General features: G+C 66.7%; 52 protein-coding genes and 1 pseudogene. 18 read left to right on the top strand and 35 right to left on the bottom strand.

Going from position 1 to position 53,716, the window contains the following annotated elements; all coding sequences use genetic code 11:
• Positions 1-454: 454 nt before the first annotated feature.
• Both JWQ81_RS44765 and JWQ81_RS02915 read right to left on the bottom strand, forming a co-directional pair.
• Positions 455-1,438 carry a cadmium resistance transporter gene (locus JWQ81_RS44765; RefSeq protein ID WP_366942246.1) on the bottom strand — a complete coding sequence of 328 codons (984 nt, stop codon included), beginning with the start codon at positions 1,436-1,438 and terminating at the stop codon, positions 455-457.
• Positions 1,439-1,473: 35 nt separating this feature from the next.
• Positions 1,474-2,457: a YafY family protein gene (locus JWQ81_RS02915; RefSeq protein WP_297537190.1), complete on the bottom strand. Its 984-nt coding sequence runs from the start codon at positions 2,455-2,457 to the stop codon at positions 1,474-1,476.
• 91 nt (positions 2,458-2,548) lie between these two features.
• Between JWQ81_RS02915 and JWQ81_RS02910 the strand changes: the two genes are divergently transcribed.
• Positions 2,549-2,950, top strand: coding sequence for a VOC family protein (locus JWQ81_RS02910; protein ID WP_297537189.1), 402 nt, complete (start codon positions 2,549-2,551; stop codon positions 2,948-2,950).
• Between the two features lie 16 nt (positions 2,951-2,966).
• Here JWQ81_RS02910 and JWQ81_RS02905 read toward each other — a convergent pair whose 3' ends face one another.
• Both JWQ81_RS02905 and JWQ81_RS02900 read right to left on the bottom strand, forming a co-directional pair.
• A complete protein-coding gene (locus JWQ81_RS02905; protein WP_297537188.1) occupies positions 2,967-3,713 on the bottom strand; it encodes a dienelactone hydrolase family protein in 747 nt (248 codons plus the stop codon).
• A gap of 144 nt (positions 3,714-3,857) precedes the next feature.
• Positions 3,858-4,667, bottom strand: a complete 810-nt coding sequence (locus tag JWQ81_RS02900) for a hypothetical protein (RefSeq protein ID WP_297537187.1) — start codon at positions 4,665-4,667, stop codon at positions 3,858-3,860.
• Between the two features lie 123 nt (positions 4,668-4,790).
• On the opposite strand from JWQ81_RS02900, the gene JWQ81_RS02895 reads away from it, so the two are divergent.
• Positions 4,791-5,240 (top strand): Lrp/AsnC family transcriptional regulator, encoded by a 450-nt coding sequence (locus tag JWQ81_RS02895; RefSeq protein WP_297537186.1) that lies wholly within the window; start codon positions 4,791-4,793, stop codon positions 5,238-5,240.
• 93 nt (positions 5,241-5,333) lie between these two features.
• The gene (locus JWQ81_RS02890; protein ID WP_297537185.1) at positions 5,334-5,570 is read left to right on the top strand and encodes a hypothetical protein; all 237 of its coding nucleotides are present in this window, start codon (positions 5,334-5,336) and stop codon (positions 5,568-5,570) included.
• Positions 5,571-5,921: 351 nt separating this feature from the next.
• Here JWQ81_RS02890 and JWQ81_RS02885 read toward each other — a convergent pair whose 3' ends face one another.
• Positions 5,922-7,046: a sugar MFS transporter gene (locus tag JWQ81_RS02885; RefSeq protein WP_297537184.1), complete on the bottom strand. Its 1,125-nt coding sequence runs from the start codon at positions 7,044-7,046 to the stop codon at positions 5,922-5,924.
• Positions 7,043-10,237 (bottom strand): cytochrome P450, encoded by a 3,195-nt coding sequence (locus JWQ81_RS02880; protein ID WP_297537183.1) that lies wholly within the window; start codon positions 10,235-10,237, stop codon positions 7,043-7,045. Before JWQ81_RS02880 ends, JWQ81_RS02885 begins: the two co-directional genes overlap by 4 nt.
• Before the next feature lie 127 nt (positions 10,238-10,364).
• On the opposite strand from JWQ81_RS02880, the gene JWQ81_RS02875 reads away from it, so the two are divergent.
• Positions 10,365-10,967: a TetR family transcriptional regulator gene (locus tag JWQ81_RS02875; protein WP_297537182.1), complete on the top strand. Its 603-nt coding sequence runs from the start codon at positions 10,365-10,367 to the stop codon at positions 10,965-10,967.
• A 300-nt stretch (positions 10,968-11,267) separates the two neighbouring features.
• On the opposite strand, the gene JWQ81_RS02870 is transcribed toward JWQ81_RS02875, so the two are convergent.
• Positions 11,268-11,837, bottom strand: coding sequence for a TetR/AcrR family transcriptional regulator (locus JWQ81_RS02870; RefSeq protein ID WP_297537181.1), 570 nt, complete (start codon positions 11,835-11,837; stop codon positions 11,268-11,270).
• 154 nt (positions 11,838-11,991) lie between these two features.
• On the opposite strand from JWQ81_RS02870, the gene JWQ81_RS02865 reads away from it, so the two are divergent.
• Positions 11,992-13,155, top strand: a complete 1,164-nt coding sequence (locus JWQ81_RS02865; protein WP_297537180.1) for an epoxide hydrolase family protein — start codon at positions 11,992-11,994, stop codon at positions 13,153-13,155.
• Positions 13,156-13,252: 97 nt separating this feature from the next.
• Here the strand turns inward: JWQ81_RS02865 and JWQ81_RS02860 are convergent.
• The 5 genes and pseudogenes from JWQ81_RS02860 to JWQ81_RS02840 all read right to left on the bottom strand — a co-directional run.
• Positions 13,253-13,843, bottom strand: a pseudogene (locus JWQ81_RS02860) (MFS transporter); the annotation flags it as partial.
• Between the two features lie 52 nt (positions 13,844-13,895).
• Positions 13,896-14,684 (bottom strand): hypothetical protein, encoded by a 789-nt coding sequence (locus JWQ81_RS02855; RefSeq protein ID WP_297537179.1) that lies wholly within the window; start codon positions 14,682-14,684, stop codon positions 13,896-13,898.
• Between the two features lie 2 nt (positions 14,685-14,686).
• On the bottom strand, positions 14,687-15,010 hold the full coding sequence (locus tag JWQ81_RS02850; protein WP_297537178.1) for a DUF4387 domain-containing protein: 324 nt from the start codon (positions 15,008-15,010) through the stop codon (positions 14,687-14,689).
• A complete protein-coding gene (locus JWQ81_RS02845; RefSeq protein WP_297537177.1) occupies positions 15,003-16,361 on the bottom strand; it encodes an acyclic terpene utilization AtuA family protein in 1,359 nt (452 codons plus the stop codon). Before JWQ81_RS02845 ends, JWQ81_RS02850 begins: the two co-directional genes overlap by 8 nt.
• Positions 16,358-17,038, bottom strand: coding sequence for a GntR family transcriptional regulator (locus JWQ81_RS02840; RefSeq protein WP_297537176.1), 681 nt, complete (start codon positions 17,036-17,038; stop codon positions 16,358-16,360). The genes JWQ81_RS02845 and JWQ81_RS02840 overlap by 4 nt, the downstream gene beginning before the upstream one ends.
• A gap of 86 nt (positions 17,039-17,124) precedes the next feature.
• Between JWQ81_RS02840 and JWQ81_RS02835 the strand changes: the two genes are divergently transcribed.
• Both JWQ81_RS02835 and JWQ81_RS02830 read left to right on the top strand, forming a co-directional pair.
• On the top strand, positions 17,125-18,543 hold the full coding sequence (locus tag JWQ81_RS02835; RefSeq protein WP_297537175.1) for an MFS transporter: 1,419 nt from the start codon (positions 17,125-17,127) through the stop codon (positions 18,541-18,543).
• On the top strand, positions 18,543-20,711 hold the full coding sequence (locus JWQ81_RS02830; protein ID WP_297537174.1) for an MMPL family transporter: 2,169 nt from the start codon (positions 18,543-18,545) through the stop codon (positions 20,709-20,711). The genes JWQ81_RS02835 and JWQ81_RS02830 overlap by 1 nt, the downstream gene beginning before the upstream one ends.
• A gap of 10 nt (positions 20,712-20,721) precedes the next feature.
• Here the strand turns inward: JWQ81_RS02830 and JWQ81_RS02825 are convergent, their stop codons facing one another.
• The gene (locus JWQ81_RS02825; protein WP_297537173.1) at positions 20,722-21,369 is read right to left on the bottom strand and encodes a GntR family transcriptional regulator; all 648 of its coding nucleotides are present in this window, start codon (positions 21,367-21,369) and stop codon (positions 20,722-20,724) included.
• Between the two features lie 185 nt (positions 21,370-21,554).
• Here JWQ81_RS02825 and JWQ81_RS02820 point away from each other — a divergent pair, with 185 nt between their 5' ends.
• Positions 21,555-21,839: a hypothetical protein gene (locus JWQ81_RS02820; protein WP_297537172.1), complete on the top strand. Its 285-nt coding sequence runs from the start codon at positions 21,555-21,557 to the stop codon at positions 21,837-21,839.
• A gap of 33 nt (positions 21,840-21,872) precedes the next feature.
• On the opposite strand, the gene JWQ81_RS02815 is transcribed toward JWQ81_RS02820, so the two are convergent.
• Positions 21,873-22,337 carry a nuclear transport factor 2 family protein gene (locus JWQ81_RS02815; protein ID WP_297537171.1) on the bottom strand — a complete coding sequence of 155 codons (465 nt, stop codon included), beginning with the start codon at positions 22,335-22,337 and terminating at the stop codon, positions 21,873-21,875.
• Positions 22,338-22,424: 87 nt separating this feature from the next.
• Between JWQ81_RS02815 and JWQ81_RS02810 the strand changes: the two genes are divergently transcribed.
• Positions 22,425-22,988: a TetR/AcrR family transcriptional regulator gene (locus JWQ81_RS02810; protein WP_297537170.1), complete on the top strand. Its 564-nt coding sequence runs from the start codon at positions 22,425-22,427 to the stop codon at positions 22,986-22,988.
• A 51-nt stretch (positions 22,989-23,039) separates the two neighbouring features.
• Here the strand turns inward: JWQ81_RS02810 and JWQ81_RS02805 are convergent, their stop codons facing one another.
• Positions 23,040-23,432: a VOC family protein gene (locus tag JWQ81_RS02805; RefSeq protein ID WP_297537169.1), complete on the bottom strand. Its 393-nt coding sequence runs from the start codon at positions 23,430-23,432 to the stop codon at positions 23,040-23,042.
• A gap of 181 nt (positions 23,433-23,613) precedes the next feature.
• Entirely contained in the window at positions 23,614-24,318 is a 705-nt protein-coding gene (locus tag JWQ81_RS02800) for a TetR/AcrR family transcriptional regulator (protein ID WP_297537168.1), read from the bottom strand.
• 244 nt (positions 24,319-24,562) lie between these two features.
• On the opposite strand from JWQ81_RS02800, the gene JWQ81_RS02795 reads away from it, so the two are divergent.
• Both JWQ81_RS02795 and JWQ81_RS02790 read left to right on the top strand, forming a co-directional pair.
• Entirely contained in the window at positions 24,563-26,332 is a 1,770-nt protein-coding gene (locus JWQ81_RS02795) for an ATP-binding protein (protein WP_297537167.1), read from the top strand.
• Positions 26,254-27,327: a helix-turn-helix transcriptional regulator gene (locus tag JWQ81_RS02790; protein ID WP_297537166.1), complete on the top strand. Its 1,074-nt coding sequence runs from the start codon at positions 26,254-26,256 to the stop codon at positions 27,325-27,327. Before JWQ81_RS02795 ends, JWQ81_RS02790 begins: the two co-directional genes overlap by 79 nt.
• Positions 27,328-27,425: 98 nt before the next feature.
• Here the strand turns inward: JWQ81_RS02790 and JWQ81_RS02785 are convergent, their stop codons facing one another.
• From JWQ81_RS02785 to JWQ81_RS02750, 8 genes are all read right to left on the bottom strand, one after another.
• Positions 27,426-28,301 carry an aldo/keto reductase gene (locus JWQ81_RS02785; protein WP_297537165.1) on the bottom strand — a complete coding sequence of 292 codons (876 nt, stop codon included), beginning with the start codon at positions 28,299-28,301 and terminating at the stop codon, positions 27,426-27,428.
• Positions 28,302-28,398: 97 nt separating this feature from the next.
• A complete protein-coding gene (locus tag JWQ81_RS02780) occupies positions 28,399-29,865 on the bottom strand; it encodes an MFS transporter (protein ID WP_297537164.1) in 1,467 nt (488 codons plus the stop codon).
• A 160-nt stretch (positions 29,866-30,025) separates the two neighbouring features.
• Positions 30,026-30,157, bottom strand: coding sequence for a hypothetical protein (locus JWQ81_RS02775; protein ID WP_297537163.1), 132 nt, complete (start codon positions 30,155-30,157; stop codon positions 30,026-30,028).
• The gene (locus JWQ81_RS02770) at positions 30,154-30,648 is read right to left on the bottom strand and encodes a polyketide synthase (protein WP_297537162.1); all 495 of its coding nucleotides are present in this window, start codon (positions 30,646-30,648) and stop codon (positions 30,154-30,156) included. The genes JWQ81_RS02775 and JWQ81_RS02770 overlap by 4 nt, the downstream gene beginning before the upstream one ends.
• On the bottom strand, positions 30,530-31,066 hold the full coding sequence (locus JWQ81_RS02765; protein ID WP_297537161.1) for a 3-hydroxyacyl-CoA dehydrogenase NAD-binding domain-containing protein: 537 nt from the start codon (positions 31,064-31,066) through the stop codon (positions 30,530-30,532). The genes JWQ81_RS02770 and JWQ81_RS02765 overlap by 119 nt, the downstream gene beginning before the upstream one ends.
• On the bottom strand, positions 31,063-31,653 hold the full coding sequence (locus tag JWQ81_RS02760) for a 3-oxoacyl-[acyl-carrier-protein] synthase III C-terminal domain-containing protein (protein ID WP_297537160.1): 591 nt from the start codon (positions 31,651-31,653) through the stop codon (positions 31,063-31,065). Before JWQ81_RS02760 ends, JWQ81_RS02765 begins: the two co-directional genes overlap by 4 nt.
• A 7-nt stretch (positions 31,654-31,660) precedes the next feature.
• A complete protein-coding gene (locus tag JWQ81_RS02755; protein ID WP_297537159.1) occupies positions 31,661-32,119 on the bottom strand; it encodes a hypothetical protein in 459 nt (152 codons plus the stop codon).
• 557 nt (positions 32,120-32,676) lie between these two features.
• A complete protein-coding gene (locus JWQ81_RS02750; protein WP_297537158.1) occupies positions 32,677-33,603 on the bottom strand; it encodes a trypsin-like serine protease in 927 nt (308 codons plus the stop codon).
• Positions 33,604-33,892: 289 nt separating this feature from the next.
• On the opposite strand from JWQ81_RS02750, the gene JWQ81_RS02745 reads away from it, so the two are divergent.
• Complete coding sequence (locus JWQ81_RS02745) at positions 33,893-34,831, top strand: 2-hydroxy-3-oxopropionate reductase (RefSeq protein WP_297537157.1); 939 nt, start codon at positions 33,893-33,895, stop codon at positions 34,829-34,831.
• A complete protein-coding gene (locus JWQ81_RS02740; protein ID WP_297537156.1) occupies positions 34,824-35,609 on the top strand; it encodes an aldolase/citrate lyase family protein in 786 nt (261 codons plus the stop codon). Before JWQ81_RS02745 ends, JWQ81_RS02740 begins: the two co-directional genes overlap by 8 nt.
• An 80-nt stretch (positions 35,610-35,689) precedes the next feature.
• On the opposite strand, the gene JWQ81_RS02735 is transcribed toward JWQ81_RS02740, so the two are convergent.
• The 11 genes from JWQ81_RS02735 to JWQ81_RS02685 form a co-directional block, all read right to left on the bottom strand.
• Positions 35,690-36,613: a patatin family protein gene (locus tag JWQ81_RS02735; protein ID WP_297537155.1), complete on the bottom strand. Its 924-nt coding sequence runs from the start codon at positions 36,611-36,613 to the stop codon at positions 35,690-35,692.
• Between the two features lie 34 nt (positions 36,614-36,647).
• Positions 36,648-37,094 (bottom strand): nitroreductase family deazaflavin-dependent oxidoreductase, encoded by a 447-nt coding sequence (locus JWQ81_RS02730; RefSeq protein ID WP_297537154.1) that lies wholly within the window; start codon positions 37,092-37,094, stop codon positions 36,648-36,650.
• A gap of 127 nt (positions 37,095-37,221) precedes the next feature.
• Entirely contained in the window at positions 37,222-39,051 is a 1,830-nt protein-coding gene (locus JWQ81_RS02725) for an ABC transporter substrate-binding protein (RefSeq protein ID WP_297537153.1), read from the bottom strand.
• A gap of 157 nt (positions 39,052-39,208) precedes the next feature.
• Positions 39,209-41,323: an ABC transporter ATP-binding protein gene (locus JWQ81_RS02720; RefSeq protein WP_297537152.1), complete on the bottom strand. Its 2,115-nt coding sequence runs from the start codon at positions 41,321-41,323 to the stop codon at positions 39,209-39,211.
• A gap of 1 nt (position 41,324) precedes the next feature.
• On the bottom strand, positions 41,325-42,272 hold the full coding sequence (locus JWQ81_RS02715) for an ABC transporter permease (RefSeq protein WP_297537151.1): 948 nt from the start codon (positions 42,270-42,272) through the stop codon (positions 41,325-41,327).
• Complete coding sequence (locus tag JWQ81_RS02710; protein WP_297537150.1) at positions 42,272-43,216, bottom strand: ABC transporter permease; 945 nt, start codon at positions 43,214-43,216, stop codon at positions 42,272-42,274. Before JWQ81_RS02710 ends, JWQ81_RS02715 begins: the two co-directional genes overlap by 1 nt.
• A 64-nt stretch (positions 43,217-43,280) precedes the next feature.
• Positions 43,281-45,128: an ABC transporter substrate-binding protein gene (locus JWQ81_RS02705; protein WP_297537149.1), complete on the bottom strand. Its 1,848-nt coding sequence runs from the start codon at positions 45,126-45,128 to the stop codon at positions 43,281-43,283.
• 227 nt (positions 45,129-45,355) lie between these two features.
• Positions 45,356-46,285: an NAD(P)H-binding protein gene (locus tag JWQ81_RS02700; RefSeq protein WP_297537148.1), complete on the bottom strand. Its 930-nt coding sequence runs from the start codon at positions 46,283-46,285 to the stop codon at positions 45,356-45,358.
• Positions 46,282-46,857, bottom strand: coding sequence for a TetR/AcrR family transcriptional regulator (locus tag JWQ81_RS02695; RefSeq protein WP_297537147.1), 576 nt, complete (start codon positions 46,855-46,857; stop codon positions 46,282-46,284). The genes JWQ81_RS02700 and JWQ81_RS02695 overlap by 4 nt, the downstream gene beginning before the upstream one ends.
• Positions 46,858-46,903: 46 nt before the next feature.
• On the bottom strand, positions 46,904-47,362 hold the full coding sequence (locus JWQ81_RS02690; protein WP_297537146.1) for an alpha/beta hydrolase: 459 nt from the start codon (positions 47,360-47,362) through the stop codon (positions 46,904-46,906).
• 99 nt (positions 47,363-47,461) lie between these two features.
• Positions 47,462-47,689: a hypothetical protein gene (locus JWQ81_RS02685; protein WP_297537145.1), complete on the bottom strand. Its 228-nt coding sequence runs from the start codon at positions 47,687-47,689 to the stop codon at positions 47,462-47,464.
• A gap of 17 nt (positions 47,690-47,706) precedes the next feature.
• Between JWQ81_RS02685 and JWQ81_RS02680 the strand changes: the two genes are divergently transcribed.
• The 5 genes from JWQ81_RS02680 to JWQ81_RS02660 all read left to right on the top strand — a co-directional run bounded on the left by JWQ81_RS02680 (position 47,707) and on the right by JWQ81_RS02660 (position 53,474).
• Positions 47,707-48,066: a helix-turn-helix domain-containing protein gene (locus JWQ81_RS02680; protein WP_297537144.1), complete on the top strand. Its 360-nt coding sequence runs from the start codon at positions 47,707-47,709 to the stop codon at positions 48,064-48,066.
• 378 nt (positions 48,067-48,444) lie between these two features.
• Positions 48,445-50,070 carry an ABC transporter substrate-binding protein gene (locus JWQ81_RS02675; RefSeq protein WP_297537143.1) on the top strand — a complete coding sequence of 542 codons (1,626 nt, stop codon included), beginning with the start codon at positions 48,445-48,447 and terminating at the stop codon, positions 50,068-50,070.
• Positions 50,067-51,035 (top strand): ABC transporter permease, encoded by a 969-nt coding sequence (locus tag JWQ81_RS02670; protein WP_297537142.1) that lies wholly within the window; start codon positions 50,067-50,069, stop codon positions 51,033-51,035. The genes JWQ81_RS02675 and JWQ81_RS02670 overlap by 4 nt, the downstream gene beginning before the upstream one ends.
• The gene (locus JWQ81_RS02665; RefSeq protein ID WP_297537141.1) at positions 51,028-51,864 is read left to right on the top strand and encodes an ABC transporter permease; all 837 of its coding nucleotides are present in this window, start codon (positions 51,028-51,030) and stop codon (positions 51,862-51,864) included. The genes JWQ81_RS02670 and JWQ81_RS02665 overlap by 8 nt, the downstream gene beginning before the upstream one ends.
• Entirely contained in the window at positions 51,864-53,474 is a 1,611-nt protein-coding gene (locus tag JWQ81_RS02660; RefSeq protein WP_297537140.1) for an ABC transporter ATP-binding protein, read from the top strand. The genes JWQ81_RS02665 and JWQ81_RS02660 overlap by 1 nt, the downstream gene beginning before the upstream one ends.
• The last annotated feature ends 242 nt before the right edge of the window (positions 53,475-53,716 follow it).

Here is a 53,716-nt window from a genome sequence, read left to right as displayed (position 1 = left end):
AGTTGTACTGATGAGTCGCCTTGATACCGTCGGTTTCGGTTTTGGTGACCACCAGACCCAGCAGCGCGGTGTACCGGTTCATCTCCCGAGTGATCGCACGCGCGTACTCGACCAGTGTCGCCGGATCCGCACGCCGGATATCGGCGGGATCGGGGAGGGTGATCGTTACGCTGGGCACTCCTTTATTCTACTACGGATCGAACGTACATTCGAAACACAGTCAGGTGATCTGAATTGTCGCGGAAAGTAGCCATCAATGTTGGCGTAGGCCACTTTCAGCGGCGAAGCTGGCCTACGCCAACAATTGCATGCCGCGCGCGTCACTCACTGATACACCAGGCCCGGGAGGCAGTTGCCCAATGTAATCGCGTTGCGGGATAACGGAACTGGCCCTCGGATCCACTCCGCGAATCCCGGCTGGCCCCGGCCCTTGCTGCAGTAAAACGGACCGTGGTCATCGGGCGAGTATCCCGCCGAGGACGACCACACCGATCCCGACCAACACCGCGGGCAGCAGGACATGTCCCCATCGCGACAGCGCACGGGTGATCACTGGCCGGGCAGCGAAAGCGTGGCCGGCCGCGCACCAGATCGCGACGAGAAGGAGGAAAACGACGGTGAAGACCACCAGGCCGCCGGTCCCCGAGGTCGCGAAGACCGGCACGTAGACACCGATGTTGTCGCCGCCATTGGCGAAGGTCGCTGCCGCCACGGCAAGCACAGTCGGTCCACCCGCACTCCCCTGCTCGACGTCGGGTGCGGAACTCCCCCGCCATGTCGTCCAGGCCGCGCGTAGCCCCAAAAACACCGGCACGAGCCCGAAATAGGCGATCACGGACTTCGGTAGCGCACCGACCCCGAGCGCGCCACCGATCGACACGGCAAGGACGGCCCCGAAACCGAGGTACTGGCCGAGCACGACGCGTCCTGGGCCCACCCCAGCGCGCCTGCTCAGAGCGAAAAACAACGACAGCACCACGAGGTCGTCGATGTTGGTGGCCGCGAACATGCCTACGGCCTCGCCGATTGTCCACACGGTATCAGCCTCGCATAGCCACCTTGAGAAGCTCGACCAGCCGGATGAGGTCGCCTTCCAGATCGATGTGGGGTCGAGGAGCCACGGGGCCTGGAGTCCATCGGAGGCGGCGATCAGGATGCGCGCGGCGAACTCCGGGTCGACCGCTTTCGGGTTCACCGTCGAGCTCCGGAACTTGCGGGACACGAGTTCGCGCAAGGCGCGGTAGCGGTCGGCGAAGTAGCTGTGCGTCGCGTGGTCCGGGTCGGACGCGGCGGCGGTCATCCCGAGGAACAGCCGGACCAGGCCGGGTATCTCGGCACTGGGGGCGGTCACCGCGGCCAGGTCGTCGAGGGGACCGTCCGGGTCGAAGGTGGCGAGATCGGCGGCGTCACGTTCGGCGAGCTGGCCTACTACGGACAAAGCGACACGACGCTCGCCGTCTGCGAACCCGGCTGCTAGCCGCTGTCCATCAGCCGCCGGGCCGAATCCACGAGTCGATCGGCGAGTGCCACGACGAGGTCGCGGAGCTCGGCCGGCCGCTCGATGACGAACGGCAGGTCCAGCGAGGCGAGAACGGCGGGCAACCAGTCGAGCCGTTCCGCCCGCAGTTCGACGCGGACCCAGGGCGCGGTCTCGGACGGCAGCTCCGCCACGGTAGCGACGCTGGCGGGAAGTCGGGTGCGGATCTGCTCGGCCGTCCCTTGGATCCGCAGGGTCACCTCATGCCGGTACGGAGCTGTGGCGAGTCCTGAAAGGACACGCTTCGCCGGATCCAGCCCAGCAGGCGGTTCGAAGGCGCCGGGCAGTGTCCTCGCGCCGGCGATGCGATCCAGCCGGAACGTCCGGTCCTCGTCGATCGCGGGATCCGCACCCGTCACGTACCACCGGCCCGCGTGGGCGACGAGTCCGTACGGGTGCAGTGTGCGTTCGCTGCGCCGACCGTCGGCGGCGGTGTACTGGATCGAAATCGGCCGATGATGGCTTACCGCGTCGGCGATCGAAAGCAGGACCTCGGTCTCCGGGGCGGCTGATTCACCGGGTGGAACCGTAAACGCGAGAGTGTCGAGCACGGCGGCGAGCTTGTGGCCGAGCCGCTCGGGCAGCACCCGCCGGATCTTGGCCGCCGCTGTTTCGCTCGCCGTGCCCGTGGCCGTCATCAAGCCAGCTCGCTGACCCGCGACCAAACCGAGCAGCACGGCGAGCGCTTCGTCGTCGCTCAGCATGAGCGGCGGCATGCGGTAACCGGAAGCAAGCCGGTAGCCGCCGTAGCGGCCGCGCACCGACTCGACGGGTACGTCGAGGTCGAGGAGGTGGTCGACATACCGCCGCACCGTGCGCTCGTCGACGGCGAGCCGGTCGGCGAGCTCGGCCACGGTCCGGATACCGCCCGACTGCAGGAGCTCCAGCAGGGCGAGCACGCGAGCAATCGGTCGGGACATGCCCAGAAGTCTCCCCTCCATACCGGGCGGATTCTGCCCGGTATCGGTCGTAGCGTGCGATCAGACGCACCGACTACGCAGGAGAGAACCCATGGACTTCGTCTCGATCCGCATCATCACCGCCGACGTCGCGCGCCTCGTCGGCTTTTACGAGCGCGCCACGGACCTGCGGGCGAACTGGTCGACTGAGGACTTCGCCGAGCTCGATACCGGCACGGCCACCCTCGCGATCGCCGGCACCCGTACCGTCCCGCTGTTCGCACCCGGCGCCGCCGGCCCGGCCGACAACCGCAGCGTCATCCTCGAGTTCCTCGTCGACGACGTGGACGGCGTGCACCGGAACCTGGCCGGGTTCGTCGAGGATTTCGTCCAGGAGCCCATCACGATGCCCTGGGGAAACCGCTCGCTCCTGCTGCGCGACCCCGACGGCAACCTCGTCAACTTCTTCACCCCGGTCACCCCGGCCGCCATCGACAAGTTCGCTCGCCGATGACGGCCGGGTGTCGGGTTCAGACCTTCGCGAGGTGGTCGCGGTAGAGCTGATCGAGCGCGGCCCAGTGGCGGGTGGCGGCTTCCGCGTCATAGGTGGCATTGTCTGCTACCGCGAAGCCGTGCTGGGCCGGGTAGAACTCGACGACGTGGTCGACTCCGGCCCCGGTGAGCGCGCCGTCCAACAGCTCTGCCTGCTCGGTGGTGAACGAGCTGTCGTCCTGCGCCCCGGCGACGTACACGCTGGCACTAATACGATCGGCGGCGAGGTGCGGGCTTGTCGGGTCGTCGACGACGGCCAGCCGGCCGCCGTGGAACGACGCCGCCGCGCCGATCGTGCCGCCCAGCTCACCCGCGGCGATCATCGACATGCGGCCGCCGAGGCAGTAGCCGGTGGTGCCGATCGCCGACCCCGCCACCTCCGGTCGCGCCAGCAGAAACTCCGCGTACGCACCGGCATCGGCGACGACCCGCTCGTTGGTGAGCACACTCATCAGGCCGAACAGCCGCCCGCGTTCCTGCTCATCGGTGAACACGGTGGCCATATCGAACGGCGCAAACCCGCCCGCCCGGTAGTAGATGTCCGGGACGAGGGCGACATAACCCAGGCTCGCGACCCGGTCCCCCATCTCCCGGAAAGTCTCCCGGGCACCTCCCGCGTCGGGAAAGACCAGCACGCCCGGCCACGGCCCGTCGCCATCCGGGAGGTGCAACGTCGCGTTGCTCTGACCGTCGGTCGTGGTGATCTGAACGTCCACGCGTGCCATGCGAGTGCCTCCACCGGTTTGCCGAAACATGATCTTTGAAACGTACCAGCCGCCGCCGACACCTCAGGTGGCTCTTCGGTCGTTGTGTGGGTCGTTGCCACCGCAACTCGCCGTCGAGTTGCGAAACGGACATCCTGTGCGTCGCTAGCCCCGATTCAAGGTGGCCTGCTCGCGAACGGTGAATCGCGCCGCTGATTGCTTCCTGAGCAGCCCGGTGCCCGCGGCCACCAGGGCCGCGGCCCCGAGCGCTGCCGCGAACGCGACCGCCGTGCCCATGGTCGTGATGGTGAGGGCGACGGTGAGGAAGAACGCCGTTCCGGACCAGACCGACTGGACCGTGCCGCGGAGGAAGGCGATGGTCGCCGGGTCACCGGCGGATCGGTGGGTGCGCAGCACCAGGATGCAGACGAACACCGGGAATGCCGCGAGCAGGCCGGCCCGCGCCGGTCCCAGCAGACTCGCGGCCCCGGCGAGACCGAGCGTGGAAACCACCGAGACCAGCATGCGCATCGGAACCTCCCAGGCAGGCGGTGGCACGACACGGACGGGCCGTTCGGCTGGGACAGGCCAGTACGACACGACCACCGCAACCACGGTGACCACAAGAATTCCCAGCAGTTGCACGGAGATTCTCAGTCCGTCGGCGACCAGCGCGCTGATGAGGTAGCAGCCCGCCGCCGCCGTGATGCACCGTTGCCGGCGGTGGCGCATCGCGGCCTGTGCGTAACCGAAGCAGAACAGCGCGACGCACGCCTGTCCAAACAGCGCGGCGGTAGCGGCCTGTGCGGCGAAGTGGGGGCCGCGTTCGAGGGAGAGCACCAACAGTAGCGGGGCGGAGGTCAGCGGAAGGCCCACCAGCAGGCCACCGACGATCGGGCCCCACCGTCGCTGAGCCAGGCTCACACAGGCGATCAAAGTCGGAGTCAGGAGCAGTTTCACCAGGATCAAGTCCATGACCACGACTCTCTCAGTGATCCCGGCGATTTTGTCACTGTCCTCACTGCACATCTCGCCCTCAGCCCGAGATAAACGCAGTGTGTGGGCTATTATCCAGTGATAACCTCAGGGAGGGTGGACGTGGACTCTGTTGATCGGGACATCCTGGCCGAGTTGACCCGCGATGGCCGGATGACCTACCAGGAACTGGGCCGCGCCGTACGCCTGAGCGCGAACGCGGTGGCCGACCGGGTCCGCCGACTACGGGCCTCCGGCCTCCTGCTGGGCTATCACGCAAAGCTGGACCTGACCGCGCTCGGTCGCACGTTGCTCATGTTCACCGAAGCGCGACTGGCCGACCCCCTGCGCGGAGCGGAGTTCGAACGAGGCCTTGCCGAGTTCCCGCAGATCATCGCGGCGGCCCACGTCACCGGTGAGTACGACTATCAGCTGCGGATCGCGTGCACTGGCACCAACGAGTTCGAAGACGTCATCGACCGACTCAAACGCGACCATGGCGTGCGCGAACTCCGCAGCAGGCTGGTGCTACGGGAGATCCCCCTCGACCCGGCCCTCGTCCTTCAGGGATAGGCGCTTCAGGGTTAGCCACTATGGCGGCTTTCTGATATTTAACTTCCGAACCGCTGGCGCGAAGGCCGGGAAGCGGCGGGGCAGTTGCGACCGGTGACCTGGTCGGACAAGACCCTCGCCTCGGCGGCCGGCATGGCGCTGGTCCGCCGTCAGCTGCGCCGGATCGCCCGCGGGCTCGATCCGGCGCTCCGCGCCCGTCCACTAAGCGCGCTGGCAGCAGACCAACTGCTGCAGCGGCGAGTGCTGCGTCGCTATCGCTCCTGGCTGCAGACGTCCTCCGGGTTTGCGTCCGCTCCCGCTCATCGGTTTCGCACGCGCAACTCGGTGTAGTCGAGCATGAACGACGTACGCCCGTTGATCAGCGGTCCCTCGGGCGTCCGCCTGACGACCCGGCGCAGGTGGGGGAAGATGATCCCGTCGACGATCTTCGGGTCGTACGTATAGTGCGCGGCAACGAAGGCAAAAGAGCGACGTAACGCTCGAATGGGTGGAACTGACACTCGTAGACCAATTCCAAGCGGTCTCCGACGGCCGGGTTGCCGACGATACCTGCCTACGAAAACGTACCCTCCGTAGTGCTGACGAAGTCCCCCACTTCTGTCCACTTTCACAACCTGAGCCCCGCAAACGAAAAGCGGGCTGCCCCACCGGTCGAAACCGGCGGGGCAGCTACGATCACGGTCAAACGGCGATCGGGACTCGGCGGGTCAGTCTGATCAGCGGCGCCGCGGCGGCGACCGTCAACAACGCCAGCACCACGCCGGCCACCGAAGGCGATGTGGCGTCGAGTACCGCACCGACACCGAGCGGACCCAACCCCGCGCCCATGGCCACGGCTCCGCTGAGGGAAGCCACCAACCGTCCGCTGGGGTCGAGTTCCGCGGCGGTGGCGAGCAGGAACATCAGGATTGCGAGCTGGCACATCTGCCACACCACAGCCGCGATCGAGTACCCCACCGCCGAATCCGTTGAGGAGACCACCAGCTTCGCCACCGCCCCGGCCACCACGAACCCGGCCAGCGTGCGACCCCGGCCCCAGCGTTTCCCCGCCCAGGAAGCAAAAACGACCCCGGCGAGCGCGCAGACCGTCGCGATCGCAAGCACGGTCGAGACGGCTGAGGACGACAGCTGCACGTTGTCCTTGCCGAACAACGCGGTGTAGGACCACGCGCCCTGGTCCGTGGCGGACAGCGTCGCGACCGCCGCCAGCAGGACGATTCCGGGCACTATCACCTTCACCACCGAGCTTTGGTGATGCTCGACGGTATTCTCAGGCAACCCACCGACCAGTGGGAAAGCCGCGAAACAACAGATCGCCAGCAGGGCGAATCCGCCGCCCTCCACGCCTTCGTCGGCCATCGGAAGCCCCACCAGCAGCACCCCGATGGCCAGCACGCTGCCGACGACCGTGACGGTCGACGCCTTCTCGGTGTCACCGCTCGAAGCCAGCGCTGCCGTCGACGCGGCGAACACCGCACCCAGCCCGGCTCCCGCCAGCAGGTTCGCGGCGATCAACACGCCGAAGTCCGGCGCCACCGCCGCGCCGAGCAAGCCGCCCGCCGCAATCAACAGCCCGAGCCGTGCCATTCGCACCCGGCCGGGCCGCGAAGCGCGGGAAGCCAGTAAAAGGGTGAACAAGGCGGTCGCCAGCAGCTGCGCGACCGCGACCAGCCCGGCATCGGTGGAGTCAAGGCCGAACCGGCGCGCGTAACCGTCCAGCAGCACTGGCATCACGGCTCCCCCGGCGTTGCCGAGCGCGCTGCCGGCGATCAGCGCCGTCGTGACGCGTGTCCCGAGTTTGCTCATCGAGCGATCCCGCCGGACCAGACGTCCTCCACATAGACACCGGATTCGATCAGTCCCGCAAGCCATTCTTCGCTCTGTGCCGCACTGGAGCCGGTGTGTGCCAGGTGGATTCGAACGAACGCCTCGCGTACCCCCGGCGCCATGCGGCCGCCATCACCACAGACGTACACCCGCCCGCCGGACTGCAGAACGTCCCAGACTTCCGCGCTTTCACGCAGTATCCGGTCCTGCACGAAGCGGGCGCCCTCCTGCGGTGCTCCGCTGAACACTGGTCGCATGCTGATCACGCCGGCAGCGTCGGCGGCCTCGAATTCACTTCGATGCAGGTAGTCCACCTCGGGGTGGTCACAGCCGAAGTAGCACAACAGGGTCCCGCTCACGTGGCGGTGCATCCGGTCGAGCACAGCCCCGCGGAACGGTGCGAGGCCGGTGCCCGCGCTGATCACGATCGCCGGGATCGTCTCGTCTTCGAGCAGGCTGAAGGAATCGCGGCCCGGGAGCACCTTGACCGGCAGTGTGTCCCCGGCTTCCACCGAGCCCAGGAAATGCGACGCGATCCCGTGGAAGAGGCCTTCGCCACTGCGGTGTGGGCCAGACAGCGCCGAGACCATCAGGTCGATCGTGTCGGGTTCGGCCAGTGCCGAGGACGAGATCGAGTAGGTCCGCGGCCGCAGGGCGGGCACGAGCTCCAAAAAGGACTCGAAGGTCAGCTCACAGGCGGGGTACTCGGTCAGCAGGTCGAGCAGGCTGCGCCCGGTCGCGGTGACCTGGCGGTGGAATTCCTCAGGTGTGGCAGCGGCGAGCGCATCGAGGGTGCGGCGCTCGGGCGGGCATGTCGTGTGCTGGGCGAGCACACTCACGTGGTCTTGGGTTGCGGGCTGCTGCAATTCCAGGAAGCTGGTCAGCAGCAGGCGAAGGGTCAGCGGCCGGTCGGTCGGGATCGCCCCCGCGCTGCGGGCCGACCTCAGGCGCACGGTCCTGGTCAGGTCGAGCTGGAATCGCGTCGCCGCGCGCCGGACGAGATCCGCAGGGTTCTCCGGCAGGACGGCGACGTGATCGCCGGTGCGGTAGGTGACGCCTTCGGGGACACGCAGCTTCAGGAACTGCTTCGGCCGCCCCAGTGGGTGTTCGAGGTCGACCAGTTGCCGTGACTCGATCACCTCGGCCGGCAGCAGCCCGTATCGCGCGGCGAGCTGGTCTGTGGCGGACGGTGCCACGTCTTCGATGGTGTACAAACCGTTGCCTGGTTTGCTATCCGGTAGTGTCGCGATTTCGGTGCCGAACTCGTCGAGCAGTGTCGTCCACAAGCTTCCGGTCCAGTCATCGACGCTCCCGGCGAAGTCGCCCGACGCGTCAGCGGCACCGCGGTCGATCAGCGCGGTGGCCCCGGCCGCAGTCAAGTAGGTATCGATGAGTGTCGGAATCCGCTGATAGGTGGCAGCCCAGTTGCGATCGCCGACACCAAGCAGTGCGTAACGCACACCGTCCAGCGATCCAGGCTCCACAGTGGACAACCATTCGACGAATTCCCTGGCGTCGTCGGTCGGCTTCCCGTTGTAGGAAGCGGCGACGATGACGACCGGCCCCTCCGGCAGCTGGTCGACTGCGTCGTTGAGCGGGCTGATCGCGGTAGTGAACCCGTGCTCGCCACCGTCTGCGGACAGGTCGCGGGCGATTCCGGCGCAGGTGCCCATGTTCGAGCCGTGCAGGAAGGTGATCCGGGTTCCGGTGGCCTTCTTCGCCGTAACAGGTTGGCTGTCTTTCGCCGGAACCGGCGCCGGGACCACGACCCGGCGGGCGATCCGCGGTCGCAGCCGCATCGTGAACCCGTCGGGCTTGAGGGTCAGCGTCTCCTTGACCTTCAGCTGATAACTGTCCTCACCGATGAGGATGAAGCGGTGTGCCAGCAGCGCCAGCATCATCGTCGCCTCGTGCAGCGCGAACTGCCTGCCGATGCACGCACGCTCTCCACTGCCGAACGCCTTGAAGGCGTGCGCCGGGCGGCTGTCCTCCCGTTCCGGGGAGAAGCGCTCCGGGTCGAACAGTTCGACGTTGTCGCCCCATACCGGATCGCGGTGCAGCTCCGGGGTGAGCACCATGATGGTCGCCCCCGCCGTCACCTCGTACCTACCGCCGATCACGGTGTCCACCAGGGGTTCTACCCCGAACCCGGGTGCGGTCGGCCACAGGCGCAGTCCCTCGTTGAGGACTTGCCGGACATACCGTAGCTTGCCGATATCGCCATAGTCCGGCTGCGGGTCGGACTCATCGCCCCACAACGCGTCGACCTCTTCCTGCACCTTCGCCAGTACCGCGGGGTTTTTGCTCAGGTAGTACAGAGCGAAGGACAGGGCTCCGCTGGTCGTCTCGTGCCCGGCGATCAGGAATGTGATGACCTGGTTGCGAATGTTGACATCGTCGAGCAGTTCACCGGTCACGGGGTCGCGGCTGTGCAGCATGCGGCCGAGCAGGTCGTCGGTGCTGGTGTCCCCGCTCGCACGGCGGCTGCGCATGACCTCGTCGACGAGGTCCGCCATCACCTTGACATCGGCGTGGAACTGCTCGGTCTTCTTGCGGTTGAGGAACCCCAGGCCAGGGATCGCGGTGCCCTGGGCCTGCGCGAATTCCAGCGAACGGACCAGCGCCACGATGAACGGCTGCTGTTCTTCGCTCTTGAACGACTCGAAATCGTGGCCGAACCCGCACAGGCCGATCGTGTCGAGGGTGAAGCGCGTCATGTCGGCGGTGACGTCTACCGAGCCATCGCCGGCCGCGTCCCATTTACCGATCAGGCTCTTCGTGACCTCGAGCATGGTCTCGTGGTAGCCGCGCATCGCGTTGAGCGAGAAGGACGGCAGCAAGATCTCGTGTGCCTTGCGCCAGTTCGGTTCATCCGAGAACGCGGTGAAGAGCCCGTCGCCACCGATCTGTCGCAGGGTAACCAGATCTTCGTGGACCTTCTTGCGGAACCGGCTCTCGTCGCACAGTTCCGAGACAAGTTCGAGGCTACTGGCCAGGATGATTTCGTTGCCGAAGATCTTCAGCTTGAACAAGGGGCCCCAAACCGAGGCCAGCTCGCTGATGTGCTCCATCATGCCGTCCGATGGCATCCCCAAAGCGTGTCCCACCAGCGGTAACGCCGGCGGTGACGGAATCGGCTCTGTCGTTGTCCTGTTCAGGGTGCTGGTCATTCGGTGCCTCCCGAAGGCGCTCGGCGGGTTGGTGAAGCCCAACATACACACGACTTGGTCAAGTGACAATGTTGGATGACCAAGTCGTATGACTTGAACATGTGACAGAGTCGGGTATAGTGGACACATGGCTCACATATCGGTCGCTGAACGCCGACCCCAGCTCGTGCGGGCGGCGATCGAACTGATGGCACGCGAAGGCGTCACCGCCGGTAGCACCCGGGCGGTCGCCGCGGAACTCGGCGTGGCGCAGGCCACGGTGCACTACACGTTCGGTACCAAGCAGGAGCTCTATCGCGCCGTGCTCGAAGAACTCACCCGGTCACTGGTCGCGCAGGTGGAACTGCTTTCACCTGTCGGGCCAGGGTTCGCAGCGACAGTGCGCTCCTGGGTCGACGTGCTCTGGCAGACCGTACTGGAACAGCGCGACCGGCATTTGCTGCTGGCGGAATTGACGACTTTCGCCCTGCGTGATCCCTACTTGCACGAGGCGATGACCGAGCACACCCGCAATATCACCGCGGTCGCTATCCGCCTCATCACCGAAGCCGCGCGAGACGACGGGCTGGATCTGGCCGTGGAACCCGAAGCCGTCGCGCGTTTTTTCCTCACTGGGTTCGACGGGCTCACTCTGCACTACCTCACCGAACGCGAAGACGAATCGGCCAACGCCCAGCTACGCCACTTGTGCGAGGCCACCATCGCTTTGGCGACGGGACGATTGAGCTGACCAGTGTCCTGCGCCGGAAAATTCGGCGGATCGCTGCACACAAGGTACCCAGCACACCGCTCAAACTCGCAGACCTCCCGCCGATCGCGCTCGACAACCAAGACAAGCCCACCACCGAAAATCTTTGGCCCACAAACGGTCGACCTATATTTCGGTTAGTTCGATCGAGTCGGCAGCGATGTCAACCCGCTCGACGTGGCGGGAGGAGAACCGAAGCCGGCCACACAGCGCCGGAATGCTCCACTCTTGGGTCCGCGGCCTCACTGCTTCGCCCCAGCGGCGCAGGTCGGCTGGTGCGCGTCACGGCCGGGTACCCACGAGAGCATTGGCCCGCGCCTCGGGAACTCCGAGCATGAGCAGGCTCGTGATTGTTGCCGCGCGGGCGCCAAGGGTCCCACGGGAAAGGTCGTTTTCCGCGATGGCGAACACGGCGGCATACGCGACCTGGCTGAGAATGCCTGCGGGCAGGTGTCGTCCGAACACCTCGCTCTTTTGGCCTCGTTCCACGAGGTCGGCAAGGGTCTTATCGACTGGTCCCAATAGGGCGTGGATCTCCTCGCCGTACTCGCCGCGCCGAAGCACCAACAGCACTCGGTAACGGCGCGCCAATGGCCACACGCGGGCAATGAAATCGACCCACACCGCGTCGGCTGCTCCCTCGGGGGTGTTGACCTCGGTGAGTACGGCAGCGATTTCGTCCACCGCCCGTTGCGCGAGGGTCCGCACGAGGTCGGCGCGGGAGGGGAAGTGGCCGTAGACGGTGCGGCGGACCACGCCGGCAGCGGAGGCGATGTCGCCCATACCGGCGTCCGGGTTTTGCCCCAAGACGTCGAGTGCGACGTCGAGGATGCGATTCCGTGTGTCGTTCACGGAGCGTGCCCGGGCGGATTCGATCTGCACAGTCAGATTATTGCACGACAGTGTGCAACGGGGCTGCTTGCACACCGACGTGCAACGGAGTAGGTTGCACACCAGTGTGCAACGAAGTGCTGCACGGTGAATCAAAGTTCAGGAGAACAAGCCAATGACCGCACCGACGTCGGCGCCCTCAACCCTCATCCGCCCATTCACTGTCGCGATCTCGGACTCCGAAATTGCGGACTTGAAGCAGCGACTGGCCAGAACTCGATGGCCGAATCCGGAAACCGTCTCCGACTGGTCGCAGGGTGTTCGCTTGCAGAACGCGAAATCGCTGATCAATTATTGGGAGCGAGAATACGACTGGCGCCGGTTCGAGTCGGAGCTCAATCGTTTCCCGCACTTCTTGACCGCGATCGACGGGCTGGATATCCACTTCATCCATGTCAAGTCCAAAAATCCGAATGCGATGCCCCTCATCTTGACGCACGGATGGCCCGGTTCGATCGCCGAATTCCTGAAACTGATTGGTCCACTAACCGATCCGGAGGCGTTCGGAGGAAACGTCGGGGATTCATTTGACGTCGTCATCCCGTCGCTGCCCGGATTCGGGTTTACCCAAAAGCCGACCGATACGGGGTGGACTGTTTCACGTATCGCAACCACGTGGGTGGAACTCATGAAGCGTCTTGGCTATAGAAACTGGGCCGCTCAAGGCGGCGATTGGGGCGCCGTCGTAACAACCGCTCTCGGGGCCATGCGGCCTGCGGGTCTTCTCGGGATTCACTTGAACACTCACTACGTTTTCCCTGCGCAGATACCCGACACGCTGTCCGCCGAAGAGCGCTACGCCATGGACACCCTCGCCCTCTACACCGGTGATCTCGGTGGATCAAACCACCTTCAGGCCACGAAGCCGGAAACCGTCGGGATCGCTCTGGCGGACTCTCCGGCCGGCCAGGCAGCCTGGATCTACGAAAAGTTTCAATCCAAGACGGACAATCACGGGCTCGCCGAGGACGCTCTCAGCACCGATGACATGCTCGACGCAATATCGCTCTACTGGTACACCAACAGTGCCGCGTCGTCCGGCCGAATCTACTGGGAGAACAAATCGGGCAGCCTAGCCGGCCCAAAGCTGGCGCTACCGGTCGCGGTGACCGTGTTCCCACGCGATGTCCCGCGCCCCCCACGAAGCTGGATCGAAGACACCTATGCGAACTTGATTCACTACGGCGAGGCCGACAAGGGCGGACACTTCGCAGCTTTCGAGCAGCCCGAGATCCTGGTCAACGAAATCCGCACCGGCCTCAGGAGTCTCCGCTCCTAAAACGAACGCAAAACGGTAGGAGTAGCCGGTTGACCGAATTGGACACAGTGAGGTGATCTCCCGGCGGCGCATCGGCCCGATAGGCACAGAAGCGCTGTCAGCTGCCGTGGAATTCGATGGGCGGACGGGGCCGACCGGCACGGAGTGCGGTGATCGTCGCCACCATCCCGGCTTTGAAATCATCGCTTTCGAACAGTGGCAGGGCGATGTCGAGCATGCTGCTGTCGGCGGCCGTCAACCCGCCGGTAGCCCAAGTCCGCAGCAACGCTTTGTGCGCGACGTGCGCGAGCGTCGGGCCTCGCGCGATTTTGCGCGCCAGCTCGGTAGCCTCTTCGAACAGCGAACCGTCGGGCACCACCCTGTTCACCACACCTGCCCCGGCGATGTCGAGTCGTGCGCCCGCGTGCCGTGGCCGGGCGGGAAGCACCCGCCGGATGGCGATGACCAGCGCGAGGATGATGGGCGGGTTGATCAGGAAGACCACCCGCCAGCCGGTGAACTCGGTGAAGACGCCGCCGAGGACGATCCCGGCGCTTGCCCCGGCCGCGGTCGCGCCTTGGAAGATCCCGAGTGCCCTGGTGCGGGCCGGACCTTCGGGGAACAGGTCGGCGAGGATGGCCAGCGCTTGGGGTGCGACGAACGCGGCGCTCGCGCCTTGGGCGAACCGGGACACGATCAGGGCCAGTGACGTCGGAGCGAGCCCGGCGGCGAGCGGGTTCCGTCAGTCACACTGGGCAGCGTCAGTGGTCGTCCTGGACGCCCCTCCGCTCAACGATGGTCAGATAGCCCACGCACGCGATGATCACGGCGGCCAACGTCAGCGTGATCGCCCCGGAACCCAGTCCGAGACCGCCCACGTCGCTGGGCAGGCCGAACCAGTCGGCGAAGGACGCGCCCAGCGGCCTTGTCGTGACATAGGCGAACCAGAACGCGAAGATCGCGTTGAGCGAGAACCATTTGTGCGCCACCAACGGCAAAGCGATGACGGCGGTGAAGACCAAGCCCGAGGACAGGTACCCCATGTGGAACGTCTTGGCGGTCAGGTCACCGGTCGCCGTGCCGAGGGCGAAGGTCGCCATCACCGTCCCCCAGTAGAAGGACTCACGGCGGCGGGTGTGGATGCTGTGGATCGACAGTGTCTTCTCGCGCCAGTACCAGGATCCGAAGATCACCGCCAGCACGGCGAGGAACAGCGGGGCCGAAACGAGGTAAGGAACCCCGGCCCCGACGTGCAGGACATCAGCGGCCATCGTGCCGAACACACTGACCATGGAGACGGCCAACCAGTAGATCCATGGCACATACCGCTGCGCCCGGAACTGAAGAACCAGCGCCGCGACCAAGCCGACCAGGCCGATACCCAAGGCGATCGGCGGAGCGAGGTTCTGGAAGAGGAAATCCGATGCGACCTCGCCCATGCCGGTCGTCAGGATCTTCGTGACCCAGAACGCGACAGTCACCTCCGGCACCTTGGACAGCGCCTTCCGCGCGCCGGATCGGGCCTGCTGCTGTGCCGCCACTACGTCCATGATCAGAACTCCTGGGTGTTGGAGATGGGCAGGTCTGCCAACGGGATGTGCTGCTGACCGGAGTGCATGTCCCGGTCGGCGAAGCTGCCTTGGACCACCGGGCGGGGGAAGGATGCCTTGAGCACCCGGATGTCCGGCAGCAGATACAGCCGCACAACAGCGGGATCGGTTCTGTACAAGCGTCCGATGGCGTCCTCGGTCACCACGCTCGCAGCCCGTGCGTAGTCCGCGTCTGTGGCGAAGAAGACGTCGAGGGTCAGCCAGAACGGGCCCGCGTTCTTCGAGCGAACCAGCGTGGCCAGTTCGCCGAGGGTGGTCTCAGCCATGGTTGACCTCACTGTGTTCGAAGCGGAACAGGTCGTCGGGCTTGTCGACGTTCACGACGTGGTTGAGGACGAACTCGTGGACTGCGCCGCGTTCGATCTCGGCGGGCGACGTGACGAACGCGAAGCTGGGCAGGTGATCCATGCCGGACAGCGGCAGGTGCAGCAGCAGCGGATTGGCGATCTTCGCGATGCTGGTTGCCACGGCTTGGGTGCTCGCCAGGACACGCACCAGCACGCCGACCTCGCGGGGCGCGGACCGTTCCGGTTCGAGGCCGCCGAGGACCGCGTTGTCGCCGTAGCGACGAACGAGGAAGTCGTAGCCGGACCCGTCCAGACCGAGCAATGTGGACACCCGATCGGCCAGCACCGCCCGGAGCCTTGCTGTCCAGGCACCGAGTTCACGCAGGATCTCCGGATCGCGGATGCCGACAAGGGAGATGGTCTCGTACCCGGTCACGGCGCTGCCTTCGAGCTTGATCGTGTACTGCTCAGCGGGCTCGAAGAGGGACCCTTCGACCCGCACCCGCCGGTCGTCGAGCGCGCGGTAGCCGGCCCTTGACGTGTCCAAGGTGCCGGCGGGCTCACGCATCCGGAACGGGTCGGCGTTTTCGTAGATCATGTGGGCCGCCACCGACGTCGGCGTGGCCGCGGAGCCGGGGTCCAGCGACTCGACAGTGAACCCGGTGTCGTCGATCTCCACTAGTACACCGGCGAGCGGGTTGGTGGTGCACTGTCCGCCACACTCGGTGGTTTTGGCGGCGTGCCAGGCCGGTCCCGCGGGCAGGCCGTGCAGGGCGGCGAGCGCGGCGACGGGCGCGGTGTCGGTGGCCCGGCCGGTCAACACGACCTGAGCCCCGTCCCGCAGCGCGTCCGAGATCGGCTCACTGCCGAGAACGCCGACGATGTGGGTGCAGGATCGCAGCGTGTCGGCGTCCAGCGGGCCGAGGGGAGCCAGTGGTGCGATGGCTCCACTGTCCAATGCGGACAGCAGGACGGAGAGGCTCTGCTCGCTGTAGATCTTGGTCAGGCGGAAGGACAAGCCTTCCAGCGCCGCGATCGAGGTCGCGAGGTCGGCGACCCAGTCGACGCCGAGATCGGTGCCGGAGGTGCCGCAGGAGCTCACGATCAGCGGAATGTCGGCGGCACGAGCGGCGATCAACAACACCCGCAGATCACGCCGGACGGCGGCCTCGCTGGTCTTGGGGGTGCCGGTGCCGAGGTAGTGCGGACCGGAATCGGTCGACCCGCCGTCGATGACGATGGCGTCCGCACCGAGTTCGATGCCGCGAGTGACGGTTTCGGCGGGGAACCCGCTGCCGAGCATGCCCGACGGGACGAGTACGCGAATCATTGGGCCCACTCCATGAGGTAGTCGGAGGCCGCGTCCAACTGCAGCCGGGTCAGCGTCTCCACTCGGTCGGCATCACGGGCGCGCAGTGCGGTCAGCAGCTCCCGGTGCGCCCGGATCCGGCTCCAGCCGAACTCGGGATCCGCGTGCATCGCCCGCACCGCTTTGACCCGCAGTGCCCAGCCGAACACCGAGATCGGGGCGATCAGCCCGGTCAACAGGTCATTGCCGGCCGCGCCGAGCAGCAGTTCGTCGAAGCGCCTGGCCAACGACAACTGGTGCTCGGGATCACCCTGTTCCGGGTTCCGCTCCAGCTCGTCGACAACCTCGCCCATCTCGTCCAGCGTTTCGGCCGTGATTTTCGCGGTCGCGAAACGGGCGGCCGCGGCGCGGATCGCCGCCTCGACGTACATCAGCTCCCGCAGCGATTCCACCGGCTGCTCGGCGATCCTGAGCTGGCGGGCGGTGACCCGCTCCACCAGGCAGTCCTGTTCCAATCGGTGGAGCGCCTCGCGGACCGGCGTGGAACTCACACCCAGCCGCACAGCAAGGCCGCGTTCGGTCACTCGCTCGCCGGGTGCAAGTCCGCCGGTCGCGATCTGCTCACGCAGCGCCCGGTAAGCCCGCTCGGCGAGCGACTCCACCCTTTCCAGGGTCATCTGGTCCGGTTCCGTACCCATTGCGCACCCTCCTCGTTCAACTCGACAAACTCACAATAGCATGTAACGTGTATGCTATAGCAAGTTGCCGAACAGAGGAGGAACCCATGGTCAGCGACGACCACCCCCCTTTCCCCACGACTTCTCCCCCGACTCACGCCGCCCACGCCACCGTCTCCAGCGGCCATACCTCGGCCTCGATCGCCGCGCGGCTCGATCGGCTGCCGCTGTCCCGATGGCACCGCCGGATGGTGGTGCTGATCGGACTCGGCTCGTTCTTCAACTTCTTCGAGGTGGCGATCGGCAGCTTCTTCGGTGTCCTGCTCGGTGCCCAGTGGCACCTCACCACCGTCGACCGGTCGATGATCATCGGTTCGGTGTTCGTCGGCGAGATGATCGGATCCCTGCTGCTGGCGCCGCTCGCGGACCGGCTTGGCCGCCGCACCCTGTTCCAGGTCAATCTGCTGTCTTACGCCGTACTGTCGCTGGCCACCGCGTTCGCTCCGAGCCTCGGGGTGTTCCTCGTCCTACGCGTGCTCACCGGCATCGGGCTCGGTGCCGAGCTGACCCTGGTGGACACCTACCTGTCCGAGCTCCTGCCCAGCAGGCGCCGAGGCCGCTACGTCGCCTGGAGCTACACCTTCGGCTTGCTCGCGGTGCCGGTGGCCGGCGGCCTCGCCAAGGCGGCGAACACCACCATCCTGGGGATGGCGGGGTGGCGTTGGCTTCTGATCGTGGCTGCCTGCGGCGGCCTCGTCGTCTGGCTGGTCCGCCGCGGCCTGCCGGAGTCTCCCCGATGGCTGGCCGCGACCGGGGCCACCGCCGAAGCCGACCGCGTACTCACCACGATCGAACGCGACGTGCGCGCGGGCGGTCCCGCACTTCCACCGGCGGAACCGGTGGTGCCGACGCACGCATCCGGCGCGACCTCGACCGAAGTGGTGTCCGGCAACCGCTACCAGCGGCGCACCATCTTGATGTGGGTGATGCAGCTCCTTGGTCCCGTCGGGTTCTACGGGTTCGCCTCCATCGCGCCGATCGTGTTGCTGGCCAAGGGATTCGACCTCTCGCACTCCTTGATGTTCTCGGCGTTGACCGCCATCGGCTACCCGCTCGGCTCGCTCCTCTCGGTGCAGCTGACCGAGCGTTTCGAGCGTCGAACCCTGCTGATCGCTTCGACGCTCACCGTCGCGGCGTTCGGCGTGGTGTTCGGCCTCGCCTCGAGCAGCGGTCTCATCATCGCCGCGGGCATCGCAACCACGATCAGCACCGTCGTGCAGTCCAACTTGACCCACATCTACCAGGCTGAGCTGTTCCACACGGCCAACCGCAGCAAGTCGATCGGCATCCCCTATGCCGCGTCCCGTCTCGTCAGTGCCCTGCTGCCACTGGGTTCGCTCACGCTACTCGCCGACCTCGGGGCAGGCGGCCTTTACGCGGTCTGCGCGCTACTACTCGTCGCCATGTGCGTCGCCGTCCGAATTCTCGGGCCACGTACCAACAACCAGCAATTGGACACCATTTGATGACAGGTCACACGCTCACGGAACGTCTTATCAACTGGGTGGTCCGGCACCGGTTGCTGGTCGGCCTCGGGTGGTTGGGGATCACGGTGGTCGGCCTCCTCGTCGCACCGCAGGTGTCCGACCGCCTGCAGTCGGGCTTGACGGTCGACAGTCCCGCCTACCATGCGAACCAGCAGATCGGCCGCCAGTACGGTCTCGCCGCGGCGAACCCGGGTGTACTGGTACTGAACCTGCCGGCAGGCAAGACAGTGGACACCCCAGGTGTCCGCCAAAAACTGGCCACAGTGGACAGTGCACTGCAGACGGCACCCGGCTACCGGGACCTGTCGTTCGCGTCGACCGGGAACCGCGGGTTGGTCGGTACCGGCGGGCACTCGACGATCGTCCTGGTGTACCCCGACAGCGAGCTACACACGGATTCCGCCGCCGCCGTGCTGACGAAGTTGGGTGCCACCGCACAGCAGGCGATCCCGGGGACAACGGCCCACGTGACCGGCATCAGCGCGTTGAGCTCCGGCGGTTCCGCGCAGGGCTCGGGGGTGTTCACCGAGATCCTCATCGGAGCCGGAGCGGCACTTCTGGTGCTGGCCTGGGTGTTCGGCTCGGTACTGGCCTTCGTGCCGTTGCTCACCGGTATCGTCTCGCTGCTGACAATGCAGCTCGCGGTCTACGGCTTGACCTACGTGACGAACATCGCCATCAATCCCGCAACGCAGTTCATCGTCGCACTACTCGGGCTCGGCATGTCGATCGACTACGGGCTGCTGGTCGTGAACCGGTGGCGGGAGGAACGGGCCCGCGGTCTTGACAACGCGGAAGCGGTACGAGAGTCGCTGCGTCGCGCCGGTCACGCCGTTGCGTTCAGTGGCATCACCGCGTCCCTCGGCCTGTTCGCACTCATCGTCGTGCCCGTGTCGCTGGTGCAGGGCATCGGGCTGGCGGGTCTGTTCATTCCGGCAACCGCGACACTGGTGTCGCTGACCCTGCTGCCCGCACTGCTCGCCTGGGCGGGTCCGCGCCTCGAGTGGCCTCGCAAACGCAAGATCCAGGCGGGCGCCAGTCGGTTCTGGGCGGGATGGGCGCGGTGGGTCGTTCGACGGCGGGTAGTCGCGACCATCGTCGGTCTTGCGGTGCTGGTACCGCTGACGGTGGTGGCACTGGGCGTGAACGTAGCTCAACCGCAGGCGACGTCGCTGTCCAGCTCGGGGCCGGCCTACGAGGGTCTGGTCGCTTTGCAGCACGACGGTTTTCCCACCGGGGTGCTGACTTCGGTACCGGTGTGGTTGCCGGCGGGAGTCGATCAGCAGTCGACCGCCACGAGTCTGGCCGACGGGAGCGGAGTGCAGGCGGCAGTGGCGTCTGCTGATCCGTCCTGGCACGTGGGCGGCAGCTCGATCGTGATGGTGCTTCCTGTCCACGAAGCGGGCACCACGTCGGCGGGATCGCTGGTCGCCGACCTGCGGGCAGCCGTGCCGCCCGGCGCGATGATCGGCGGCGAGCAAGTCCAGTCAGCCGACGTCACGGCCGCCATGTACGGCGCGTTCCCGTTGCTGCTGGCGGTGGTGGCCCTGGTGACCTTCCTGCTGATGGCTCGGGGGTTGCGGTCGTTTCTGCTGCCGCTGAAGGCTGTCCTGCTCAACATCCTGTCGGTCGGCGCCAGCATCGGCGTGCTCGTGCTGATGTGGCAGTGGGGATGGGTGGTCCCGGCGATCTGGCAGCTTCCCACCACCGGGGCCATCAGCAGCTGGGTGCCGATGCTCTTGTTCGGCCTGTTGTTCGGCGTGTCGATGGACTACGAGGTCTTCGTCCTCAGCAGGATGCGGGAGAACTACGACCGCACACACTCGACCGACGCCGCCGTCGTCGAGGGCATCGGACACACCGGACGCATGGTCACCAGCGCGGCGCTCATCCTGTTCTGCGCACTGGTCTCCTTGTCCTCGGCACCTGATCTCACCGTCAAGATGATCTCCACCGGCATGGCGGCCGGCGTGCTGCTCGACGCCACCGTCGTCCGCATGCTGCTGGTCCCGGCGCTGGTCTCACTGTTCGGTCGAGCAAACTGGTGGTTGCCGAACTGGGCGGCACGGCTGCTGCGCGTGCCATCCCGGCCGCCAGTGTCCGGTCAGGACACAGCGGATGACCGTCCGGCGCCGGTCCACGCCTGAGTCATGCGCGTCAGTCGAGGTCGCCGAGGAGCAGTTCGACGCCGGTGGTGGCGTGCCGGCGAAAGGCCTGCTCTACGGCGTCGGCGTCTCGGCTGCGCAAGGCGGCCAGGATGTCGCGGTGGCCCTGGATCCGACGCTCGCCGATCTCGGTGTGCGTGCGCATCGACACGACGGACCGGGTCCGCCGCTCGTGGCCCACGACGGACAGGCTCCCGATGATGCCGCGCAGTGTGGGATTGTCGGCCGCCTTCTCTATCTCCAGGTCGAATTCACGCGCGATGCGCAGGTAGTCGGAGTCGGTCCGGTCGTGCTCGGTGGCGAGCGTGTCGACCAAGGCGGCCATCCGGTCGAGCGCGTCGTCGGTGATCTTGCGAGTCGCGAATCGTGCCTCCATCGCCCGCAAAGCGGCGCTGGTCAACATCAGTTCACGCAAGGCATCCGGAGAGTGCTCGACGACGCGCAGCTGGCGGGCGGAGACCCGCTCGATCAGCCCCTCCTGCTCCAGGCGACGAATAGCCTCCCGGATCGGCGTCGGGCTGACGTTGAGCCGGGCGGCCAAGCCGCGCTCGGTGACACGCTCCCCCGCGTCGAACAGTCCGGTCGCGATCCCTTCGCGGATGGCCTGGTAAGCCTGCTCGGCGAGGGACTGCGCTCGCATCAGGGGAGGTAGATCCGACGTCACTGTCGTGCGACTCCTCGGGCGGGGCGATATCGACAGCCGGACACTACCATTTGGCTATGGCAAGCAGCATGAAGCGACGAGCGCCGGACTCGTGAGCGTTCCGGCCGGTTAGAACCGGACTAGCCACTCACCAGTCTTGCGGCTCACGCCTGGCCGACCCGGTGCTCATCGACGCGTTCGCGGTCAGTGTCCGGCTCGACCTCGCGGCCCTCAACAAGGTCGAAACGCTGCTGTGGGATATCCGGGGGACAGGAGCGGACAGCGAGGAGAAGATGACCGACAAGATCCGCGACCTGTACGACGAGGTCTCAGCGGTGACCAGCGGGGAAGTGACGTTCGGCATGGCACGGATGCTGTTCACGCAGAATGCGGGGCTGCGTATACCGAAGACGGTGCTGTCGCGGGCACGGTTCAACGGGCCGAGCCACGTCACACTGCGGGCATGACGGACGCTTTCCAGAACTGGAGTAGGCACTCGCTCACGGCGTTGACGAGCGAGTTTCGGTCCAGTCGACCATGAGCTTGCGCTCAGCGAAGTACCACGACCCATGCTGCTTGGCGTAGGTGTCGAGGTAGCGGATCGAGGCGATCATGAGCGTGCGCTGTCCAGCGGCCGTGGACACATGGTGGGCCAGGCAGTAGGCCTCACCGGTCGCCCGGTCTCCGTCGAGGACCGCGGTGTTCTGTCCGTTGAAGTGCGTCGTGGCGTCATAGGCGTTGAGCGCGTCGAAGACCGGGGCGAGCGATTCCCGGCCGCGCAGGTCTTGGCTGGGTTCGGCCGACTTGGGATCCATGTACACCACGAAGTGGGTGTCTTCGGCGAACAGTGCCATCTGACCGGCTGCGTCGCGCCGGTCGGCGCAGTGGGCGTAGGCGTCGACCAGCTCGCGGAGTGCGAGTCGGTCGGCCGCGTCTTGTTCGGATAGGGACGAATGCGGGCTCACGGAGCATCCTTTCGGTAGACGACCAACCCACTATTGCACAGTTGTATATTATCTTGAAGCCAGGCTGGCCGGAAGGAGCGTCACGACGTGGTCGATGCGCGAATCGTCCGCACGACACAGGCTGTCGAGCACGCTGTTGTCGAGCTTGCCGCGGAGACGCCGGTATCGCAGCTCACCGTGTCAGAACTGTGCACGAGGGCCGGGGTGACCAGGCGGACGTTCTACAACCGGTTCGACTCGCCGCAGGAGGCACTGATCCAGGCGTTGCGGCGAGATCTGGCCGAGCTCGCCGAGACCGACACTCAGCGCCGAGCGCGCGCCGGTCAACCGCCGACGGTGCTGTTGCGCATGGCCAACGCCGACATCTTCGATCATGTGTCGCGCTACCAGAACATCTATCGTCAGGCACTGGCCACGTCCGCCGATGCGGGATTGTTCGACGTTCTGGTGGACCACTTCGTCAGCTACAGCCTCGCGTTCGTCCGACGCGCCCGCTCACCGAACCTCACGGAGGAGGGAATCGAGCTGGTGGCCCAGTTCGTGGCACACGGTTTCGCCGGCGCGATCAGGACCTGGCTGCAGAATCCAGCGATAACAAGAGAAGTCCTCGAAGAGGCAGTCGCCGAAGCCGCGCCCGCATGGTGGACCTGACCCGAGTGACCGCGAGTCCCACGTCCGCGGCCGCGAGTCCCACACTCGGTGTCAGCCGAGCGGCGCGAAGAGGTCCACGTTGTTGCCGTCGGGGTCCTGGATCGTCGCGTACCGCTGACCCCAGAACGCGTCCCAGGGCTCCTTGTGCCCGCGGTATCCGGCGTCCATGAGCTCCGCGTAGGTCTGATCGACGTCTGCGGCGCTGTCACATGCGAAGGCGAGCCCAACAGCCGGCCCACCGGTCGGCACTGTCCACTCGGGATCGAAGGATCGAATGGTTTCGACCCGATCCCACGCAAACCGCAAACCGCCGGGCAGGACCGCCTCGACGTGCGGCTCGTCGTCGGACCCGGCCGGTATCTCCAACCCGAGCCGCCGGTAGAACGCCAGCGACGCGGCCATGTCCACGACGACAAGGCCGATGAGATCAAAACGAGGTGTCATGCCGCCACGTTAACGACCTCGGCGCCGGCGTGGCTTGAATGGATCGGACCTCCGGAGTCCCCAACCGGCGCCGCTCGGATTGCTAGGGTCGAAGGAGAACAACCGCGGTGACAGCAACGAAAATCGGGAGCACTGACGCCGTTTCGGCCGACTTCTCGGTCTGACCTCGGCGGTCGCGCGTTCAGCCAGTGAGCCCGAGCGAGCGCGTGAGCTCGCCCATTTCGGTGCGGTACAGCTTGGCCGGGTCGGTCACCTGCGGGCTGAGGTGTCCGTAGACCTCCAGCGCGACCAAGCCGTGCATGCGGCCCCAGATACGCAGTGAGAGCGCGGCGGCCGCCGGAATCAGGCCGACCTCGCGCGCGCGGTCGGCGAACTCGGTGTCGAAATCGGACCAGTCGTATTCGTCGAGCGCGATTGTGGTGGCCGCCTGCGGCCAGGCAGCAGCCACCAGTTCGAGCAGCGCTGCGCACAAGTTTCGCTCGGCTTCGGCGGCGGCCCCGCCCGGCGGCGGCGTGTAGTCGGGCTCCGGATCGCCGTAGAGCAGCCGGAACTCCTCAGGCCTGCTGATCGCCCACTGCCGATAGGCCGTGCCGTGCGCGCGGACCCGACCGGCTGCGTCGTCGACAGGCAGTTCGCCACGCGCGACCTTGAGTTCTTCGGCGAGCGCGGTGTACACGTCCGCGATCAACGCGCTGATGAGCACATCGCGGTTATCGTAGTAGCTGTAGATGGCACCCGCGGTCATGCCCATGTCTCTCGCGATGGCCCGCAAGGAGATGGAGGCCGTCCCGTTGGCGGCCATGTGCTTGAGCGCGACCGCCTTGATCTCGTGGGCAGTTTCCGCTCGAATCCGGGCCCGACGGCTGGTCGGTGCGTCGACTCCCATGTTTGACAGCGTACCAGTTGAACGCCGATACTAGGGTGCAGATAGTACACGCCGTGTTTTTTCTGAGCGCCGATCAAGGCAAGGAAGCACTGGTCAGCGGCATCCCTCCGGACGGCACGCGCAGTCACTATCGCAGGTAACACCACTAATGGGCTCTTGACACGGGGATCAAAGGGCTATTTGGGCCATCGTCGGCCGAATTCGACTACTGGGGAGTACCCGCCAATTCATCAGGGGGACAGACATGCTCGTCGAACGCGCCCGAGCACTGCAGGAGCTCCGAGACCTGTTCGCGGAATCCGTCGCCGGGCACAGCCGCGTCGCAGTGCTCACCGGCCCGGTCGGCAGCGGGAAAACCGCGCTGCTCCGTGCCTTCACCGAAGAGGTCGTCGCGACGGGCGCCGTGCTGTTCGACGCCGTGGGTTCCCGGTCGGAACACGAGATCCCCAACGAGATCCTCCGCCAGCTGCTTCGCAAAGCACGGCTGGCACCGCCGGTCGTCCGGCGGATCGCGCAACTGCTCGACACCTCACCCGACAACGCGGGCTTCGAGCGGATTTCCGGTTCATCACGCCGGATCGGCGACCTGCTGCTGGAGACCGCGGAGAACTCCCGGCAACCACTGGTGATCGCGGTGGACGACGCACACCACGCGGACGTCGCGTCGCTGCAGGCACTGCTGTTCCTCGTGCGGCGTTTCCAAGTCACCCCGACGTTGCTGCTGCTCACCGAGGCGACCTACCCGCACCAGTCCTATCCACACCGCTCCTATCCCCTTTTCCACGCCGAGCTTCCGCGCGCACCGGTCTGCGGGCGGATCCGGCTGCGCCCGCTGTCCGTCTCCGGGGTGGGGCACGTACTCGCGCAGGGCATGGACGTGAGCCAGGCGCGCACGCTCGCCCCGGAGGATCACGCGCTGAGCGGTGGCCTGCCGCTGCTCGTCCGCGCGCTGGCAGAGGACCACTCGACAAGCCGCCAGGCGTCCAGCGGATACGAACCCGGAGAAGCCTACGAGCGGGCGCTTTCCGACTGCCTGTACCGGTTCACTCCGTCGATGTTCGCCACCGCACGCGCCCTCGCGTTCGCCGATGTGCCCGTCGCGCCGGAGTGGCTCGGCAAGCTCGCCGGAATCCCGGCGACCACGGCTGAGCTGGCACTTGCCGCACTGGACGACACCGGGCTACTGGCGGGCGGGCGGTTCCGGGACAGCCGGACCGCCCGGCTGATCCGCGACGCCACCGACCACGAGGTACGCACTGAGCTGCACCTGCGCACGGCACGCCTGCTGCACAAGGACGGTGCGGAGGCCTCGGCCATCGCAACCCACCTGGTCGCGGCCGAGCGAGTCGACCTGACGCTGTTGCCGGTGCTGCACCAGGCGGCCGAAACCGCGATGGAGGAGGGCGGGCAAACGGCCGGACCGTACCTGCGGCTCGCCCAGCACTACGGCGCCACCGTCAGCCCTGACCTCAACGCGACCACCGAAATGCTGCTGCTGCGCGGTGAATGGCGCGTCGACCCGGCGCAGGCGAGACGGCGGCTCCCCGCATTGGCCGAAGCTGTCGGAGCCGGCCACCTCACCGGATCTGACGCCATCACACCCGTCGTCGCCCAGCTGTGGTTCGGCCAGGTCGACAACGCACTCGATGCGCTCGCCCACCTAGGGGTGTCAGCGCCGCGACCGGACGTGCCGACGCCGCTGCACGCGCTCAGTAGCCTGCTTTCCTTTCTCTATCCAGGAACCAGGAGGGAAAGTGAACCGAACCGGGTCAACCGATCAGCATCCCGGTGCAGGCCCGGTCGTCGTCAATCCTCGGCGCCTACCTTCGTACCGCGCGGGCGCTCGGCTCCGCGCTCACTCACGGTCCTGACCCCGACTCCGCAGAGCGCGCCAAGCACTTCCTCGACTCGGTCGCCCTCGGCGAACGCACCCTCGTGCCGATCCTGCTCTCACTGTTCGCGCTCGTCGCGAACGACCAGGCAGCGGTCGCGGAATCCCGGTCCGACGAGCTGATCGACCAGGCCGCCGCTGCGGGGGCACCGACCTGGCAGGCATTGCTGTGCGCGATACGCGCGGAAATCTCGTTGAGGCGGGGAAACTTCGCGGTGGCGGGGAAGTTCGCCGCCGGTGCCTTCGAACTGCTCCCGGCTGAAAGCTGGGGCGTGCTGGCGGGGTTCCCACTGGCTACCGCCATCACCGCGGCCACCTTGGCCGAAGACCGCGAAAAAGCCGGGCACTACCTACGGGTACCCGTTCCCGACGCCCTGTTCCAAACCCCCGTCGGACTGCTGTACCTGCTCGCCTGCGGCCGCTTCCAGTATGAGGCCGGGAACCACCGAGAGGCGCTGGACTGCTTCGACACCATCGGAAGGCTGACGGCGGCATGGGAGATGGACCTGCCGTCGCTGCTGCCGTGGCGCACCGCCTCGGCGCGGGTGTACCTGCGGCTGGACCAGGTCGAACGGGCAAGACTGCTGGCGACCGAGGAGATCCGCCGGTGCCCGCCGTCGGACCGGAGAACCCTCGCCTCGGCACTGCGGGCGCTCGCCGCGACACAGGACATCGACGAGCGGGCACAGTCGCTGGCACAAGCGGTGGCGATGATCGAGTTCGGCGACGACCACGCCGAACTCGCGGCCACGCTGACCGAGCTGGGCTGGGCACAGCACACGCTCGGCGAGGACAAGGTTGCCCAGCGCACCTTGCGCAAGGCCGACAGGCTGATGAAGCAGAGCGGGAGCGGGCGGGCCATCGGCATCATGTCCGATACCGAGCCCCCGGAGCCGAACTCGTCCGCGCCGGGTTCACTCGGGGAGCTGAGCCACGCCGAACGGCGGGTGGCGATGCTTGCCGCGAACGGGCATAGCAACCGCGATATCGCGAACAAGCTGTTCGTCACGGTCAGCACGGTCGAGCAGCATCTCACCCGCGCTTACCGGAAACTGAACGTGCGCCGCCGCAGCGAACTGGTTCGGGAGCTGCGACCCAGCCTTCCCCGCTCGGGCTGACCCCAGCAGTCTGCGGACCCGCCCGGCACCTGGCCGGACGGGTCCGCCGGTACTCCGTCTTCGGGACCGATTCTCCTTGCCAGGCAAGGAGAGAGCAATCACTCCGGCGAGCTGAGGGCGTGATATTGGGTGTCGGACAGGGAGAGGAGCGCGCTGGAGACGTTCTCTTCCAGGTGGGCCACCGTGGACGTGCCGGGGATAGGCACGACGACCGGGGACCGGCGCAGGAGCCAGGCGAGCGCGATCTGCGCCGGGGAGGCCGAAAGTTCGCCGGCCAGTGCGAGCAAGGGGCTGTCCTCGCGGGCGAGTTCGCCGGCGGCGATCGGGAACCACGGGATGAACGCGATTCCGGCCTGCTCCGCGTAATCGAGGACACCTTCGTACGAGCGGTCGGAGAAGTTATAGAGGTTCTGGATCGAAGCGATCTCGACGATCTCGCGGGCCTGCTCGACCTGCTCGACGGTCACCTCGGACAGCCCGATGTGCCGGATCTTTCCTTCTGCCTGAAGCAACTTCAGTTCGCCGACCTGCTCCGCCAGCGGGACGAGCGGATCGACGCGGTGCAGCTGGAACAGGTCGATGCGATCGACACCCAGGCGGCGCAGGCTCAGTTCCGCCTGCTGGCGCAGGTATTCGGGACGGCCGAGCGGACGCCAGTCGTCGGGACCGGGCCGGATCAACCCCGCCTTCGTGGCGATCACGAGGTCTTCGCGGTATGGGTGCAGCGCGGTGCGGATGACTTCCTCGGTGTCGAACGGGCCGTAGGAGTCCGCCGTGTCGATGAAGGTGACCCCGAGTTCGACGGCCCGGCGCAGTACCCGGACGGCCTCGTCGGGATCCTCGGGCGGTCCCCAGATTCCCTTGCCGCTCAGTCGCATCGAACCGTAGCCGAGCCGGTGGATCGGGAGGTCGCCGCCGAGCAGGAACGTGCCCGCCGCCGCCGCGGGACGGGTGGTCGGGGAGGTGGTGGTCATGGAGATGTGTTCCCTTCGGGAATGGTTGTCCGGGCAGGGGATGGGTATGGGTGGCCTGCGGACCGGGGGAGGGTCCGCAGGCCACCCGCAGAACCGGTCAGGAGTGGCTGGGGACCTCACTGGCCGGCACGTTTTCGGGAGTCACCGGGGCCGGCGCCGCCGGGACCCGCTTGATACCCAAGGCGAAGAACGCTCCGACGACCGTCGCCGCGCCACCGATCCAGCCCGCGAGCTGGATACCGTCGACGACGCCGGACACCTGGGTGCCCGGGGCCGCGGCGAGGCTGACCGTCGAGTTCGCGGCCGCGACCAGCCCGGCGAGGCCGATCGCGCCGCCGACCTGCTGCGAGGTCGACGCCAGTGCGGAAGCGACCCCCTGCTGCTCGGCGGCGACCCCGGTGCCCGCGGCGACGAACATCGTCACGAAGGTGACACCGCCGGCGAGGCCGAAGAACGCGATTCCGGGCAGCACCGCCCAGAAGGAGCCCCCGACGGACATGCCGGCGACCATGCCGGCGAGGCCGATGCCGGTACCGATCATCCCGACGAACAGCGTGGTGCGCACCCCCCACTTCGCGATCATCCGCGGCCCGACCTGGCCCAGCGCGTAGACGCTGATCACGGTGAGCGGCAGGAAGGCGAGCCCTGCGGTCAGCGCGCTGTAGCCGAGCACCGGCTGCAGGTAGGTGGTGAGCAGGTAGTACGCGCCGCCGAGCGCGCCCTGGTAGACGAGGATCACCAGCATCGAGGAGGTCAGGCTGCGGTTGGCGAACATTTTCAGCGGCACCAGCGGGTCCTTGGTTTTTCCCTCCACCACGAGGAAAAGACCGAGCAGGAGCAGGCCGAGCACCAACGCCCCGAGACCGCGGACCGACAGCCAGCCCGCCTCCGGCCCGCTGACCAGCCCGAAAACGACCAGCGTCGAACCGATGGTGGCGATCAACGCGCCGGGCAGGTCGAAACTGCCGCGGCCGCCCGCGCGGGGGCGGTCGGGCGCCAGCAGCTTCGGCGCGGCGATGATGGCGATCAGCGCAAGCGGGATGTTGATGAAGAAGACCCATTCCCAGCCGATGGTCGCGGTGAACAGACCGCCGAGCAGGGCTCCCGCGGACAGCCCGGCGCCGCCTGCCGAGCCCCAGACCCCGAGGGCCTTGGTCCGTGCGGGGCCCTCCGCGAAGCTGGTGTTGATCAGCGAAAGTGTTGCGGGGAAAAGGAATGCTCCGCCGACGCCCTGCAGCGCGCGGGCGGCCACGAGCAGGCCCGAGTCAGCGGCCAGCCCGCCGATGAGCGAGGCGACGGCATAGATCCCGAGCGCCATGAGGAACATCTTGCGCTGGCCGATCCGGTCGACGGCCCGGCCGCCGAGCAGCAGCAGTCCGCCGAACCCGACGGCGTAGGCACTCACGACCCACTGCAGCGACTGGGCCGAGAAGTGGAGACCCGAACCGATGTCCGGCAGTGCCACATAAACGATGTTGTAGTCGACGGCGATGATGAACTGGGTGAACGCCAACAGTGCCAGCCGGAGACCGGCGTGCTGTCGCGTCGGAGCTGAAGAGTCCACGGATGGCTCTTTCCTTGGCAGGGTTGCTCGGAGCAACGGAACGGAGATTGGGGCGCCAAGCGACCACGCCCGGTAACATTGAACAGTGTGCAGTCTTTGAACGCCGAGTGTCAATACAACGCCGTGTATTTTCTGCGCGGCCGGCGGCGCACCTGTCCAGTCAGGCGTGGCGGAGCCGCACGGGGAGTTCGCCGAGAGTGCGCAGGACGATTCCCGGGAACCGTGACGGCTCGTCGACGGCCAGGACGAAGTCGTGCTTGACCAGCTCCGTCAACGCCGCATGCGCCGTCATGCGAGCACCGCCTTGATCAGCCCGGCGATACCGGCGGCGGCTTCGAGGTGGCCGATGTTGGTCTTGACCGAACCGACCGGCAGCGGCCGGTCCCGCCCGGCCCCGCGCACCTCGCCCACCGCGTTCGCCTCGAGGGGATCGCCGATCGGTGTGCCGGTGCCGTGGAGTTCGACGAAGGTGACCTCCGCCGGGGTGACACCGGCGCGTTCGTACGCGGCGCGCAGCACACGGGCTTGGGCGGCTTGGGACGGCTGGCTGAGCTGCTCGCCACCGCCGTCGTTGTTGACCGCGCTCCCCCGGATCACCGCCAGCACCCGATCCCCGTGCGCGACGGCGTCGGACAGTCGTTTGAGGACGACGACCCCACCGCCCTCACTCCGGACGAAACCGTCCGCCCTCGCGTCGAAGGTGTAGGTGCGACCTTCCGGTATGCACCGCGGCGACGAGTTCCACCAACGGCAGCACCGGAACCGGGTTGAAGAAGTGCACACCCACGACGTGCCCGGGCCTGCCGGTCGCGCTCGCGAGCCGCGCTATGGGCAGCGACGAGGTGTTCGACGCCAGCACCGCGTCGGGGTTCTCGACGATCTTGTCCAGCGTGGCCAGCAGGTCGAGTTTGAGCGAGGCCTCCTCGCGGACCGCCTCGATGATCAGGTCGCGGTCGGCCAAGTCGTCGAGCGTGGTGGTGAAGGTGATCCGGGCGAGCGCTTCGGTGCTTTCGGACGCGGTGATCTTGCCCTTCGATCGGGCGCGGTCGAGCGAACCGGCGATCCTGTCGAATCCCCTGGCCTCGGCGTCCGGCGAGCGGACCGCCACCACAACACTCACGCGGGAGCGGGCGCAGATCTCGGCGATCCCGGCGCCCATCAGACCGCAGCCGACGACACCGATCCGGCGGAAGGCGGTCATGCCGTCACCGCCCACCGCAGCAGGCAGGAGCCGATCGACATACCGCCGCCGAAACCCGACAGCAGGACCAGGTCGCCGTCCTTGAGCAGGCCGGCGCGGTTGGCGTCGTCGAGGGCGACCGGCACCGACGCGCTGCCCATGTTGCCGTACTTCTCCACCACGCGGTGGGTCTGCGCGTTGCCAAGGCCCGCTTCGCGGACGAGGTCGGTGATCAGTACGCCGTTGGCCTGGTGCGGCACGAAATGGTCGACGCGGTCGAGCCGGGTGCCCGCGCTGGTGGCCAGCCGCGCCAACGCGGGCGGGACGTGGGTCATCACGAAGTCGCGGACGCCGCGGCCGTCCATCTTGAAGAAATGCGCGCCTTCGTCGACTGTTTCCCGCGAAGCCGGTCGCCGGCTGCCGCCCGCTTCCACTCTGATCAGGTGGTGCGCGACGCCTTGACTGGTCAGGTCCAGATCGATGATCCCGTACGGCGGCGGCACCGCGCCCACCACTGCCGCGCCCGCACCGTCGGCGAACAGTGCGGCGGTCTTCCGGTCGTCGAAATCGAGGATGCGCGAATAGAGGTCGGCCGCGACCACCAGCACCAGCGCTTCAGGATTGCGTGCAATGAGCCCCCCTGGCCATTTCCAGCGCGAAGACGAATCCGCTGCAGACCGCGTTGAGATCGAGGCAGGCGGCGTTGGTCGCGCCGATCAGTTCCTGCACCAGGGTCGAGGTAGGGGGCTGCGGAAAGTCCCCCGTTGAAGTCGAAACCAGCAGGTAGTCGAGTTGCTCGGGGTCGATACCCGCACGCTCCAGCGCTTCCATGGCGGCCTTGGCAGCCAGGTCCGAAGTGGCTTCGTCAGGCGCGGCATAACGACGGGTCCGGATCTGCGTCTTGCGCTCGATCCACTCCGAGGTCGTCCCGATCCGGAGTGCGATCTCGTCGTTCGATACTTCTTCCTTAGGCAGATAAGAACCTGTCGCGAGTATGCCGGAATGTATTTGAGGCACTGCCGAAGACCCTTCTACACGGTAGGCGCGACGCATCGATGAAAATGCGTTCGACAAGGAGTCCATCCACGATCAACGGGAGGGGGATCGCCCGACGTTGGGCAGAGAGCCAGTGGGGAAACGCTACGTCCACAGCACCCGGTAGCCAACCCCAATCCCGAACGCCGAACCCCTAATCCCCATTGTTGATCACTTCCTAGCGGACCCGGTCTTCGCCTGACCACGTGCCGCTGGCCTTGAATATCACCGGCGTACATCGCCGAGGAGCAGATGATCAATTTCGCCAGGAAATAATCGATTCCCGCACGAATGGGCAGTCTTCGGTGAAGCCGAAACATAATCCGGATTACGCCGGCGACACATCCCGGATAACACACCGGAATTCTCGAATAGTTCACGATCGTAATATCACCCTGTAAGACGCATTGCCAAAACGACCCCGGGGCAGACGACGGTCAGCGATTGCGTTAATCAACTGACCGAGTCTCGAATGCGTGCTCTAGTTGCGGGAGGACAAAGGGGGCGGCCAATTCAGTGACCCAGCTTCCCGATCCTGCCGATACCAGGCGCGCCGATCGGCTGGAAGGTGCTGAGATCGAGCCCTTGCGAGCCGTCTACGGCGCCACCACTGAGCCGGCGCCGACCGAACGTCCCTGCGCCAGCTCCGCGCTGATGTAGAGCGCGAGCACCTTTTCGTCGAAATACGAGCTGTACGACGTCCAGGTGAAGTCCCCACCCTGCTCGTACCCGCCGATGACACCGATCACTATTCCGGACCCGCGGCGGGGGTTGTATCCGATCAGGAACGGCCCGCCACTGGTACCGTCGGGAAACGGGTCGCAGTTGAATTGCAGCTGGGACGGCACCGGGGCCGCGAAACTCCGAGTGGCGCAGTGGACCGGTTCCTCGGTCGTCATCGGATGGCCGATCGCCTCGATCTGGTGATCGTAGCCGAGATCGACACCCAGCCAGTTGCCCCCGGTCACGGCCTGGACCTGCCTGCCGGTACTCGGATCCGGTGTCACGGTGAGGACAGCGAAGTCGACATTGATGTCGGCGCGCTGCTTCCAACCATCGGACACGGCAACACTCTTCCCCGGGTACACGCCGTAGGGCCGCTGACCGTCGTGGTATCCGGGTACATATTCCACAGTGGTCGCGGAGCCGGAAGTCGCGGAGTAGACGCAGTGCGCGGCCGTCAGCACCAGATTGCGGGTCAAGCTGTTCACCACACTGGCTGAGCAATAGTGATTTCCCGAGCCATCCGCGAAGAACAATGCCCCGACCGTGGGTACGCCGGTGAATTCGGTGGCGGTCGGCGTACCAGGCGGCGGTCCGCCAGCCACCGCGGCGTGACCAGAGGGCGTCGCCGCCGCCATCCTGTCCGCCGTCCAGTACCGCGCGGTCGCCGCCGAATCCAACTGGTCGACGCTCACCGCCTGCCCCTTGACCTCAACGGCCCCCGCTTGGGCGGGATAGCTACCGGCGATCGCCAGCACCACGGCAACCACGATCGCCGACCGAGAACGCAACCCCTGCATGTCCGACCCCCAGTCGCTCGCGAACGCGAGATGTAAGCCCGGCCAATCAGATCGCAGCCATCTGGCGAAGTCAATCCGTCGAAGCTTTCACCTGGCGGGCAATGTTCATATACATGAATACTGATCACATGTCTGAATCGTTATCAACCCTGCCTTGCCCGGACCGCGGAGCCATGTGACCGTGGAAACCACCTTCACTGGGAGCGCGGCGCAACGAAGCCCGCACCCGATCGGCCACGGTTCGTCGAGGAACCCTGGCCTGCCCGAAGCAATCGACTCTGAAAATCCATTGTGGACAGTAACGTCCCAGTTCCAGCCGAGCCATGGAGGCACTGTGCCCGAACGCGCGCGAATCGGATTCATCGGACTGGGGGTCATGGGCCTACCCATGGCCGCCAACCTGGTCATGAACGGCTTCGAGGTGATCGGCCACAACCGCAGCCGTTCTGCGGTCGACAAACTGGCCGCGCTGGGCGGCCGCGTCGGCCAATCCGTCGCGGACGTCACACGCAACTCCGACGTCGTCATCACGATGCTGCCGGACTCACCGGACGTGGAAGCCGTGGCTCTCGGCGAGAACGGCATCATCGACACCGCCCAGTCCGGACAGCTCTACATCGACATGAGCACCATCTCGCCGCGGACCGCGGTCGCGGTGGCGGATGCCGCCGCGACACGGGGAATCCGCGCGCTCGACGCGCCGGTGTCCGGCGGTGAGCAGGGCGCGATCGACGGCACCCTCTCGATCATGTGCGGCGGCGACGCGTCCACGGTCGAGCTGGCCCAACCGGTGTTGCGAGCACTGGGCACCACCATCGTCCACGTCGGTCCCAGCGGATCCGGGCAGATCGTCAAAGCCGCCAACCAACTCGTCGTCGCCGGCACGATCGAGCTCGTCGCGGAAGCGATCGTCCTGCTCGAAGCGTCCGGCGTCGACGCCACGGCCGGGCTCAGTGTGCTGGCGGGCGGCCTGGCCGGAAACCGCATCCTGGACCGCAAGGCCGCCAGCATGCTGGCCCGCGATTTCAGCCCGGGCTTCCGGATCGACCTGCACCACAAGGATCTTCAGATCGCCTTGGCGGTCGCCGAACAGGTGAAGGCCGTCATTCCGGTAGGTGCGCTCGTCAGCCAGCTGCTGGCTGCGGTGCGCGCGCAAGGCGACGGCGCCCTCGACCACAGCGCCCTGCTCAAACTCACCGAACGGCTGTCGGGGCGACGAAATGACTGATCTTCGACAACGCCTCGCCAACGCGGAAACCCTCTACGGAACCTTCCTCGGCCTCGGCTCCGGACTGGCGGCCGAGGCTTGCGCGCTCGCCGGGTTCGACTGGCTGCTGGTCGACCTCGAACACGGTACCGGCGGCGAAGACGCCTTGATACCGCAACAACTCGCCGCCGACGCACACCGCGTCCCACTGCTCGTCCGAGTCGAGTCCGCCGACCGCATCCGAGCCGGCCGAGTGCTGGACATGGGCGCAGCCGGCGTCATGTTCCCCCGGTTGGAAACCACCTCCCAAGCCCGGCAAGCGCTCGAGCATCTGCGCTACCCGCCGCTCGGGGACCGCGGCGTCGCCACCTACAACCGGGCCTGCGGCTTCGGGCTGCACCCTGAAGCCCTGGACACCGCAAACGACCAAATCGTCAGCGTCATCCAGATCGAGAACCGCCGAGCACTCGAACAGATCGAAGAGATCGCCCACATCCCCGGAATCGACGTCCTGTTCATCGGACCCCGAGACCTCTCACACGACCTCGGCGTCCCCGGCAACACCACCGCGCCGATCTTCCAAGCCGCCCTCGACCGCGTACTCGCCGCCGCCGACCAGACCGGCACAGCAGTAGGCATCCTCGCCCCCGACGCGACCACAGCACGTCGCTACGCCGACCGGGGCTTCCGCTTCATCGGCATCGGCTCCGACGCCACCCTGCTTACCCAGGCCGGAAAACACGCCGTCGACTTCGTGACCGAGCACCGACGCCAGGAGGTCTCCGCCCGAGCCTCCTGACGCGCAACTCGACGGCGAGTTGCGATCGTTGCGAACATCAACTACCGCAACTCGACGGCGAGTTGCGGTGCTCTCGACCGCTAGTCGTGGTCGAGGGCTTGGGCCATCGCGGCGGCGCCGAGGTCGACGGCGCGGTGCAGCAGATCGACGTCGACGGTCAGCCGCGAGACGTTGGGAGAACCGGACGGAACCAGGACCTGCGCGAGATCGCTGCCCTCGCTGGTCAGCCGCTGGTCGTCCTGCCTGCGACGCTCGGTGTGGTCACGCCACGCATCGAGCGTCGCCGGCGCGGTACGGCGGAGAAAGGCGGACACCACGAGGTTCTCCGCCCGAGACGGCGGCATGGCCGGTTCGTCCGCGCGACGGGTGCGCAGCACCAGCACATGCGTACAGCCGTCACGCAACGCCGAATGGTACGGAATCGCCTCGGCGAGCCCACCGTCCAGCAGCCGATGCCCACCGAGCCGGACGATCGGCCCCGACAGGAACGGCAGGCCGGCGGACCCGCGCAACGCGAGCTTGAGCGACTCGGCGTCGCGCAGAAACGGGGCGAGGTCCAGGGCAGCGCCGCTGTCGGCGTCGGTCGCCATCGGGTGCAGCCGCACCGGGTTCGCCAGTACCGCGCCGAAGTCGAGCTCCGCCCACCGCTGGTAGACCTCCTCCATGAGGAACTCCAGGTCCACCACCGGCTTCCGCCGCAATACCGCCCGCGGGCGGACGACGTTCGGCATCACCTCGGGATGCCACCAGAACGACACGCCGTGCTCGACCTTCCCGGACAGCAGCCAGGCTGCAGTGATCGCGCCCATCGACGAGCCGTAGACGTCGTCAAAGACCGACACGAGCCCACGCCGCTCCAACTCGACGGCCATCCCGCTCGAGTAAGTCCCGCGGCTGCCGCCCCCTTCGATCGCCAGCGCCAGCCGGAAGGGATCTCCACGTTCACCGGGAACGCTCGACCCCTTCGCGCGGCGTTCGATCAACTCGAGTACCGAATCTCCCACCGCACGAGAATAGTCCCGGCTGTTCTCGCGCGCTCTAAACGGGATCCACGCGGAAGACGGCGATGCGCCCGGCAGCCGCGGCAACCCCGTCCGGGGTGGGCGTGTCGGCCAGCCCGGTGGTCACGTAGCGATTGCCGACGCTCGCCGGACCGGTTTCCACCACCTCGCGCAGCAGCGGCCCGCGGTCTTCGACCGGCACCTCGGCCAGCCGGACGACCGAGGAGCGCCGTCCCCGCGTCAGGGTGACCGTGTCCGCGGCCCGCACGTTGGCCACCCACGCGGCTTTCGGGTACGCCTGGATGATGTAGCGCCCGCCGGCGAGCGGGAGCACCGCGATCGGGAACGTGCGCGGCTCCCCGCTGCGCCGTCCCGCGACCGTGAGCAACTGCATCGGCCCGAAGGCGATGCCGAACCGCTGAAGCCGGACGACCACCTTGTTGAAGGCGTTGACCCTCCGGCGGTACTTCTCTGCGTTCGTCATGCACGAAGCCTACCGCAAGTCGTACGAGTTTCATACGATACGAAGTCCGTACCTTTAAGGACGGTAGGACTCGTGAGCGTTCCGTCCGGTTGGAACCGGCCGGAACGCTCACGAGCCCTGGGGCCGACTACTTGGTGAAGTACCACTCCTCCGGCGAGCGCGCGGTCTGCACCGGGGGGTACGCCACGCCTCCGAGGTTCTTGGCGACGACCTCCATGTAGGTCCGCAGCGGCATGTTGATCTGCCCTGGCAGCGTCTTGACGGCGTAGTCTTCGTAGTTCGCGAAGGCCGACTTGTCGTCGCTGCGCAGTGTCGCGTTGATCAGCGAGTTGAGCTGCGGGTCGTTGTAGTTCCCGAGGTTGCCGCTGGACCCCGGCAGCAGCAGCTGGTCACCGGTCGGGACCGCGTTGTACTGCTGGTAGCCGAAGAAACCGATCTGCCAGTTGCAGGCCGGGCCCGAACCGTGGCAGCTGCTGATGTCGTTGATCAGCTGATTGAACTCCAGCGGCTTCATGTCGAACACGATCCCGGCCGAGGCCGCGTCGGTCTTCCACTGCTGCATGATCCGGGCGTAGGCGGGGTTCCCGTTGGAGTACTGGAAGTTGAACTCCAGTTTCGCGCCCGCCGCGACGCCGTCACCGCACTGGTTGGCCGCGCCGCCCGGGCTGGTGCAGACCATCACCCCATTCTGCAAGGTCCAGCCGTGGGCGGTCAGCAGGCCCTTGGCCTTGGCGATGTCGAACGGGTACGGGCCGGCACCGCGTTCGGCCGCGGTGATGTACTCGTTGTCCGGGTTCACCGGAACCGGGCCCGTCGTCGGCGCGCCGTAGCCGAGGAAGGCCACGTCAACGTCGGTTACCTGGTCGAGGGTCTGCTGCATCGCCTGCCGGATGTAGAGCTGCTTGAACACCGAGCCGTAGATCGGGTTGTCCATGTTCAGCAGGGACGTGCTCCAGCCCCAGCCGTAGGCGGGCACGAGGTTGTAGTTCGCGCTGAGGGGGTTGGTCTTGGGCACCGCCTCGCCGGTGGTCTTCTTCGGCAGCTGGGTGCCCTGCACCGAGCCGACGTCCACGGTCTTGCCGCTCTGCAGCGCGTTGAACTCGGCGGTGGTGCTGGTGAACGGCTGCATCTTGTAGTGCGCAAGGTGCGGCTTGTCCGGCCCGCTGTACTTCGGGTTCGGGTCATAGCTGATGTTGCCGTCGGAGTCGAACGCGGTCAGGTGCCACGGACCGTCGACGACCTGCCAGAGCGGGTCCTTGGCGTAAGTCGACTCGTCCTTGCTCTTGTCGAACAGGTACTTGTAAACAGCGTCGCACTTGCTCCGGTCGTCCGCGCAGCCGCCGCTGCCGGCCGCCGCCGCGTCGGAGGTCTTGTCCCAGGCCATCGGCATCGGGGCGATCTGCGTGAGCTCGTCACCGGTGAACCAGGTCGGCGAGTACGAGCCGGTCAGCTGCAGGGTGACCTGCTGCGGCCCGGTCGCGGTGGCCAACTTGACGTTGTCCGGGAACTCCCCGGGCACGTACGCGAACCAGTTGGCCTTCTCGGTGAACATCATGTTCATCCAGAACACGACGTCCTTGGCGTTCACATCCTCGCCGTTGGACCACTTGTACAGCTTGAGGTTGATGACGACCTTGCTGTTGTTGTCGCTGTAGATCGGCGCGTCGGCGAGGCTCTTGGTGAGGTTCAGCCCGTTGCCGCCCTTGTTGTCGCCGTACCAGTACAGCTCGCGGTACATCAGCTGCTCGAGGTCGCCGGTCGCGTAGCCGCTGTTGTGCGCGGAATCGACGAACGGGAAGATCCAGTTCGGCTGCGTACCAGGTGACTCGGCGAACGTGGCGGTGCCACCCTCCTGCGGAGTCCCGCCCGAACTCGTACTGCCCCCGGTACAGGCGACCAGCAGGCCCGCGCCCGCCACCACCGCAAAGGTGAACGCCAACAACTTCCGCAGCCGCATCAAGCGACTCCCCTCAACCAGGTGACCGGCGGCTTTGGCCGCCAGGCCACGCTCTGCAGCGATCGAAATTCCACCGATCGGGTGACGCGAACATCCTTCACGTCGGCCACCGAATCAACGACTCATCCCACATCTTGGTAGAAACTGACTGACTGGTCTAGACCGACGAGCTTTCCGCCGCCGATCCCGCCGATCCCGACGGCGCACCGGCCCCCACCGCTTCCAGGGGGAAGTGGCAGGCGGCCTCGTGCCCGTTCTCACCGAACCACCGCATCGCGGGCTCTTCGGTGGCGCAAATGTCCTGCGCGATCGGACAACGGGTACGAAACCGGCATCCCGAAGGTGGGGTGATCGCGGACGGCAACTCGCCGCGGATGCCCTCGGTGTCCCGGCCCTTGCCTGCCCACGGATCCGCCACCGGGATCGTGTCGATCAGTCCGCGCGTGTACGGGTGCCGCGGCGCCTGGTAGACGTCGGCGGCCGGACCGCTCTCGACGAGCTTGCCCAGGTACATCACGCCAATCCGGTCGGCAAGGTAGCGCACCACGGACAGGTCGTGGGAAATGAACACGTAGGTCAGGCCGTGCCGCTTCTGCAGGTCGCCCATCAGGTTCAAGATCTGTGCCTGGATGGAGACGTCCAACGCGGACACCGGCTCGTCGGCCACGATCAGCTTCGGCTTGAGCGCGAGTGCCCTGGCCAGGCCGATGCGCTGGCGCTGGCCGCCGGAGAACTCGTGCGGATACCGCTCGGCCGCCGAAGCCGGCAGCCCGACTTCGGCCAGCAGCTCACCAACGGCGGCGGTGCGCTGGGCCCGATTGCCGATGCCGTGGATGGCCAGCGGTTCGGCGAGGATCGCGCCGACCCTCATCCGGGGGTCCAGCGAGGCGTACGGGTCCTGGAACACCAGCTGGGTCTCCTGGCGTCGCCGCCGCAATGCCTTGCCCCGCAACGAAGTCAGCTCGGTCCCGTTGATCCGGATGTGCCCGCTGTCGGGTGTCTCCAGTCCGACGATGGTGCGCCCGATGGTGGTCTTGCCGCACCCGGACTCACCGACCAGGCCGTAGGTCTCCCCCACGCCCACCGAGAAGCTCACGTCGGCGATCGCGGAGACCGAGCCCGCCTTGCGGCGCAGGATCGCGCCGACGGTGACCGGGAAGTTCTTGACCAGGTTCTCGACGACCAGCAACGGTTTCGGTTCGCTGTCGGTGACCGGACCTGCCTCCGCGGGTGCCGTGCCGGGCTCGCGCACGGTCGTGACGCGGGTGACCTCGAGCAGCTCGGGGTCACCGACCGGGTGGAAGCACGCGTACTCGTGGCCGTCGACATCCCCTCGCGGGACAGGGTCGTTGTCGACGCATTCCGGTGTCGCGTAACGGCATCGCGCCGCGAACCGGCACCCCGCGGCCGGCTTGACGAGGTCCGGCGGCAGCCCCGGGATGCTGTACAGCTTCTGGCCGCTCTCCGCCGAGTTCTCCGGCAGCGACTCGAACAGTGCCTCGGTGTACGGGTGCCGCGGATTGCCGAACAGCGACCGCGTGTCGGTGACCTCGGCGACCCGGCCGGCGTACATCACCGCGACCCGGTCCGCCCGGCCCGCGACCACGCCGAGATCGTGCGTGACCAGGATGACGGCCATCCCGATCCGCTCCCGCAGGTCGTCGATGAGCTCGAGGATCTGCTGCTGGATGGTGACGTCCAGCGCGGTGGTCGGCTCGTCGGCGATCAGCAGCTCCGGGTCGCAGATCAGGGCCCTGGCGATCACGACCCGCTGCCGCATCCCGCCGGAAAGCTGGTGCGGGTAGTCGTTCAGCCGCTCGGACGCCCTGGGCAGGCCGACCAGGTTCAGCACCTCGGTCGCCCGCTCGCGCAGTTCCTTCGCGGACAGCGTGGAATGCAGCTCCAGCGGTTCGGCGACCTGCTTGCCGATTTGGATGGTCGGGTTCAGCGAGGTCATCGGGTCCTGGAAGACCATCCCGATGCGCCCGCCGCGCACCGCGCGCAGCTCCGGCTCGGTCATCTGCGCGATGTCCTCGCCGCCGAGCAGCATGCGTCCGGACGCGATCTTGCCACCCTCGGGCAGCAGCCGCATGATCGACAACGCCGTCATCGTCTTGCCACAGCCCGATTCGCCGACGATGCCGAGCATTTCACCGCGATCGACGTGCAGGCTCACGCCGTCGACCGGGTGCACCACGCCACCTCGGACGTCGATGGTGGTGTGGAGGTCTTCCAGGCGCAGTACCGGGCCGGTTCCGTTGAGGTCAGTCATTTCAGCGCTTCCGGAGTCGTACTTCGAGGGCGTCCCGCAGCGCGTCGCCGAGGAAGTTGAACGCGATGACGGCGAGCATGATCGCGATACCCGGCGGCAGGATCATCCACCAGTACCCGTTCTGCACGAAGTTGGTGCCGTTGGACAGCATGTTGCCCCAGTCCGCGTGCGGCGGCGAAATCCCGAGGCCGAGGTAGCTCAGCGCGGCGACGACCAGAATCGCGTCGGCCACCTGGAAGGTCGCGTTGACCACGATGGTGCCGATCGCGTTGGGCGCGATGTGACGCAGGATCGCGCGTCTGTTACCGCCGCCCATCATCTTGACCGCCTGCACGTACTCCCTGGTGCGCAAGGACAACGTCTCACCGCGGACGAGCCGCGCCGGGGTCAGCCAGGCACCGAAGGAGACCACCAGGATCAGCAGGCCCACACTCGGCGAGAAGATCGCCGCGAGGATCAGCAGCAGGAAGAGCGTCGGGATCGCGAGGAAGGTGTCGACGATGCGCATCATCACCGAGTCGACGAAGCCGCCGACGTACCCGGCGACCGCGCCCCACAGCGTCCCGAAAACGGTCGCGATGATGGCCGCGGCGACGCCGATCTCCAGCGAGGACTGTCCGCCGGCCATCAGCCTGCCGAGTTCGTCGTAGCCGACGTCGTCGGTGCCGAGCGGATGGCCGCCGCCGGGCCCGAGGTCCGCGCCCTTGAGGTCCGTCTGGATCTGCTCGGTGTGGTAGAGCAGCGGACCGAGGAAGCAGAACAGCACCAGCAGCACGATCAGGACCAGGCCCGCGATCGCCAGCTTGTTCTCGAGGAACGCCTGCAACGTCATGCGCAGCGCGGACTTGGGCGGCTTGGCCGGGCCCGCTACCGGCGCGTCGGCCGGGGTCAGGTCGACGGGGCCGTGTTCGGCCTCGGCCACGATCTGTTCGTTCGACAGTGGGTTCATCAGTATTTCACCCTCGGGTCCAGCACGGCGTAGGCGATGTCCGCGAGCAGCGAACCGACCACGGTCGCCAGCGCGACGACCAGGCCGATGCCGAGCAAAGTGGGGTAGTCGCGGACCTGGGCCTCCTGCACGAAGATGAAGCCCATCCCGGGATAGTTGAACACCTGCTCGGTGATCAGCGCGCCGGCAAACAGGCTCGGCAGCGAAAGGCCGAGCAGGGTCGCGATCGGGATCATCGAATTGCGCAGGACGTGGCGCCGCATGACGCGGCCGTCACTCGCCCCGCCCGCCAACGCCGTGCGCACGTAGTCCTGGCTGAGGTTCTCCATCACCGAGGACCGCATGTACCGGCTGAACGAGGCGATCGTGATCAGGGCCAGCGTGATCACCGGCAGGATCAGGGCCGGGGTCTGGCTCAGGATGTCGGCGATCGAGTCGCCGTTCGGCCCGACCGGGGAGAACCAGTGCAGGTCGATCGCGAAGACCAGGATCAGGATCTCGCCGAGGAAGAAGCTGGGCATCGAATAGAACGCGAACGACAGCGTGGTGACCGTGTAGTCGCCGATGCTGTTGCGCTTACGCGCCTGGTAGACGCCGACCGGGATCGCGATGATCAGCGCCACCAGGGTGGAGATGAACATCAGCAGGATCGTCTTCGGCAGGTGGTCGGCGATCACCCCGGTAACCGTCTGGTTCAGGTGGTAGGAGTACCCGAGGTCCCCGTGCAGGACGTTGCCCGCCCAGCTGAAGAACTGGGTGAGCAGCGGCTTGTCGAGGCCGTTCTCATGGATGAACTGGTCCAGCTGGACCTGGTTCGCCTTCGGCCCGAGGATCGCCCGTGCCTCTCCGCCCGGCAGCAGGTGCAGCAGGATGAAGGTGAGAATGCCGACCAGGACCACGACCACAATGGACTGCAGGATGCGGCGAATCAGGTAACCCGTCATCGCCGCGCCCCGCCCTGCGTGGTCGCGACCCTCGTCATGATTGGCGAGTGGCGCATGTCTTCCTCTACTTGGTGAAGTACCAGGTCTCCGGCAGCAAACCGCCGAGCGGGCTGAACGGTGCGAAACCGTGCAGGTTCGACGAGTACGCGTAGACCTTATAACTGTCCGCGGCGTTGAACTCCCCGGGCAGGTTCTGCGATACATAGTCGGAGTAGGTGTTGAAGGCGTCCGATGCGTCACTGTGCAAGGTGGCCTGGACCAGCTGGGTCAGCTTCGGGTCGTTGACGCTGCTGTAGTTGGCAGCCGCGCCGGGGAGGAAGAACCCGTCACCGGTCGGGTTGGGACCGCTATAGGTCTCGTACCCGAACTCGCCCATCTCCCAGTTGCAAGTGGACGGTTGGCTGCTGCAGCTGGTGATGTCGGAGATGACGGTGTTGAACGGCTGCTGCTTGAGGTTGAGCTGGATGCCCGCCTTGGACGCGTCCGACTTGAACTGCTGCTCGGTCTCGTCCAGCGACGGGACGCCGCTTTCGTATTCGAGCGTCGGGTTCAGCTTCTGGCCCGCGGGGATTCCGGTGCCGCACTGGTTCGGTGCGGTACCCGCACTGGTGCAGACCATCACACCGCCTTGCAGGGTCCAGCCGTGACTGGTGAGCAACTGCTTCGCCTTGTCCACGTCGAACGGGTTTGCACCTTGGCCCTGCGCGCCCTTGGCATTGGGCGAAAGGTACTTCGTCTGCGGCTGCGTCGGGATCGGACCCACGGCCGGGGTCGCATACCCCCGCCACGCTACCGCGCTGTCCGTTTCCTGGTCGATCGTGGCCTGGATCGCCTGCCGGATGTACAGCTGTTGGAAAACCGGTCCGAAAGTCGGGTTCTTGTAGTTCTCCAGGCCGTAGGACCAGCCCCAGACGTACTCGGGTGTCAGGTCGTAGCCGGACGCGCTGAGCGGGTTGGTCGCGGGCAGCGGGCTCGAACTGGTGACGTCACGCTTGGGCAAGCTGGTTCGGTCGACCGAGCCGATGTTCACGATCTTCCCGGCGCGCAGTTCGTTGTACAGGGCCGCGGACGATGTCGTCGGGACCTCTTTGAAGGCGTCCAGCTTCGGCTTGGCCGACCCGCTGTAGGTCGGGTTCGGCTTCATCGTGAGCGTGCCGTCGGAGGAGTACTGCGTCAGGTGCCACGGACCGTCGACAACCTGCCACACGGGGTCGGCCTGATAGGTGCTGAGGTCCTTGCTCTTGGCGAACAGGTACTTGTACACGGCGTCGCATTTGGACTTGTCCGCCGTGCAGCCGCCGGAGCCGGCCGCGGCCGAGTCGGAGGTCTTGTCCCACGCCATCGGCATGGGCGTGATCAGCGTCAGCTCGTCCTTGAGGATCCAGTCCGCCGAGTAGCTGTCGTTGAAGGTCAAGGTGACCTGGGAAGCACCGGTGGCGGCGACCGACTTCACGTTGTCCGGAAACTCGTTCGGCACGTAGTTCGCGAAGTTGGCCTTCTCCGCGAACATCATGTTGGTCCAGAACACGACGTCCTGCGGGGTGAGCTTCTCGCCGTTGGACCAGGTGTAGGGCTTGAGATCGATAACGACCTTGGTGTTGTTGTCGCTGAACTTGGGCAGCTCTGCCACGCTGACGTCGGGGTTGATGTCCGGTTGGTCACCAAGGCCGACGTAGTACAGCGGCCGGTACATCAGGTCCTCGAACTGCAGGATCGTGTTGGTGCTGTTGTGTGCCGAGTCGATGAACGGGAAGATCCAGCTCGGCGTCGCGCCGGAGTCCTCGCCGTAGACCGCGGTGCCGCCCTGCTGCGCGGCTCCCCCACTGCCGCTGCTGCCGCTGCAGGCCGCCGCCAACAGGCCGAAGGCCGCGAGCGCGGCCCCCACTACGACACGTTTCCGCCGCCCGGCCATGCACGTCACCTCTTCTTGTTCTGGCAGTACGCCCGCGTCCACGAGCTAGCCCACCGTGATCACTGCGACCCGACGATCACCCGTCTCAGCTACAAGAGAGGTACACGGCCAACTGTGCGTTGTCTATGAAGTGTGCGTAATTCACCGCCCGCGACCGTGGTCGGAAATAAGACCGTTATCCATTCAAGCGGAAAACGTTCTTATGCACCATATAGCTATTTTTGCCGTCAACCGGACATCGATTGGGCGAACAACGCGGGATTGCTGCCGACAAAGTCGGCGATGCCCGAAGCGGGCCTGCCCAGAATCGCCTCGATGTCCCCGGAGGCGCGGTCGTACCGGTTGTCCGCGTGCAGGCGCGCCATCGTGGAGATGTGGTCGAAAACGTGCTCCGGCAGACCCAGGCCGCCGAGTTCGCGTAACCAGTCCTCATAGGACATATCGACATAGGTGATTTTCCGGCCCAGCGCCGCAGAAAACTCCGCGGCGATCGCGGCCAGATCCCGAGAGGTCGACCCCGTCAGTTCGTAGACCCGTCCGGCGCTGTTCGCGGGATGGGCCAGCAGTGTGGAAACGACCTCGGCGACGTCGGACGCCGCAACCGGAGACGTGCGCGCCGAACCGAACGGCAGCCGGATGGTGTCCTCGCGCCGGATCGAGTCGGCGGCCAGCATCTTGAACAGCGGGTTCTCCAGGAACGTGGTCGGCCGGACGTGGGCGACCGGCAGCCCGGACCAGTTCAGGATCTGCTCGCCGAGCCAGTGCAGCCGCTGCTGGTTCGACTCGGCCGAGCTGTTCAGGCTCATCTGGGAAACCGTCATCTGCGACATGTTGACGAAGATCTCCAACTGCCCGTGGTCGAGCGCGGCGGCCGCGGCAGCAGCGGTGGCTTCGACGTACTGCGCAGACACGCTCATACCGAAGTACATACCGCGGCAGCCGTCGAGCGCGCCGGCGATGTCGCCGGCCCGGGTGAGGTCGGCTACAACGACCTCGGCCCCCTGGGCCCGAAGGGCGTCCGCCCGTTCGTCGGAGCGCCGGACCAGCGCACGCACCGGCAGACCGCGCGACAGCAGGTTCGCCACTACCAGGCCGCCGACTCCGCCGGTCGTACCAGCGGCGCCAGTGACGAGCACCGGCCTGACGGCGGACGTCACTGGCACAGCAGAACGTCGAAAAACACGCCGAAGAAGTCTTCGAAAGGCTCGGTGGTCTTGACGACCTTGACCCGCATGAGTGTCCCCTCGAACGCGTTGAGCATGAACCGGCCGAGGCGCTCCGGTTCCTGTCCGGCGGCGATGTCGCCCTCGGCCTGTCCGGTGAGAATCAGTTCCCCGATGCTCTCCGACCAGCCCTTCAGGCTCACGTCGACCTGGGCGCGAATGACCGCGCTGTGGTCGGCCTGCTCGGCGCCCATGTTGCCGATCAGGCAACCGCGGGTGAACTCGTGCTCGATCACCACGTCCCGCATCAGTTCGAAGCGGTGACGCAGCCGTTCGACGGCGCGCATGTCCGCGGGCTCCCCGTCGCCCCAGCCGGATCCCTCGGCGTACCGGGCGACGGCCTCGGCGCCGAGAGCTTCCTTGCTCTTGAAATGGTTGTAAAATGAGCCCTTCGGCACTCCTGCGGCCTTGGTGATGGTGTCGACCGAACAGGCGGCGAAGCCGGTGCGGTGGAGTTCCGCGACAGCTGTATCGAGGATGACTTCACGAACGCTGGGCCTAGGCATCCTTCCAATATGACCAGTCGTCTCCCAACTGTCAAGTAGCACTCTGTCAAGTGACACAGAAGTCGCGAATCACCTGGGCGACGGCCTCCGGCACTTCCAGCGGCGAAAAGTGACCGGTCCCCGGAAGGACCTCCAGCCTGCTCCGCGGGAGGTACGCGACCACGAGAACGGGAACGTCGATCGTACCGACGTCACCGGAGATGTCCTCCACGACGACGCCCGCCGGCCACGCGTCGCGGGCACGGGGATTGCCGCGCAGGCTGTCCTCGACGACCTGCTCGCGGATCTCCGCGCTGAGCGGAAGAACGGTCAGAACCTGCTCGATCGCGGCGAGCACGCTGTCGCGCGACAGGTAAGCCTGTGCCATCGACTGCCGGACCTCCGCGGGAATGTCCGCGGGCTTCGGCGGCGCCGGTGCGACCAGGATCACCCCAGCGAGACCGGCAGGCCGGTGCGCGGCCACCAGTGCCGCCACCTCCCAAGCCCTCAGCTTCGATCTGAGCACACCTTCGGTAGTCTTCGCGCTGGCGAACCGGGCGGGCAAAGGGCTTTACGACGTCCGGATGTGCCTGCTGCGGCAGAACCTCCCGGTTAGTGCCTCGCTTTACCAGGAGGACATGCTCACCGTGCGGTCGCGGTGGACCGCCGCCGACGCGGTGGCGGCGGACACCGTGGTCGTGCCCGGCTCGACGCGGTACGCCGAGCCGCTGCCGGACCTCGCGCGGGACGTCTTGCGCCAGGCCCACGACAACGGCGCGCGGATAGCCGCAATCGGCGTCGGCGTGTTCGCCCTCGCCGACGCCGGCCGCCCGCAAACTGGTGATGCCGCCACATCACGACGGCGGCCAGGTGCAGTACATCGATCACGGGGAGCTCGAAACCGGCACTGGCCCGCTCGACGACGTGGCCACCTGGATGCTCGAAAACCTGCACCGCCCGCTGACGCTGGCCGAAATCGGGCGCCAGGCGGCGCTGAGCACACGGACGCTCAACCGCCGGTTCCATGCGGCGACCGGGTTCACCCCGCTGCACTGGCTCCGCGTCCAACGGGTGGTGATGGCGCAGAGCCTGCTGGAGCAGACCGACCTGCCGATCGACCACGTCGCCGAACGGGTCGGCTTCGGCTCCGCACTCACCCTGCGTCAGCACTTCGCCCGGCAACTCGGGACCACCCCGCAGGCCTACCGAGCCGCGTTCGGGATGACGTGACTGCATGCTCGCGCCCGCCATACCAGGCGCAGGGCCGCCCGGTGTAGCGCTGCGCGCTCGACGTTCTTGATCTCTTGCCAGCCCTGGACGCTGTTCCACCAGGGCGCTGTTGTGCAGGGCATCGCCGCCTGAACGTGCGCAGCACTCCGGCACGCGTCGGTCAAGGGCTTTCCCCGCGCTGACCGGAGTGTGGGAGTCGGTACCAGCGGGTGGGAGAGGGTTCAGCTCGTGGTTAGCGTGGCTGTGTTGCCTCATGTGCCAGCGCTGGCTCACGTAACAGCGCTGCCTCATGTAACGGTGCTGGCACATGTAACGGTGCTGGCTCAACAGCTTCGGCGCGACGACCGCGCCACCACCCCCACCGCAGGAGGCCATCGAGTGTTCGGCCACGACAAGTCCCGCATCCCCCGCGTCGCCGTCCTGGCGCTCGCGCTGCCGTTGCTGCTCGCCGCCTGCTCCTCGGCCGTCGGCGCCGGAGCGACCGACGCCGGCCCGCCGAAACCCGGCGGCACGCTGCGACTGGGCATCTCGTCCAATCCGGACTGCCTCGATCCGCAGCAGATCAGCATCAACGCGGCACTCAACGTCGGGCGTCAGCTCGTCGACTCCCTCACCGACCAGGACCCGACAAGCGGGAAGATCACCCCGTGGCTCGCCGAGAAATGGGAGGTCAACCCGGATTCGACGAGCTTCAGCTTCCACCTCAGGTCCGGCGCCACGTTCTCCGACGGCACCCCTGTCGACGCCGCGGCGGTCAAGTCCAGCTTCGACGGGATCAAGGCGCTCGGGGCGAAAGCTCTGCTCGGCGCCAGCTACCTCGCCACCTACAAGAGCTCGACAGTCGTCGACCCGAACACCGTGCGTATCGACTTCACCGCCCCGAGCGCGCAGTTCCTGCAGGCGAGTTCGACCATGTCGCTCGGCATCCTGGCCCCGGCGACGTACACGAAGTCCGCCGAACAGCGCTGCCAGGGCAACGGCTTGATCGGCTCCGGACCGTTCGTCTTCACCAGCTTCAAGCCGAACCAGGACGTCATCCTCAGCAAGCGCAAGGGCTACAGCTGGGGTTCCCCGCTGTGGAAACACCAGGGTGAGGCCTATCTGGACAAGATCGACTACAAGATCGTGCCGGAGCCCGCGGTCCGGACCGGAAGCCTCGCTTCGGGGCAGCTCGACGCGATCACCGACGTGCAGCCGGTCGACGAGCCGCAGTTCACCGGCAACGGCTTCAGCGAGCCCGTCCGGCCGAACCCCGGCATCGTGTTCAACCTGCACGCGAACACCACCCGCGGTGTCCTCGCCGACGAAAAGGTGCGCCAAGCGGTGTCCAAGGGCATCAACCGGCAAGAAGTGACCAGCACCGTGCTGACACCGAACTACAAGCCCGCGACCAGTATTCTCGGCTCGGCGACGCCGCTGTACACCGACCTCTCCGCGGAATTGGCGTTCGACCCGGCGGGTGCCGAAGCCCTCCTCCAGGCGGATGGCTGGCTTCCCGGCAGTGACGGGATCCGCACGAAGGCCGGCCAGCGGCTCAGCGCCAGTGTCGTGTTCTCCGCGGTGTTCAACCAGAACCAGAGCGTGCTCGAGCTCATCCAGCAGCAACTGCGCAAGATCGGCTTCGACCTCCGGATCGAACTGCACACCAACGCCGAGGCCACGCAACTGCAGCAGGCGGGCAACTACGACTTCCTCTGGTACAACGTAACCAGGGCCGACCCGGACATCCTGCGCCAGCAGTTCTCCACCAAGGCGGGCAACCGCAGCAGGCTGGCGCCGGGCAACGCGCTCGACACGGCGCTCGACCAGCAATCGGCCACTGTGGACGTCGCCATCCGGAAACCGGCCGCGGAGCAGGCACAACGGCTCATCATCGATCATGCCTACGCCATCCCGGTGTTCGAACTGACCCAGGTCCTCGCACTCGGACCCACCACCCACGCGGTCAATTTTGAAGCGTCCTCCCGGTTGCAGCTGTTCGACACCTGGGTTTCCGGGTCATGAGGCGCGCCGTACTGCGACGGCTGGCGCAAGCTGTAGTCGTCCTGTGGGCTGCGTTCACGCTGTCGTTCCTGATCCTCTACCTGCTCCCGGGCGACGCCGTATTGACGAAGCTCGGCGGCGCGGACGGCGGAGTCACCGCGTCGCCGGAGCAAATCGCTCAGGCCAGGGCCGAATACGGGCTGAACGACCCGCTGTACGAGCAGTACGGCAAGCGCCTCGTGGCCGCGCTGCACGGCGACTTCGGGAAGTCGATCTCGACCGGGGACGACGCCACGCACATGGTCCTGTCCGCGCTGCCGCCGACGCTGGCGGTGACCGGGCTCGCGCTGGTGCTCGCGGTGCTGTTCGGGGGCGGGATCGCCGTAGTCGGCACCTACACCCGCGCGAGATGGCTCAGCCAGGCATTGCTTTCCCTGCCGCCGCTGGGGATCTCGCTGCCGTCGTTCTGGGTGGGGCTCCTGCTGATCCAGGTTTTCTCGTTCCAGTTGCGGCTGCTGCCGGCACTGGGTTCGACCGGGTTCGCCTCGACGATCCTGCCCGCGATCACCTTGGCGCTGCCGACGAGCGCGATCATCGGGCAGGTCCTCGCGAAGAGTCTGCGCACCCAGCTCGCTGAGCCCTACATCGAGATCGCCAGGGCGAAAGGGGCGAGCCGGTTGAGAGTCCACTTCGGACACGCGTTGCGCAACGCGGCCTTGCCGGCGCTGACCCTGGTCGGGGTCGTGGCCGGGAACCTGCTCGCCGGGTCGGTGGTGACCGAGACGGTGTTCTCCCGTGACGGTGTCGGCCGGGTGACGTCGGCAGCAGTCACCGCGCAGGACATCCCGGTCGTGCAAGCGGTGATCGTGCTCTCCGCGTTCTTCTTCGTGACCGTGAACCTGATCGTCGATCTGCTCTATCCCCTGCTCGATCCACGCCTGGCCGGCGTAAAGAGCGGTCCGCGGAAGGTGACGGCCGATGTCTGACCTCCTGCTCCGCCGCAACACCCGGTTCCTCATCCGCCGCCCGGGATTGGTGCTCGCGGCGGCGGTCATCGTGTTCGTCCTGCTGGCCGCGGTCACCCCGGACCTGTTCACCGGGTACGACCCGATCTCCGGCGTTCCGGCGGAACGACTGCACGGTCCTTCGGCCGCGCACCTGTTCGGTACGGATGAAACCGGTCGCGACGTGTTCTCCCGAGTCGTCCATGGGGCATCTTTGTCGTTGCGAGCCACGGTGATCGCGGTACTGGTCGCGCTCGTCGCAGGCTCGGCGCTCGGACTGGTGGCGGGTTTCCGCGGCGGCTGGCTGGACTCGGTGATCATGCGTGTCGTCGATGTCCTGCAGGCTGTTCCCGCCATCCTGTTGTCGCTCGCGCTGGTCACCGCGCTCGGCTTCGGCACCACGAACGTGGCGATCGCGGTGGGGATCGCCAACCTCGCCGCGTTCGCCAGGCTCATGCGCGCCGAGGTGCTCCGGGTCCGGACAGCGGTGTTCGTCGAGGCCGCGCGTGCCAGCGGTGTCCGCTGGCGTGGGGTGCTCGGCAGGCACGTCCTCCCGAACGCGATGGGACCGGTGCTGGTGTTGGCCACCCTGACGTTCGGCACCGCGGTGCTGGAAGTCTCCGCGTTGAGTTTCCTCGGCTTCGGCGCTCCCCCACCGACACCCGAGTGGGGTGCGCTCGTCGCCGGCGGCCGCAACTTCCTCGCCACCGCCTGGTGGATGACGACCTTTCCGGGGCTGACCGTCGCGGCCGTCGTGCTGGCGACCAACAGGCTTTCCCGTGCGTTCGACGGAGAACGGAGTGAGCGCTGATGAGCGGCGAGCTGCTGGAGATCCATGACTTGGCCGTTTCCTACCACACGAAGTCCAGGCTCATCCGCGCTGTCGACGGGGTGAACCTCACCGTCGCGGCCGGGCAGATCGTGGCTGTCGTCGGTGAATCGGGCTCGGGCAAGAGCACGACGGGACATGCCGCGATCGGCCTGCTGCCACGCGGTGGCCGGGTGGACGCGGGCAGGATCACCTTCGCCGGGACGGACCTCACCAAGCTTTCGGAAAGGGGCTGGCAGGCGATCCGGGGCGCCGAGATCGCGCTGGTCCCGCAGGACCCGACCGTCTCGCTGAACCCCGTACGCCGGATCGGTGACCAGGTCGCCGAAGTCCTGACGATCCATCGGCTGGCGACCAGGCGGGCGGCAGCCACCGACGCTGTCGAACTGCTGCGGCGGGCGGGGATCGACCGGCCGGAAGCACGGGCGCGCCAGTATCCGCACGAGTTGTCCGGCGGGTTGCGGCAGCGTGTACTGATCGCGATCGCCTTGGCCGGCCAGCCGAAGCTGATCATCGCCGACGAGCCGACCAGCGCACTCGACGTCACCGTGCAGCGCGAGATCCTCGATCATCTCGAACACCTCGCGGTCGAGTCGAACACCGCGGTCCTGCTGATCACGCACGACCTCGGGGTAGCCGCCGACCGCGCGTCGAAGATCGTGGTGATGTCGGATGGCGGGGTGGTCGAAGTCGGGCCGACACGGGAAATCCTGGCCGCTCCGGAACAGCCATACACCCGGAGGCTGCTGGCCGCCGCGCCGAGCCTGTCCCGCACCCCGCTGCGGCCACGACGGGATACCGGATCGGAGGTGCTCGTCGCCGCAGAGGGCCTGTCGAAGTCGTTCTCGCCGCACGACGGTTCGGTGCCGCGTGCCGTGGACGACGTGACGTTCACCCTGACTCGCGGTCGGACACTCGCTCTTGTCGGCGAATCCGGTTCGGGCAAGACGACCACCGCGCGAATGGTGGTGGGCCTCGAAACCCCGTCCGCGGGCAAAGTCACCTTCGATGGCCACGACCTCACGCGGGTGGACGGCGAGGAGTTGCGCAAACTGCGACGCCGGTTCCAGCTGGTGTACCAGAACCCGTACTCCTCCTTGAACCCCCGGTTCAACATCGAGGAAGTCGTGTCGGAACCGCTGCGAGCATTCGGTCTCGGCGGCAAGGCCGAGCGGCGTGCCAAGGCGGCGGCGCTGATCGACCAGGTCGCGTTGCCGGCGTCCGTGCTGACCCGTAAACCCGCGGAACTGTCCGGCGGACAGCGCCAGCGTGCGGCGATAGCGAGGGCGCTGGCGCTGAACCCGGACCTCGTTGTCTGCGACGAACCCGTTTCGGCACTGGACGTCTCCGTCCAGGCACAGATACTGGAACTACTGGTACGGCTACAGGACGAACTCGGCCTGACGTACCTGTTCATCACCCACGACCTCGCCGTGGTGCGCGAAATCGCCGACCACGTCGGCGTGATGCGCGCCGGCCGGCTCGTCGAACTCGGACCGGCCGACGAGGTCCTCAACCACCCCCGCGATGAATACACCCAAGCGCTGCTCGCGTCGATCCCCGGCCAGGACTGGGCGAGGTCGGACTCGTAGGTCCCACCCATGTCGACCTCACTTTCGTTGCTCTATCGGATTGTCTTCACGGCACCACGCGAATCCCGCCGACCGTGGTGACTGTTACGTCACCACGGTCACCAGGCGAGCCGAGTCAGGCCGCGTGCTCGTAGGGCCGGTCGTGTGCGGTGTTGTGGATCGGTTTCTGTTCCTGATCCAGCCATTTCGGCGGGATGAACTCCGGCACCCCGTCCACCATCCGCATCGACCAATCCGAATGA

Source organism: Amycolatopsis sp., from assembly GCF_025464955.1.
GTDB lineage: Bacteria > Actinomycetota > Actinomycetes > Mycobacteriales > Pseudonocardiaceae > Amycolatopsis.
This window is presented reverse-complemented; position numbering and strand designations above follow the sequence as displayed.

Excerpts from the sequence above, each read along its gene's own strand:
- JWQ81_RS02765 (WP_297537161.1), bottom strand. The coding sequence starts at position 31,066 with ATGACCGCCTTCCGCCGGATCGGTGTCGTCGGCTGCGGTCTGATGGGC.
- JWQ81_RS02840 (WP_297537176.1), bottom strand. The coding sequence starts at position 17,038 with ATGGGTACGGAACCGGACCAGATGACCCTGGAAAGGGTGGAGTCGCTC.
- JWQ81_RS02845 (WP_297537177.1), bottom strand. The coding sequence starts at position 16,361 with ATGATTCGCGTACTCGTCCCGTCGGGCATGCTCGGCAGCGGGTTCCCC.
- JWQ81_RS02665 (WP_297537141.1), top strand. The coding sequence starts at position 51,028 with ATGTCTGACCTCCTGCTCCGCCGCAACACCCGGTTCCTCATCCGCCGC.
- JWQ81_RS02915 (WP_297537190.1), bottom strand. The coding sequence starts at position 2,457 with ATGTCCCGACCGATTGCTCGCGTGCTCGCCCTGCTGGAGCTCCTGCAG.
- JWQ81_RS02740 (WP_297537156.1), top strand. The coding sequence starts at position 34,824 with ATGACTGATCTTCGACAACGCCTCGCCAACGCGGAAACCCTCTACGGA.
- JWQ81_RS02670 (WP_297537142.1), top strand. The coding sequence starts at position 50,067 with ATGAGGCGCGCCGTACTGCGACGGCTGGCGCAAGCTGTAGTCGTCCTG.
- JWQ81_RS02725 (WP_297537153.1), bottom strand. The coding sequence starts at position 39,051 with ATGCGGCTGCGGAAGTTGTTGGCGTTCACCTTTGCGGTGGTGGCGGGC.
- JWQ81_RS02710 (WP_297537150.1), bottom strand. The coding sequence starts at position 43,216 with ATGACGGGTTACCTGATTCGCCGCATCCTGCAGTCCATTGTGGTCGTG.
- JWQ81_RS02880 (WP_297537183.1), bottom strand. The coding sequence starts at position 10,237 with ATGACCAGCACCCTGAACAGGACAACGACAGAGCCGATTCCGTCACCG.
- JWQ81_RS02825 (WP_297537173.1), bottom strand. The coding sequence starts at position 21,369 with ATGCGAGCGCAGTCCCTCGCCGAGCAGGCTTACCAGGCCATCCGCGAA.
- JWQ81_RS02900 (WP_297537187.1), bottom strand. The coding sequence starts at position 4,667 with ATGGACTTGATCCTGGTGAAACTGCTCCTGACTCCGACTTTGATCGCC.
- JWQ81_RS02785 (WP_297537165.1), bottom strand. The coding sequence starts at position 28,301 with ATGACCACCACCTCCCCGACCACCCGTCCCGCGGCGGCGGCGGGCACG.
- JWQ81_RS02885 (WP_297537184.1), bottom strand. The coding sequence starts at position 7,046 with ATGAGCAAACTCGGGACACGCGTCACGACGGCGCTGATCGCCGGCAGC.
- JWQ81_RS02835 (WP_297537175.1), top strand. The coding sequence starts at position 17,125 with ATGGTCAGCGACGACCACCCCCCTTTCCCCACGACTTCTCCCCCGACT.
- JWQ81_RS02750 (WP_297537158.1), bottom strand. The coding sequence starts at position 33,603 with ATGCAGGGGTTGCGTTCTCGGTCGGCGATCGTGGTTGCCGTGGTGCTG.
- JWQ81_RS02660 (WP_297537140.1), top strand. The coding sequence starts at position 51,864 with ATGAGCGGCGAGCTGCTGGAGATCCATGACTTGGCCGTTTCCTACCAC.
- JWQ81_RS02695 (WP_297537147.1), bottom strand. The coding sequence starts at position 46,857 with ATGCCTAGGCCCAGCGTTCGTGAAGTCATCCTCGATACAGCTGTCGCG.
- JWQ81_RS02720 (WP_297537152.1), bottom strand. The coding sequence starts at position 41,323 with ATGACTGACCTCAACGGAACCGGCCCGGTACTGCGCCTGGAAGACCTC.
- JWQ81_RS02875 (WP_297537182.1), top strand. The coding sequence starts at position 10,365 with ATGGCTCACATATCGGTCGCTGAACGCCGACCCCAGCTCGTGCGGGCG.
- JWQ81_RS02795 (WP_297537167.1), top strand. The coding sequence starts at position 24,563 with ATGCTCGTCGAACGCGCCCGAGCACTGCAGGAGCTCCGAGACCTGTTC.
- JWQ81_RS02730 (WP_297537154.1), bottom strand. The coding sequence starts at position 37,094 with ATGACGAACGCAGAGAAGTACCGCCGGAGGGTCAACGCCTTCAACAAG.
- JWQ81_RS02905 (WP_297537188.1), bottom strand. The coding sequence starts at position 3,713 with ATGGCACGCGTGGACGTTCAGATCACCACGACCGACGGTCAGAGCAAC.
- JWQ81_RS02855 (WP_297537179.1), bottom strand. The coding sequence starts at position 14,684 with ATGGACGTAGTGGCGGCACAGCAGCAGGCCCGATCCGGCGCGCGGAAG.
- JWQ81_RS02775 (WP_297537163.1), bottom strand. The coding sequence starts at position 30,157 with ATGACGGCGCATGCGGCGTTGACGGAGCTGGTCAAGCACGACTTCGTC.
- JWQ81_RS02830 (WP_297537174.1), top strand. The coding sequence starts at position 18,543 with ATGACAGGTCACACGCTCACGGAACGTCTTATCAACTGGGTGGTCCGG.
- JWQ81_RS02715 (WP_297537151.1), bottom strand. The coding sequence starts at position 42,272 with ATGAACCCACTGTCGAACGAACAGATCGTGGCCGAGGCCGAACACGGC.
- JWQ81_RS02865 (WP_297537180.1), top strand. The coding sequence starts at position 11,992 with ATGACCGCACCGACGTCGGCGCCCTCAACCCTCATCCGCCCATTCACT.
- JWQ81_RS02850 (WP_297537178.1), bottom strand. The coding sequence starts at position 15,010 with ATGGCTGAGACCACCCTCGGCGAACTGGCCACGCTGGTTCGCTCGAAG.
- JWQ81_RS02800 (WP_297537168.1), bottom strand. The coding sequence starts at position 24,318 with ATGGGAGTCGACGCACCGACCAGCCGTCGGGCCCGGATTCGAGCGGAA.
- JWQ81_RS02705 (WP_297537149.1), bottom strand. The coding sequence starts at position 45,128 with ATGGCCGGGCGGCGGAAACGTGTCGTAGTGGGGGCCGCGCTCGCGGCC.
- JWQ81_RS02805 (WP_297537169.1), bottom strand. The coding sequence starts at position 23,432 with ATGACACCTCGTTTTGATCTCATCGGCCTTGTCGTCGTGGACATGGCC.
- JWQ81_RS02910 (WP_297537189.1), top strand. The coding sequence starts at position 2,549 with ATGGACTTCGTCTCGATCCGCATCATCACCGCCGACGTCGCGCGCCTC.